Source organism: Candidatus Accumulibacter aalborgensis (assembly GCF_900089955.1).
GTDB lineage: Bacteria > Pseudomonadota > Gammaproteobacteria > Burkholderiales > Rhodocyclaceae > Accumulibacter > Accumulibacter aalborgensis.
This window is the reverse complement of record NZ_FLQX01000002.1, coordinates 1-57671: the sequence shown is the minus strand read 5'-3', so window position 1 is coordinate 57671 and position 57671 is coordinate 1. Positions and strand designations below refer to the sequence as shown.

Genomic DNA, 57671 nt, shown 5'->3' with positions numbered 1-57671 from the left:
GCCAACGACACGCGTGCCGAAGTGGCCGATCAGGTGGTGTCCCTGGGCGGTGAATTCGTCAAGGTCGATTACGAGGAAGAAGGTTCCGGCGGCGGCGGTTACGCGAAGGTGATGAGCGAGGGCTTCCAGAAAGCCCAGCGCGACATGTACGCCAAGCAGGCCCGGGAGGTGGACATCATCATCACCACCGCGCTGATTCCCGGCAAGCCGGCGCCCAGGCTGATTACCGCCGACATGGTGCGCTCAATGAAAGCGGGCAGCGTGATCGTCGACATGGCCGCTGAACAGGGCGGCAACTGCGAGCTGACCGAGCCTGGCCAGGCGGTGGTGAAGCACGGCGTCACCATCATCGGCTACACCGACCTGGTCAGCCGCTTGGCGCGGCAGTCGTCGACACTGTACAGCAGCAACCTGTTCCGCCTCGCCGAGGAACTGTGCAAGACCAAGGACGGCATCATCGACGTCAACATGGAAGACGAAGCCATCCGCGGCCTGACTGTGATCAAGGAAGGCAATGTCACTTGGCCACCCCCGGCGCCAAAGCTGTCGGCAGCGCCGGCCGCGGCACCTGCAGCGGCCCAGCCGGTGGTTGCCACGAAAAAATCGCACGGTCACGGCAAGGCGAGCGAACCCGCTTCGGTGAGCAGCATGGCGATCCTCTTTGGTGTCGCGGCAGTGGTCTTCTGGTTCATCGGCGCCAGTGCGCCGGAAAAATTTCTTAATCACTTCACGGTCTTCATTCTGGCCTGTTTCGTCGGCTACATGGTGGTCTGGAACGTCAAGCCGGCCTTGCATACCCCGCTGATGAGCGTCACCAATGCGATCAGCAGCATCATCGCCATTGGCGCACTGGTGCAGATCGCGCCACCGATAGACGCCGGCATCAGTCGACCGGAAGACTGGATTCGCTGGTTGGCGATTGGGGCCATCGTGCTGGCCACGATCAACATGTTTGGTGGTTTCGCCGTTACCCAGCGCATGCTGGCTATGTTCCGTAAATAGGAGTTGATGAACATGTCTGAAAGCTTGGCAACCGTCTCCTATCTCGGAGCAACCATCCTCTTTATCCTCTGCCTCGGCGGACTCAGCAATCAGGAGACATCACGCCGCGGCAATCTCTACGGGATCATTGGCATGACCATCGCCGTTCTGGCGACCGTCTTTGGCCCCCGTGTCGGCACCGCAGGCTACGCTTGGCTGATCGGCGCAATGGCGGTCGGCGGGACGATCGGCATTTATGCCGCGCGCACCGTACAGATGACCCAGATGCCCGAGCTTGTCGCGCTGATGCACAGCATGGTCGGCCTCGCAGCAATGCTGGTGGGTTTCGCGAACTACATCGACCCGGTGGCGTCTGCCGGCATGACCGGGGCAGAACATGCGATTCACGAGATCGAGATCTACGTCGGCATCCTGATTGGAGCGATCACCTTCTCCGGCTCGGTAATTGCCTTTGGTAAATTGTCCGGCAAGATCTCCGGCAATCCGATGTTGCTACCCGCGCGCCACTGGATCAATCTGACCGGACTGCTGATCGTCATTTACTTCGGACGGGAATTCCTGCACGCCGGCTCGATCAGCGACGGCATGATGCCGCTGGTGGTGATGACCGTGGTCGCGTTGCTCTTCGGTATCCACATGGTGATGGCCATCGGTGGCGCCGACATGCCGGTGGTAGTCTCGATGCTGAACAGCTATTCTGGCTGGGCGGCAGCGGCAACCGGCTTCATGCTCTCGAACGACCTGCTGATCGTTACCGGGGCGCTGGTCGGTTCGAGCGGTGCGATCCTTTCGTACATCATGTGCGCGGCGATGAATCGCCACTTCATCAGCGTCATCGCCGGCGGCTTTGGCACGACCGGAGGAACTCCTGCGGCGGCGGGGGGTGCGCAACCGGCCGGTGAGGTGGTGCCAATCAGCGCCACGGAAACGTCCGAGCTGCTGCGCGAGGCCAAGAACGTGATCATCGTCCCGGGTTATGGCATGGCCGTCGCACAGGCCCAGCATACGGTGTACGAAATCACGCGTTTCCTGCGTGACAAGGGCGTCAATGTTCGTTTCGGCATTCACCCGGTGGCCGGCCGCATGCCCGGTCACATGAATGTGCTGCTGGCCGAAGCCAAGGTGCCCTACGACATCGTGTATGAAATGGACGAACTCAACGACGATTTTCCACAGACCGACGTCGCGATGATCATTGGCGCCAACGACATCGTCAACCCCGGTGCACAGGACGACCCCACCAGCCCCATCGCCGGCATGCCGGTGCTCGAGGTGTGGAAGGCAAAGACCTCGATCGTCATGAAACGCAGCATGGCCTCCGGTTATGCGGGGGTGGACAATCCGCTGTTCTACAAGGATAACAACCGCATGCTCTTCGGCGACGCGAAGAAGATGCTCGACGAAGTGCTGGTTGCCCTGAAGGTCTGAGCGGACGCGGACGGTTATTCCTCGATCGCTTGGCACAGCGCCCGCCTCGGCGGGCGCTGTGCCTTGCTTCATCAAAAGATGGGCGAGCAGAGTCTCGGAAGTCGATCGACATCTGATAGAATCTCGCAGATCAGTGAATCGGCGCATCGGCCAGCTATCCTATTTCTAGGGGGTGACATGGAGGTCAAAGAAGTTCTGCAGGTCAAAGAGTCCGCGTTGTACGCAGTCCATCCTGACTCGCCTCTCTCCGAGGCAGTCATCATGATGGCCGAAAACGATATTGGCTCGGTAATCGTCATGGAGGGCGGCAAGCTGGCTGGAATGCTCACTTTCCGTGAGGTTCTGGCCATACTGGCCAAGAGGCAAACCGAGCGGCGCGTTGGTCCCACACCACCAATCGCCGAGATTCTGGTCATCGAAGCGATGGATCGTAATCCACCAACCACCAATCTGGGCATGGACGTCGACGAGCTACGGCGCATCATGGTCGATACCCACACTCGCTATGTGCCAGTGATGGAAGGCGATACCATCCTCGGCGTCGTGTCGTTTCACGACGTCGCCAAGGCAGTGCTCGAGGAACGCAATATGGAGAACAAACTGCTCAAGGCGTATATCAAGGACTGGCCATCGCCGTAGGGCAATTGGTGCCTCGTCGCATTGGCGTACTCGTGGCGAGGGGGCCGCGTACCGTTGGCGCGGCCTGGTCGACGTGCCGGTAAAGCGGGTCAGCTTCCGCCGACAGAAAACAGTCGCTGATGCTCCTTGATGGCATAGCGGTCGGTCATTCCGGCAATGTAATCGGCAACCCTGCGCATTTGGTCGCCACCGGCGGCGACTTGGTACTGTGGCGGTAACAGGCGCGGATCGCTGGTAAAGGTGGCGAACAGATCGCTGATGATGCGCCGGGCCTTGCTGGCCATGCGCAAGACCTGATAGTGCTGATAAAGCTCGGCGCGCAAGAAGCGCTTCATGTGGCGCTGCGCTTCAGATAGCTCGTCCGAGAAGCCAACCAGCACCGGCCCCAGTCGCACATCGGCAAGGTTTCCTGGCCGTCTCCGTTTGAGGTTGCCGCCAGTCGTTTCGATCAGGTCACAGACCAGCGCATTGATCATGCGTCGGATCGTCTCATGGATTAGACGGCGCGCACCAAGACCAGGATAGAGGCTACGGACGTCGCCAACGTGGCGCGCAAAGAGACTGACTTCCGCTAGTTGGGCAAGCGTGATCAAGCCGGCGCGCAATCCATCGTCGACATCGTGATTGTTGTAGGCAATCTCATCGGCCAGATTGCAGATTTGCGCCTCAAGCGATGGCTGCGTTCGATCAAGAAAGCGCTCGCCCACATCGCCAAGCCGACGTGCGTTTTCCAGAGAGCAATGCTTGACGATTCCTTCACGGGTCTCGAAACACAGGTTGAGTCCATCGAAAGCAGCGTAACGCTCTTCGAGCAGGTCGACCGTGCGCAGGCTTTGCAGATTGTGTTCGAAACCTCCATGGTCATGCATACACTCGTTGAGTGCGTCCTGCCCGGCGTGGCCAAAGGGCGTATGGCCAAGGTCGTGGGCAAGGGAAATTGCTTCGGCAAGGTCCTCGTTGAGCTGCAGAGCGCGCGCAATGGCGCGTGCGATCTGAGCCACCTCAAGGCTATGCGTCAAACGGGTGCGGAACAGATCGCCCTCGTGATTGACGAAAACCTGCGTCTTGTATTCAAGGCGCCGGAAGGCCGTAGAGTGTACGATCCGGTCCCTGTCGCGCTGAAATTCGCTACGCTGCGAGGGTTCCGCGTCCGGCTGCCGGCGACCGCGTGAGTTGGCTGCGGAGACGGCGTACGGCGCCAGTTCAAGCATGCGCGGAGCGTACGGTAATGGCTTTTCGCACGTCGGCCTGCGGCGCAGCGTCAGTGAGTACTGCCTGGCCCACCTGTTGCAAGAGAACGAGGCGGAGCTTGCCGTCCCGTACCTTCTTGTCGTTCTGCATGAGATCGAGGTAACGATCGACTGCCAGCAGCGGCCCGTATACAGGCAGACCCGCGCGTTGAAATAGTCGCTCCACCCGAGCGACATCGTCGGCACTGATCCAGCCAAGCTGCGCCGATAGTTGTGCCGCCATCAGGGTGCCCGCGGCGATCGCTTCGCCGTGCAGCCACTGACCATAACCGACGCCGGTTTCGATGGCGTGACCGAAGGTGTGGCCCAGGTTGAGCAGGGCTCGCTCGCCACTTTCGCGTTCGTCAGCGACGACCACCTCGGCCTTGTTCCGGCACGAGCGGCAAATGGCCTCCGCCAGCGCCATCGGCTCACGAGACAAGAGAAGGTCCAGGTTGGCCTCCAGCCATGCGAAGAAAGGCAAGTCTCTGATCAGACCGTACTTGATGACCTCTGCCAAGCCCGCCCGCAACTCACGATCAGGCAGGGTGATCAGCGTATCGGTATCGGTCAGCACCAGCCTGGGTTGATGGAAAGCTCCAATCATGTTCTTGCCCAGCGGGTGGTTGATTGCTGTCTTGCCACCGACCGACGAATCAACCTGCGCCAGCAAGGTCGTAGGGACCTGGATGAAGGGCATTCCGCGCTGAAAACAGGCAGCCGCGAAGCCCGTCATGTCGCCGACGACGCCGCCGCCGAGGGCCAGCAGCGTGGTCGAACGTTCGCAGCGGCGTTCGAGCAGGACGTCGAAAATCGAGTTCAGCGTGCGCCAGTCCTTGAACTGTTCACCGTCGGGCAAGACGATCTCGACGACTTCAATGCCTGCCCGGCGCAAAGGCTCCGCCAAGCGCTGCAAATACCATGGTGCGACGGTGGCATTGGTCACGATCGCCGCCTTTGGCTGGTGCATGAACGGCAGCAGAAACTCGGTGCGTTCGAGGAGCGCACGCCCGACATGGATCGGATAAGAACGATCCCCCAGCGCAACGGTTAGCGTTTCCAGGACACTCCCCCTTCCTTGATCAGTAGGTTCAAGACCGACTGCACGGTAATTCGACTACCAGCGAGCACGACGTTGGCAATGCTACGGTAGAGGTGGTCTCGCTGCTGGTGCAGTTCCCTGAGCTTTTGCAACGGATCATTCACTTGCAGGAGCGGGCGGTTCTTGTCGTGCCGCGTGCGCTCGCAGAGCGTCTGCAGTGGTACGTTGAGGTAGATGACAAAGCCGCTGCTGCTGAGAGTGTCGCGATTCTCGGGCCGCAGGACGGCTCCTCCACCCGTGGCCACCACCTGGCCACGGCGGCTGGCAAGATCAGCGATGACCATCGCTTCACGCTTGCGAAAACCCTCCTCGCCCTCGATTTCGAAGATCGTCGGCAGGCTGACTCCTGTGCGGGCGGCAATCTCGTGATCCGAGTCGACGAAAATATAGGCCAGGCGCTTGGCCAAAGCCCTGCCGATCGTCGTCTTTCCAGCTCCCATCAGGCCGACCAGGTAGATATTGCGATTTTTTTCATCGGTGTTCACGAGCGCATTCAATTTTCCAGCGTGGAGTGTCAAAGCACAAGCCGGGCACCAAAAAGCCGGCTCATCACCGGCTTCTCGCCTAAGCCAGACACCCGGTCAGCGTACCGACATGCTTTCGGCAACGATTCGAGGCGTGACGAAGACCAGCAACTCGGTCTTGTCGTCAATGACTTCCCGGTTCTTGAACAGCCAGCCGACATACGGCAGATCACCGAAGAAAGGAATTCGTTGCGTATTGTTGCGAATCGTCTGCGTGTAGATGCCGCCAATGACTACAGTGCCCCCGTTTTCGACCAATACTACGGTCTTGACCTGCTTGGTGTCGATGGCGACTCCCGCGCCGGTCGACAAGGTGGTGTTCGGCGTATCCTTGTGGACGTCCAGGGTCATCGAAACCTTGCCATCCGGCGTAATCTGAGGCGTCACTTTCAACGACAGGACTGCCTTCTTGAAGGAGACGCTGGTGGCGCCGGAACTGGTCGCCTGCTGATAAGGAATGTCGGTGCCCTGTTCTATGGTCGCTTCAACATTATTCGCCGTCATGACGCGCGGACTGGAGATCACCTTACCGCGGCCGTCAGCTTCCAGCGCCGAGATCTCGGCGGTGAGAAACTGCGTCAGCCCCTGGTTGAATAGCAGAAAAGACAAAATGCCGGGGTTGCCGGCTCGCGGCGTCGCAGGAAGGTTGACCTGCGTTCCGGACATGTCGAGCTGTCCACTGAAATTCTGACCTCCTCCGACGGTCACCGCTCCATTGGGAAATGTTTGCCTCCAGCCCAGGCGGATGCCCAGATTCTTGGCGAAGCTGTCACCCGCTTCGACGATTCGCGCCTCGATCATGACCTGCCGGTTCGGCGTGTCGACCTTGGCAATCATCGCTCGCACGTCATCGAGACGGCTTGGAGTGTCCTTGACGAAAATCATGTTCGAGCGGACGTCCTGAACCGCGCTGCCGCGCTTCGAGAGCAGTCGCTGCTTGTCGTTGTCAAGCAGCTTCACCGCATCCTCAGCCTTGATATAGTTCATCTGGAAACTCTCGGTGAGCAGAGGTTCGAGGTCGCTGATCTGAATTTTGGATTCGAATTCGAGCTTTTCCTTGGTCGCAATTTCTTCGCGCGGCGCGATAAGGATGACATTGCCATTTTTGCGCATGTCCAGCCCCTTCTGCTGCATGATGATGTCGAGCGCCTGATCCCACGGAACGTCCTTCAGAATCAGCGTGATCGCCCCGCCGACGGAGTCACTGATGACCATGTTCATGCCGGTAAACTCGCCGATTACCTGCAGCAGACGGCGGACATCGACGTTCTGGAAATTAAGCGACAGCTTTTCACCCTGATAGCCTCCTCGGGACCCCTGTACCAATTTGTTGGGATTCTCGATGACGGGCTTGACTTCAATGACAAACTGAGAGTCGCTCTGGTACGCATTGTGCTCCCACAGGCCCCGCGGGGTAATTGTCATGCGGGCGTTCTCGCCCTTCTGCACGGTAGTCACGGACTGTACAGGGGTCGCGAAATCGGTCACATCAAGCCGCTTGCGCAGCGCTTCCGGGACGCTCACCCTGGCGAAGTCGACGACCAGATTGGCGCCCTGCTGCCGAATGTCGATGCCCGCATTCGAATCGCTAAGGTCAACCGTGATCCGCGCCTCGCCATCCTTTCCCCGCCGGAACCCGATGTCACGGACGCTGTTCAGACTCTGCGAGGGAGACGCTTTCGCGAAGTGTTCCACAGGGACAATACCTTCAGGCACCCTGCTCGGCACCAGGGCAAGCAGGAGATTGTTGCCCTCGACGGTCGCCTCGTAGGTCATTGCCTTCTGCAGATTGAGGACCACGCGAGTCCGGTCTTCCGCCTGGACGATATTGGCGCTCTTCAGATCTCCCTCGTTATAGGTCTGGCTCGATTTTCCCATGCCATTGGTCGTATTCGGGAAGTCGAACGCGATGCGGGCCGGCTTGGCGACGCTGAAGGCCGGAGGTAAGCCTTGCAATGGTTCCTTGAACGTCAGTCTGACGTTCAGCACCGAGCCTTGTTGGAGAACGGTCAGTGCCTCGATCGAATTTGGCCTCGCTTCCTGGGCATCTGCGGTTACCAACGCCAGCAGCACACCCCCGACCAGCAGTGCGCCGAACAGGTATCGTTTGATCTGCTTCATTTACTTTGCTCCCTTCTCCTGCAACAGCAAGGTGCTCGTTCTCTCGACCCAGTCCCCTGCAGAATCCTGAATGAGCTCGCGCAAAGTCACTTCTGACTCGGAAACATTGACCACTACGCCAAAGTTTTGCCCCATGTAATTTCCGATCTTGACCTGGTACAAAGCAGCCTCAGCCTGGATGATGGCATACGACACCTTCCTTCTGGTCATCACGCCGACGTATTTCAGCGATTCAAGTGGGTAAGCCTCCAAGGGTTCCTTGGGTCTCTCCAGGTCCGGCCGAAAGCCACCGCCTCCCTTTTTCTCATCGGGTCCCATTTTTGCCGGCTTGAAAGGGTCGAGAAGGTTGCCCACATCATAGGGGACGGGCTCGTAGGGTTCGACCACCGGCAGAGGCGGAACCTTGCCCTTGGCGTCCTGGCCGACAGTCGTCGTCCACTGTCGCAATTCCTCGTCATCGCCTGCGGAACAAGCGACCAACACCATACTGCAAAGCAGAGTGGTGAGCTGGAGAAGTTTCGTCATTTCTTCGCCGCCTTTGCAGCCTGGGCGGCCTTCTTCTTCGCTGCCAGTTCGTCTTCATCGAGGTAGCGAAAGGTTTTCGTGACCGCATCCATCACCAGACTTCCATCCTTGCTCTGCGGGTTTGTGGCGATGGCGATGTTGTTCAGTGTGACAATCCTGGACAGCTTGCCGATATCCCCGGCGAAAGCCCCGAAATCATGGTAGGTCCCGGTCAATCGCACGTTGATCGGCAACTCAGCATAAAAATCCTTGACTTGCTCCGATCCCGGCTTGAACAGCTCGAACTGTAGCCCTCTTCCCATCCCCGACTGATTGATTTCGACCAGCAAGGCCTCGACTTCCGACTTGTTCGGCAGTTGCTTCAGGAGTGCTCCGAAGGAGCGGTCGATCTCGTTCAACTGCTGGATGTACAGGTCGAGGTTCACGGCCTCCCTTTTCTTGGCCAGGAATTCCTCGCGCAGCTTCAGTTCCGCCCGCTGCTTCGTGTCCAGATCCGCCAACTGGTCAACCCACACAAACCACCAGCCGGCCAACAGGATGGTCAAGGACAAGCCGAGCAGGACGGCCACGCGCGGTGCGGCAGGCCAGGTGCCGACATCCCGGGGATTCAGGTTCTGGAAATCGAGAAGGAGGGCCTTGAAATCGATCGTGGGCAGCGCGCGAGCCTTCATTTCTGCACCCCTTGCCCAGCGGCAGCCCTCTTGAGCGATGCATTCATGGAGAACTCATTGAGACGACGTTTGTCGACGATCACGGCCTTGATTTCTATCAACTGTGGCCTTTCAAGCCAGGGCGATGCTTCGATGTTGCGCATCAGCGTCGATACTCGAGCGCTGGACTGAGCAAAACCGACCAGGCTGATCTTTTGTCCTTCCTGCTTGAGCGAGCGGATGTAGACCCCCTCCGGCATCTGCTTCGCCAGTTCGCTCAACAAGCGCACTGCTTCCGCCCGATCCCGTTGCAAGGATTCGATGATCCGCTTACGCTCCATCAAGGCGTGACTTTGCTCCTTGAGCCGCTTGATCTGGTCAATCTGCTTGTCCAGCACGGCGATCTCCTTGCGCAGAAACTCGTTTCTGGCATCCTGTGCCGAGATGTGGCTGGCAATCACCGAGTACACGAGAAACACGAGCAAGCCCGACAGAACGGTCATCAAGCCGATCCGCGCATAGAACTGTTGCCGTCGCGCCCTGCGCTTCTCTTCCCGGTGGGGCAGGAGGTTGATGCGGATCATTGATCAAACCTCCGCAGGGCGAGGCCGCAGGCGACCATCAATGACGAGGCGTCGGTCAGTAGACTCTTGCCGCGCACCCGTTCGGAAAGCACCATGTCGGCAAACGGATTGGCAATGATCGTGTTGATCTGTGTGCGCGCAGCAACGACTTCGTCGGCGCCCGGCATGACTGCGCAGCCACCTGCGAGAACGATGTGGTTGATTTGGTTGAACTGGGTCGAAGTAAAGAAAAACTGCAGCGCACGCGATAGTTCGAGCGCCATCGCTTCAAGAAACGGCCGCAACAGTTCCGCTTCGTACTTTTCCGGCAAATTATGACGACGCTTCTCTGCTTCAGCCTCCTCAAAACTCATTCCGAAAACCCGCGCAATATCCTGCGTCAGTTGATTGCCACCAAAGGCCTGCTCGCGAATGTAAAGCTGCTGATCGTTACGAAGAACGGTCAGGTTCATCACGTTGGCACCCACATCGACCAGCGCTATGATCTGCCCCTTGCCGCCGTCCTCGAGCTGCTTCTGGACCAGCTCAAAAGCCGCCAGCATGGCGTAGGACTCAACATCCAGCACCACCGGCTTGAGTCCGGCCGATTCAGCCACGGCGACACGGTCTTCGACCTTCTCCTTGCGGGATGCAGCGATCAGGACTTCGATCTCGTCAGGCGAAGAGGGCGCCGGACCCACCACCTGAAAATCGAGGTTAACCTCGTCAAGCGCAAACGGGATGTACTGGTTAGCCTCCGATTCCACCAGCACTTCCAGGTCTTCGTCGCGCTGACCGGCCGCCACGATGATTTTCTTGGTGATGACATGCGACGCCGGCAGGGCAATGGCAACGTGTCTCGTTGACGTGGCCAGCTTCTTCCACGCACGCCTGACGGACTCCGCGGCACTCTCAAGATTGACGATGTTACCGTCCGAGACCACGTCCCGCGGCAAGACCTCGATCGCATACCGGTCGACGCGGTAGCCACCTTTGCCATCGCCGGCCAGTTCAACCATCTTGACCGACGACGAGCTGATGTCGAGGCCGATCAGCGAGCGCGCCTTGGGATTAAAGATCGAAAGATCGAGCTGCAAATCGCCACCCCTCGCCAAAAAACCCTTCAATAATTTGTAGTTAGCGTGCTTATAGATATTCTACTTTAGATGCTAGCAACAAGGCCACGGCATGTAAAGCACTTTGTTGCCACGCACCCGGCAGCGCTTGGCTGCTTGATGTTCGAGCCTTTTCACAGGCGCGCTCCTATAATATCGGCAATCTGCATTTTCTGTTGGATGCTCTGTTGCCTACCGCCCTCCGCTGGTTCCTGTACCCGATTGCTTTTGTTGTCGGTCTCGCCGCAATGGCCATTGCCCTGGCGGCTGTCGTCCTTAGCCTCACCTATCCGAACCTGCCGTCGCTGGAGATTCTTACCGACTATCGACCGAAGGTTCCCCTGCGGGTGTACACCGCCGATGGCTATCTGATTGGCGAGTTCGGCGAGGAGCGGCGGGCCGTTGTCAACATCCATGACGTTCCCGCGATCATGAAACAGGCGATCCTGGCCGCCGAGGATGAGCGCTTCTATCAGCACGGCGGAGTGGACACGCTTGGCGTGCTGCGCGCACTGTACGCCAACCTGCTGGGTGGCGGCAAACGCCAGGGCGCATCGACGATCACCCAACAGGTCGCCAAGAATTTCTTCCTTTCGTCCGAAAAAACCTACACACGCAAGCTCTATGAAGCGCTTCTCTCTTTCAAGATTGAAAGCAATCTCAGTAAGGACCAGATTCTCGAGCTGTACATCAACCAGATATTTCTCGGCCAGCGCGCCTATGGCTTCGCCGCGGCAGCACATGCCTACTTTGGCAAACCGCTGGCCGACCTGACGCTCGCCGAAGTGGCCATGCTCGCTGGGCTGCCGAAAGCTCCCTCGGCCTACAACCCGGTGGTCAATCCGAAGCGCGCGCGTCTCCGCCAGCAGTATGTGCTGCGCCGAATGAACGAACTCGGTTTCATCGATAACGGGCAATACGAAGCGGCGCTGCAGCAAGCACTGGTCATCAAACGTGACGTCAACGAGGCGCCTGTACACGCCGAGTTCGTGACCGAAATGGCGCGCCAGATTGCCGCCGAGCGCTTTCCCGATGACGTGTATACACGAGGGCTGCGGGTTTACACGACGATCGTCAGGGACGACCAGGAAGCTGCCTATGCCGCCCTTCGGCGGGGTGTGATGGACTACGACCGCAGGCACGGCTACCGCGGTGCCGAAGCCTATGTAGACCTCGCCGACATCAAGTCGGAACAGGATGAAGCTCTTGACGAATTGCTGCAGGATTTTCACGATGCCGAAGACCTGCGCCCGGCCATCGTCCTGCAAGCGGACAGTAAACGAATTCGCGCCTACCGCCGTGGCGGCGAAGTCGTGACCATCAGCGGCGACGGTCTGAAGGTTGCTGTCCGTATGATTGACCAAAAAGCACCACCAAACAAGCGGATCCGCCGGGGCGCGATCATTCGCATTCAGAGCGACGAAAAAAACAACTGGCGTATCGTGCAAATGCCCGAGGCGGAAGCCGCCTTCCTTGCTGCCGACCCGCGCGATGGCGCCATCCGTGCGCTGGTCGGGGGCTTTGATTTCAATCGCAACCAATTCAATCATGTCACGCAGGCGTGGCGGCAGCCCGGTTCGAGTTTCAAGCCGTTCATCTATTCCGGCGCGCTGGAAAAAGGTTTTACGCCAGCATCGATCATCAATGACGAGCCGATCAGCTTTCCCTCCGCGGTAACCGGTAGCCAGGCCTGGGAACCCAAGAACTATGACGGCAAGTACGAGGGCCCGATGAGCATGCGCACAGCGCTGGCCAAGTCTAAGAACATGGTCTCGATTCGCCTCCTGCAGGCGAGCGGCGTGCGCTTTGTGCAGGACTACGTTACCCGTTTTGGCTTTGATGCCAGCAAGCATCCGCCCTATCTGACGATGGCGCTGGGCGCCGGGTCGGTCACTCCTTGGCAGATGGTCACCGCCTACGCGGTCTTTGCCAACGGTGGCTACCGCATCCGACCTTACATCGTTCGCGAGATACAGGACGACAAGAAACAGGTACTCGCGCGCGCCGAACCGATCACCGCGGGTGATGAAACTCTGCGGGCGATCGATCCACGCAACGCTTTCCTGATGGACAGCATGCTGCGTGATGTGACGATCTATGGCACCGCGGCGCGTGCCTCTGCGACGCTCAAGCGCAAGGATCTCGCGGGCAAGACGGGCACCACCAATGAGCACGTGGACGCCTGGTTTTGCGGCTACCAGCAAACGGTTGTCGGCTGTTCGTGGATCGGCTTCGATCAGCCAAAGAGTCTGGGTAACGGCGAAACGGGCGGTACGGCCGCTCTGCCGACCTGGATTGCCTATATGGCCAAGGTGCTGAAGGATGTTCCCGAGTCCTTTCTCCCCACTCCTGAAGGCCTCGTATCGGTGGCTTCTCCTGGCGTCGCCAAGGGTCCGAGCCACGAGCTGTTCTATCAGGAAAATGCTCCCGCCGAACTGGAACCGGCCCCCCCAGTGGATGAAACCGTCAAGCCGGAGGACTGAGCTGCCCGCTAATCCGTCTTGCGCCTGGCGCGCGGGTGCGACTGATCGTAGACCGTTGCCAGATGCTGGAAATCGAGGTGGGTGTAGACCTGCGTCGAGGCAATGCTGGCGTGACCGAGCATCTCCTGCACGGCGCGCAGGTCGCCCGACGACTGCAGGACGTGCGAGGCGAATGAGTGGCGCAGCATATGTGGATGCACCCGCGCCGGCAAACTCTGCGTCAAGCCACGCCCCGCCAGACGGAGCTGGATCATGCGACAGCCCAGGCGTTTGCCGCGCTGGCCAACGAACAAGGCGACCTCGTCCATGGCGACCAGTCGGGCGCGCTGCTCAGCCCATCGAGCTACCGCCTCCCTGGCCTTGCTGCCGACCGGAACGATGCGCAGCTTCTTGCGCTTGCCGAGAACGCGAACCTCCCCGGCGAGCAGGTCTTCGAGGCAGGAAATATCGAGGGCGGCAAGTTCGGCGAGGCGCAGACCGGAAGAGTAGAATAACTCGAAAATCGCCTGATCGCGAATCTCCAGGATGTCTTCGCCAGCCGCTGCGAGCAGGCGATTTGCTTCGTCGGGTGACAGAGCTTTCGGCAGCGCCTTGGCGCTCTTCGGCGGCCGCACGCTGTCGACCGGGTTCTGGGTGGCCGTGCCGCGCTGGCCGAGCCAGCGGTAGAATCCCCGCCACGCTGACAGGGTACGGCCGAGGGAGCGGCCACCGAGCCCACGCGTGTGCAGTTGCCCGACGAAGCGCCGAATGTGATGCGTTTCGATGGCCTCGAAGCCGCAGTCGCCGGGCAGTTCGCCGATCAGGGTGCACAGCGACTGGAGATCGTGCCGGTAGTTGGTGACCGTATGCGCTGACAACCTTCGTTGCTGCGCGAGCTCATCGAGGTAGGCGCTGATGCCGGCGGCGCGTTCGCTGGCGGTCATTGGCCCGTGTTCAGCGCAGGACGCGAGCCAGCGCCGCCGAAGCCATGTCGCCCAGACGTTCGAGGTAGATCGTTCCCATCGCCGCGTAGAAGCGTTCGAGATCCTCGCTGCCGAGCGCGATCATGCCGATCGTGCAGTTACCGTTGCGCAGGGCGATCAGTGCCTGCGAGCGGACATGCAGGGATGCCTCACCGAACCAGGACGACGTTTCGAAACCGTTTGTCGAGCCACAGAACGGTTGCGCCAGGGTCTCGGCAAAGGCCTGCAGGGCTTCGCTCACGTCGGCGAATTCGGGCAGTTCATCGCTGCCTTCGGGGCGATGCCAGAGACGCAGGGCTACATGCGGCACTTCAAAATCGTCGCCCAAGTGGGAGTTCAAGGTGTGCAGTGCCGCCTGAAAACTCGTGGCGGTGATCATGCCGACGGCCAGTCGGTGCATTTTCGCGCTGATCTCGTCGTTCTCCTCACCGAACTGGAGCAACTCGCCCATCTTGCCTTCGAGCTGCCGGTTCTTGTCGCGCAGGGCCAGCATCTGCCGTTCAGTGATCGAGATCGTTCGCCCGCTATGCGGATGCGGGACGACCATGTTGGCGACCAGATCCGCGTGTTGCTCGAAAAACTGCGGATTGTTCTGCAGATAGTGCGCAACTTCTTCCGATCTCATAACTCTACTTCTCCCTTGAATACAGTGACAGCAGGGCCGCTCATCAAAACCGGCGTGCCAGTGCCGTTCCAGGCCACCATCAGCGCTCCACCACGCGTTTCGACGCGCACCGGTGAATCGAGCAGGCCACGGGCGATGCCGGCCACTACGGCGGCGCAAGCGCCGGTACCACAGGCCAGCGTTTCACCGGCACCACGCTCGAAAACCCGCAGGCGAATCGCCTGGCGGCCCAGCACCTGCATGAAACCCGCGTTGACGCGCTGCGGGAAACGCCGGTGTGACTCGATCAGCGGCCCCTGGCGCTCAACCGCTGCCGTATCGACATCGACGACCACCTGGACTGCGTGCGGGTTTCCCATCCCGACGGCGGTGACGGCAATTTCTTCGTCACCGACCAGCAAGGCCTGCACCAGATCGTCGGTAGCGGCGACGAATGGAATCTGCGCCGGCGCGAATACCGGCACGCCCATGTCGACGCTTACCTTGCCGTCATCCTCAAGCCGCGGGACGATCAAGCCAGCCATCGTTTCGACGCGAATCTCTCGCTTCGCAGTCAAGCCCTGGTCGTGCACGAAGCGCACGAAGCAGCGCGCCCCGTTGCCACACTGCTCGACCTCGCCGCCATCGGCGTTGAAGATGCGATAGCGAAAATCGACGCCGGCTTGCCTGGCTTGTTCAACGAGCAGAATCTGGTCGCAGCCGACGCCAAAATGGCGGTCGGCCAGGAAGCGGAGTTGCTCGGCGGTCAGCGCGACCGACTGGCGAACGCCATCGAGCACGACAAAATCGTTGCCCAGCCCGTGCATTTTGACAAATGCGAGTTTCATCGAGTGTGGCGCCTTGCGGCGTGCGCCGCCAGTGACCTGGCCATTATGAAGTCGTCCATCACGAAGCCGTCGCCAATCGCGACGCAGACCGATTCGCGAACCGCGAAGCCGTGTTTTCGATAAGCTGCGATGGCGCGATCATTCCGTTTGTTGACCGCCAGAATCAGCGTCTCGCAGGCCGCCGCCAAGGCGTGGCCAACGACGCGGTCGAGGAGTTGCGCTCCAATCCCCATGCGTTGGCGCTCCGGATCGACGTAAAGTTTGTCGAGCTTCATGTTCCCGGTCGGGGTGATCAGGCATGACGAAAAACCAGCCAGTCGCCCGTCGAAACTAGCCTGGTCCCACCATATCTGCGGCATCGTCAATTCCTCGAGCAGGCGCTGCGGATGGTAGCGCTGCTCGAGCATGAAGTCGATCTGCTCCTGGCTGATGATCCCAGAATAAGTTTGCTGCCAGCTACGGCGTGCAAGGGCGACGACCGCGTCAACATCAGCGGCGGTCACGGCGGAGATCAAGACGTCCATGGCGGCTTCTTCCTGGCGGAAGCGGTGAGATTCGAACTCACGAACGGTTGCCCGTTGCCGGTTTTCAAGACCGGTGCAATCGACCACTCTGCCACGCTTCCTGCAAAAAACGCTTCAGGCTGACGCCTTGAGCCGGCGAATGATAGCACGCCGGTTGCGGTTCACGCGCGGCGAGCGACTTTGGCGAATTCTTGAATCCGTGCGCCACCATTGCAACTTTTCCTTTAGTTGGCTAGTCTTAGCGCCGTAGTCGTAATTCAATTACAGGAGGAACACGCAATGCAACCCCAGTTTCAAATGACCGCAAGCCAGGAGATGGCGCTACAGCAGAACCGCGTTCTGCGCAATACGTTCATGCTGCTCGCCCTGACCATGGTGCCCACCGTCATCGGCGCGCTGGTCGGCGTACAGATGAAGTTTACCTTCCTGGCCGGCAGCCCGTTCATGTCGTTCCTGCTTTTCCTCGGTGTGGCCTTTGGCTTCATGTGGGGAATTGAGCGCACCAAGGACAGCGGCATGGGCGTCGTCCTGTTGCTTGGCTTTACCTTTTTCATGGGTCTGATGCTGTCGCGCATCCTGCAGGTGGCGCTTGGTTTCAGCAACGGAGGGTCGCTGATCGCGACGGCAGCAGGTGGTACCGGGTTGATCTTCTTTTCGCTCGCCGGCGTGGCGACGGTGACCAAAAAGGACTTCAGTTTCCTCGGCAAGTTCCTGTTCATCGGCATGATCGTGGTTCTACTGGCAGCCGTGGCCAACATATTCTTCCAGGTTCCGGCACTGTCGCTGACCATCTCGGCGATTGCGATCATGGTCTTCTCGGCCTACATCCTCTATGACATCAGCCGGATCGTCACCGGTGGCGAGGACAACTACATTTCAGCGACATTGGCGGTCTATCTCGATATCTACAACGTCTTCGTCAGTCTGCTCAACGTGCTGATGATGCTGAGCGGCGACCGCGACTGATCGAGCGCGCTTTGGGTTGGCCAGCGAGGGCGGCTTCGGCCGCCCTTTTCTTGTCCATCCGTTGATCGCTCAGTCCCTAGACGAGGAGCAGACCGACGGCAACCTTGCGTCCTTCTGCCATCAGTATGTTGTAGGTGCGGCAGGCGGCCGGCAGATCCATGACCTCAAGGCCCTTTTGCCTGCGAACCAGTGGTCGCAGCAGTTCTGGACTCGGGAAGCGCAGCCGGTCGCCGGTGCCCAGCAGGACGATTTCGGCGTCCAGAGAGGCCAGCAATTCGATATCCTCGACGGTCAGCGTTTCGAATGTCGCCTTTGTCCAGTCCGGAATCAGCCGCTCGGGCAACACGGCCAGGTTGCTCGTGTGACGGATGCCGTTCACGCTGACATAGCCTGCTCCGTAGGCCGTAAAGGTGTTCAGGCCGTCGCTTCTCCCCATCTGCAGTTTCATGAAAATTGCGGCGCACAAGACGTTAAAGTACGATTATAACTTTTTTGTCGATCGCGTTCACCGGGCGAAGGCTCGTCGTCGCTGCCCAACTCGGCGCGCCGATCGACCAATCGACCGCAGCGCTGACCTGCACTGACCATTTCCCGGGCCAAACCATGAGAGAGTTTTCGCGCATCAAACGCTTGCCGCCTTACGTCTTCAGCATTACCAGTGAGCTGAAGATGGCCGCCCGTCGGCGCGGCGAGGACATCATCGACATGAGCATGGGCAACCCGGACGGTCCGACGCCACAGCACATCACCGACAAGCTGGTCGAAGCGGCGCTGCGTGAAAACACGCATGGCTATTCGATCTCCAAAGGCATTCCCCGACTGCGCAAGGCCATCTGCGACTGGTATCAGCGGCGCTATGAGGTGACCTTCGATCCGGAGAGCGAAGCGGTGGTGACGATCGGCTCCAAGGAAGGACTGGCGCACCTGATGCTGGCTACGCTGGACCGCGGCGATACGGTGCTGGTGCCGAACCCATCGTACCCGATCCACATCTATGGGGCGATCATCGCTGGCGCCGACATCCGCTCGGTGCGCATGACGGCGGATGTCGATTTCTTCGAAGAGGTCGAGCGCGCAATCAGGGAATCCATTCCAAAGCCGAAAATGATGATTCTCGGCTTTCCGAGCAATCCGACGGCGCGTTGCGTGGACCTCGCGTTTTTCGAGCGCATCATCGCACTGGCCCGCCAGCATGACATCCTGGTGGTGCACGACCTGGCTTACGCCGATATCTGCTTCGATGGCTATCAGGCGCCTTCGATCATGCAGGTTGCCGGGGCGCGCGAGGTGGCGGTCGAGTTCTTCACCATGTCGAAGAGCTACAATATGGCCGGCTGGCGGGTCGGCTACATGGTTGGCAACCAGGAACTGTGTCACGCGCTGGTACGCATCAAGAGCTATCATGACTACGGCACATTTACGCCGATCCAGGTCGCTTCGGTGATCGCGCTTGATGGTCCACAGCAGTGTGTCGAGGAAGTTCGCCTGCTCTATCAGGGTCGGCGCAACGTCCTTGCCAAGGGGCTGCACGAAGCCGGCTGGATGGTCGAGGTGCCGAAAGCCTCCATGTACATCTGGGCAAAGATCCCCGAGAGCTATCAACAGATGGGGTCGCTCGATTTTGCCAAGAAACTGCTGACCGAGGCCAAGGTGGCGGTCTCGCCTGGCGTCGGCTTCGGCGAGTATGGCGACGACCACGTCCGTTTCGCCCTGATCGAGAACGAGGAGCGAACGCGGCAGGCGATTCGTGGCATCAAGGACATGTTCAGGAAGGATGGGCTACTCTAGGCCAATGCCATGAAACCGATACTCAAGTCGAACAAGCTGGCCAACGTCTGCTATGACATTCGCGGTGCCGTGCTGCAGAAGGCCAAGCAGATGGAGGACGAAGGCCACCACATCATCAAGCTCAATATCGGCAACCTCGCCGCTTTCGGCTTTGACGCGCCGGAAGAAATCCAGCTTGACATGATCCGCAACCTGCCGAATGCGGCAGGCTATTCGGATTCGAAGGGAATTTTCTCTGCTCGCAAGGCAGTGATGCATTACACGCAACAGAAGCACATCAAGGGCGTCACTCTGGAAGACATCTACATCGGCAATGGCGTCTCCGAGCTGATCGTGATGGCGATGAACGCGCTGCTCAACGCCGGTGACGAGGTCCTTGTGCCGGCCCCCGATTACCCTTTGTGGACCGCCGCAGTGAGCCTGTCGAGCGGCACGCCGCGCCATTACCTCTGTGATGAAGCCAACGAGTGGCTGCCCGACTTCGACGACCTGCGTGCCAAGATCACACCGAGGACACGCGCTCTGGTGGTGATCAACCCCAACAACCCGACCGGCGCGCTGTATCCGGAAAGCGTGCTGCGCGAAATGGTCGCCATCGCGCGCCAGCACGGCCTGATCGTCTACGCCGACGAGGTGTACGACAAGGTGCTCTACGACGGGGCGACGCACACGGCGATCGCCTCGCTGTCGCAGGACGTGCTGACCGTAACCTTCAATGGCCTGTCGAAGAACTACCGTTCGTGTGGCTACCGCGCCGGCTGGATGGTGGTTTCCGGCGACCTTCGCGAAGCGGGTGACTACATCGAAGGCCTGGACATGCTCGCCTCGATGCGCTTGTGCGCCAATGTGCCGGCACAGCACGCCATCCAGACGGCACTCGGCGGCTATCAGAGCATCGACGACCTGGTCGCCCCAAGTGGCCGGATGTGTCGTCAGCGCGATCTGGCGCACGCCTTGATCACGGCAATCCCCGGCGTCAGTTGTGTCAAACCGAAGGCGGCGCTGTACATGTTTCCGCGCCTTGACCCCAAACTCTATCCGATCGAGAATGACCAGGATTTCATCGCCGAACTGCTGCAGGAAGAGCGCGTGCTGCTGGTCCAGGGGAGCGGCTTCAACTGGCCGGCTCCCGACCACTTCCGCCTCGTTTTCCTGCCCCATGAAGACGATCTGCGCGACGCCATTACGCGTATCGCACGCTTTCTTGAAGGCTATCGTCAGCGGGCAGGGACTTAGACCACAGGCCGCGCGGAGACTGGGTCAAGGTCTCGTGCGCTGCCTGCCTTCTCCTTGATCTGCACTCACAAACCTCACTCCTCAATGGCCCATGAAACCTATCAATGTTGGACTGCTCGGCATCGGCACCGTCGGTGGCGGCACTTACTCGGTACTCAAGCGCAACGCTGAGGAAATCACTCGCCGCGCGGGTCGCCCCATCCAGGTGAGCATCGTTGCCGACAGAAACCTTGAGCGCGTTCGGCAGCTCACGGGCGGCACCTGCCGAGCGACCGACGATGCCTATGCGGTCGTCGCCGACCCTGATGTCGACATCATCGTCGAACTGATCGGTGGCTGTGAGCTTGCCAGGGCGCTCGTCTTGCGGGCGATCGACCACGGCAAGCACGTCGTCACCGCCAACAAAGCCTTGTTGGCCAAGCATGGCAACGAAATTTTTGCGGCTGCCCAGAAGAAGGGCGTCATGGTCGCCTTTGAAGGCGCCGTCGCCGGCGGCATCCCGATCATCAAGGCACTGCGTGAGGGCCTGACGGCCAACCGCATCGAGTGGATCGCGGGAATCATCAACGGTACGACCAACTTCATCCTCTCCGAAATGCGCGACAAGGGGCTGCCCTTCGCAACGGTGCTCAAGGAAGCACAGCGTCTCGGTTACGCCGAAGCAGATCCGGCTTTCGACGTCGATGGAGTAGATGCCGCGCACAAGCTCAGCATCATGTCGGCGATTGCCTTCGGCAACTCGATGAGCTTCGACCAGGCTTACATAGAAGGCATCAGCCAGCTCGATGCAGCCGACATCAGGTACGCTGAACAGCTCGGCTACCGTATCAAGTTGCTTGGCATTACCAAGCGTACCGCCGATGGCGTCGAGCTGCGCGTCCATCCGACGCTGATCCCCGCCAAGCGGCTGATCGCCAATGTCGAGGGCGCCATGAACGCCGTTTTGGTCAAGGGCGATGCCGTCGGCGCGACGCTCTACTATGGCAAAGGCGCTGGCGCCGAGCCCACCGCGTCGGCGGTCATTGCCGACCTGGTCGATGTCACACGCATGCATACGGCTGACCCCGAGCACCGCGTCCCGCATCTCGCCTTCCAGCCCGATGCAATGGTCGATCTCGCCATTCTGCCGATGGCCGACGTAGTCACCAGCTACTACCTGCGCTTGCGCGTCGACGACCGGCCCGGGGTACTGGCCGACGTGACGCGCATCCTGGCCGACGACGGGATCTCGATTGTCGCCATGATGCAGCGCGAGCCAGGCGAGGGTGAAGAGCAGACCGACATCATCATGCTTACCCACAAGACGCGCGAGAGAAACATTGACGCCGCGATTGGCGGCATCGAAGCGCTGTCGGCGGTCAAGGGCAAAATCATCCGGCTACGGCTGGAAGAGCTGCTATAAGCCTAGCCAAGAACGCCGATCGCCGGTGTCGGATCGAAAGGCGGGCCGGCTTGCCGTGGGCCAGCGACTACGCCGTACCACCGACCGTCAGTCCGTCGATGCGCAGCGTCGGCTGGCCGACGCCGACCGGCACGCTCTGCCCGTCCTTGCCGCAGGTGCCGACGCCGGGGTCGAGGCGCATGTCGTTGCCGATCATCGACACGTGGTTCATCGCTTCCGGGCCGCTGCCGATCAGCGTTGCGCCCTTGACCGGCGCGCCGAGCCTGCCGTTCTCGATCAGGTAAGCCTCGGACATCGAGAAGACGAATTTGCCGTTGGTGATATCGACCTGCCCACCCCCGAAATTGACTGCGTAGATCCCTTTCTTGACCGACTTGATGATCTCATCGACGCTCTTGTCGCCATTCAACATCGTCGTGTTGGTCATCCGTGGCAGGGGCAAGTGCGCAAAAGACTCGCGCCGACCGTTCCCGGTCGGTGCGACGCCCATCAGACGCGCGTTGAGGCTGTCCTGCATATAGCCCTTGAGGATGCCATCCTCGATCAAAACCGTACGTTGCGTCGGATTGCCTTCGTCGTCGATGTTCAGCGAGCCCCGGCGTTCGGCGATCGTTCCGTCATCGATGACGGTGACGCCCTTGGCGGCCACCCGGCTACCGACACGACCGGCAAAGGTCGAACTGCCCTTGCGATTGAAATCGCCTTCCAGGCCGTGGCCCACCGCTTCGTGTAGCAGGATGCCGGGCCAGCCGCAGCCGAGGACGACGGTCATCGTCCCGGCCGGCGCCGGGCGGGCGACGAGATTGGTCACCGCTTGATGCACGGCCTCGCGTGCGTAGCCGGCGAGCAAGGCATCGGTGAAATAGCCGTAATCGGTCCGTCCGCCGCCACCGGCCGAACCCTGTTCGCGGTGGCCATCTGCCTCGACGATGACGGTCAGCGAGACGCGCACCAGCGGCCGAACATCGGCGGCGAGTCGACCATCGCTGCCGGCGATCAGCACCACTTCGTATTCGCCGGCAACGTGCGCCATGACTTGCGTCACGCGAGGATCTTCGGCGCGCGCCATGGCCTCGAGGCGCTCCAGCAGGCGGACTTTGCTGGCTGCGTCGAGCGAGGCGAGCGGGTCGTGGGGTACGTAGAGAACATGCCCGCTTCTTTTCTTCAGCGCCGGCACGCGTCGCTGCTGCCCGGCGGCGGCAATCGCGCGCACGGCGCCGGCCGCGTCGCCGAGCGCCTGCGCGCTGATATCGTCGGAATAGGCAAAGGCGGTCTTTTCTCCCGACAGGGCGCGTACGCCGACGCCCTCGTCGATGCTGAAACTGCCGGCCTTGACGATCCCCTCCTCCAGGCTCCAGGCCTCGGAACGGCTGTACTGGAAGTAGATGTCGGCGTAGTCGACCTGGTGCGCCATGATCTTGCCAAAAACCTTGGTCAGGTCGGCAACGTCCAGGCCATAGGGCGTCAGCAGGGTTTTCTGGGCCTGCGCGAGAAGGGTTGCGGCTTTTGTGGTCATCTTATTTCCGTGGTTATTGCGCTTGGCTGGTTGTTCAGGCGCTTGCTTGCTCAGTCTTGCCCAGCTTTTCTACATGACGCGGTGTTTGAGCGCCGGCAGACTGCTGCGGACCTCGGCGAGACGGGCGTGTTCGAGATCGCCGATGACGATTCCAGGTCCTTTCAACTTGCGATCGAGGATCGTTCCCCAGGGATCGATCAGCATGCTGTTGCCGTGCGTTTCGCGTCCGTTCTCGTGCCGGCCACCTTGGGCCACGGCCAGCACATAGCACTGATTCTCGATCGCTCGGGCGCGCAGCAGGATCTCCCAGTGTGCCCGCCCGGTGGTCTCGGTGAAGGCCGCCGGAAGGACCAGCAAGTCTGTGACACCAAGCGCGCGATAAAGCTCCGGAAATCTGAGGTCGTAGCAGATCGACAAACCCACCCGGCCAAACGGAGTCGTAAAGGCAATCGGCTGACGACCAGCTTCGATGGTCGCGCTTTCGTCGTAGCATTCGCCACCCTGCCGAAAGCCGAACAGGTGAATCTTGTCGTAGCGCGCCACGCGCTCGCCGTGCGGATCGTAGACCAGGCTCGAATTGAGCATCTTGTCGGGGTGGTCGGTCCACAGCGGCAGCGAGCCGCCGATCAGCCAGATTTGATACTCGCGCGCGCGGGCGGCAAGGAAGTCCTGAATCGGTCCGCGCCCATCGACCTCACGCACCTTGACCTTGTCGCCATCGCTCATGCCCATGATTGCGAAGTACTCGGGCAGCGCGACCAGTTCGGCCCCCTGAGCGACGGCATCGCCAATCAGGCGCGCAGCGGCGGCGAGATTCTCGTCAACGCGCGGCGTGGACACCATCTGCAACGCTGCAATGCGCAGGGTGGGTACGTTTTGCGGCGCGCCTGGTACGCCAGTGCCGAGTGGATTCATGGCTTGCTCCAGTGGTGGATGGGGTCGGTCAGGGCGCGGGTGCCGCCGAGGCGGCCGACCCGGAGACCTTCTCAACCTTGGGGTCGTCCCATTTGCCGGTCACCAGATATTCGAAACTGAACACCTTGTTCAGGGGATTCTGCAACATCTTTAGCGCCAGCAGGGTCGCCACTCCGGCCAGCGGATTGACGACGCCGATGCCAAGTGCCGCGCTGCCACCCACTTCGGGTTGCACCACCACATTCAGATGCTGTGTTTCATTCTTCAGGTCGGCTTCGCCGCGCATCACCACCCGCGCCGACGGGCCGTCGATCTGCAGACGATCTGTACTCATCAGTCCATCCCTGACGGTCATCTGGCCGCCGATGCTGTCAAAAGCGAAACCTTCGCTGAAAACATCACCGAAATCAAGCGTGAACCGACGTGGCAGGCCCTGCAGGCTGATCAGGCCGAGTAGCTTGCCGGCGGCACCGGGATCAAGCTTGACGAACTGCCCCTTGCCCACCTCAAGCTTCATCTCGCCGTTCAGTGTCGCATAGTCCAGCGCCGCCGGCGAACCATTCCAGCCGATTTTTCCCTTCAGCGTGGTGCTGGCGCCGCGCACGGCACCCAGGTAGCCGAGCCGGTCGAGCAATTTTCCGGCGTCGCTGCTCTCAAGCGTGAAGTCGAGCTGGGTCCGGTTGCCGTCGGCGAACTGCCATTGCCCGTTACCGGACAGGGTGCCGAAGGGGTTGCCGATGTCGATCCTGTCGAGCCGCCAGATACCGCCCTCATTATGAGCCTTGACCTCGAGACGCCCGAAGCGGCGCACGCCGACAACAAAATCGTCGACCACGATGTCGAGCGCCGGCAGCTCCTTGAGCACCTCGGCCGGCTGGTCGCTCTTGCTCTCCTTCTCTGGCCGACGCCAGGTCGTGAACTGCGCCCGCAGCTTGCCGGCACCCGCGCCATCCCACTGGAAAGCACCGATCGCCTCACGCGAGTGCAGCCTGCCCCGCCACAGCGGCGCCGTCCCGGAAACGCCCGCCGCGACATCGGTATAGTACCTGCCGAGCACGACGAGTTCGTCGGCCTTGAGATCGACGGAAAGGGGAAAAGCAGGCGTGGTCGAGGAAGCTGTGCCGCTGCTTTTGCCGGTGCCGCGCAACACGTTCTGCCAGTAATCGAGATCGAGGCTTGGAGCGGTAATCCCGACCTCGATGCCACGTTCCGGCAACTGCGTGAGAGGCCTGCCAATCATGATCGCACCCCGTTCCAGCGCGTGCTCAGCGCCCTGTCTGCTGCGGATCACTTGTATGCTGAGTGCGTTGCCGAGCGTCGCTCGAAATTGCTCACGGGCCACTGGCTGGCCGCCGCGAGGAGCCGTTGCCGGCAAAGCGCTGCTTTCGAAATGCAGGGGCATTGCTTCGCCGGAGCTCTTGCCCAAGGGCGCAGCCAGAGACGACGCCACGCCAATCAGATCCGAGTCGAGGGCCAGCTCGACGTCGCGCTTCTTGACGCGCACCTCGGCGCGATACGCGGCTGTTCCGGACAGGCCGTCGAGGATCGGCAGCGGCGCGCGTCGGCGTAGTTCGTCCATGGCCAGCGAACCGTCGGCCGTGATCAGCACCTTGCCGTCCTGCACCCCTCCCTTGACCTTGAGCTGGCCGCCGAAAAGAAGGGCGTTGATTTCCGGTATGTGCAGCTCCTTCTCGGAAAATTGCAGGCTACCATTGACCTGCTGCAATGGGGGTAGCGCCGAATCGACGTTCACTTCGTTGGCCAGAAAGACGTACGTGCCTTCGATCTTCGACTCGCCGAGTCGTGCCTCTTGCAATGGGATGACCAGTCCGATGTCGAGGCGACCCTTGCCGCTGGCGCTCATCGAATCGGTAAAGTGGTCGATCTGGGTCGCCACCGGGCTCTCGATGATGTACTTCAGAAACTCTGCCGTCTCGCCTTCGACGTGTCCCTTCACTTTCAGCGTCGCCACCGGGGCATCGAAATCGGGAATCTCGGCGCGGGTTCTTGACAGGCGGGCAGCAAGAATCGAACCGCGCTGCGCTTCGACCAGCATTCCCGCACCCTGGAAGCGAAGATCAGCATCAATACCCGTGATCACCGGCCAGCCTGTCCCGTAGTCGAGTGTCACGTCCTGCGCCTTGACGGTGACCAGGAACTGGCCCTGTTTTCGGTCAAGAAAAGGGAAGTGTGCCAAGTCGCCCTTCAAAATCAGCCGGGCCTCGCTGGCCCCCCCTTTCTTCAGTGCATCGCGGACCCAATGACGCGCGTCGGCGTTGATCGTGGCCGGCAGGTAGCGCCAGACGGCGCGCGCGTCGGCACGGGTCAGCATTGCACCAAGGTCGATGCTGCCCGGACCCTCGCCCGTGTAATGGTAACTACCGTGTACTGATCCGGCGGCATCAGGCCCGGCAAACTCGGCGCGCGCGAGTTCGGCATCGATCGTCCCCCGGCTGATTTTCCAACTGGCCTGCGCACTCAGCGTGTCAAGCGCAATCGAGCCCTCAGGAAAGACGTTAGGCAAGTCGATGCTGACCGTTTGCGATAGCAGACTTGCAGAACCGCCACGCTCACTGGCTTCGAGCGAGCCTGATAGCCCGGAGACGCCGGGGAAATGAGCGTTGGCCCTGAGCGCCAGGTCATCAATGCGGCCCTGGAAGGAGTAGGTTTGCAGCGCTTCGACGTCGCCGTTCCAGCTGGCGCGGAGTTCACTGACTCGGCCACGCGGTGCGAAGTCGCCCAGTAACCGGCGCGACCTGGCGTCCAGTGGCAAGTAGGCCGCCAGGCTAGCCAGAGCGCCGAGGTCCAGCATATCGGCTGTCGCATGACCAAGCACTGAACTGCTGCCGTCCTGGCGCTGCCAGTCGACATGGAAATCGCTCGCTTCGATGCGGATGCGCGGTGCCGCTCGCTCGTCCTTGGGCAGACGCGTGAGCAGTTCGACCCGCCGGCCGTCAATGCTCATCCCGGTCGACAGGAAGCGGGCGCCAATGCGGCCGGAGATGTGCTCCAGCTCGATCGCCGGAAGATCCTTGGCCAGGCGAAGATTGACGTCGTCGAGAGAAAAGTCGGCGGTCAGTTCACCCAGGCCGCCATCGGCAAAACCCGCCCAGACGCGCAACGCACCTCGGCCACGTGGCAAGTCGATTGGGTAATCGATCCAGGCGCGCCACACAGCCAGGTCGACAGCGTCGATCTGTGCAAATGCCTGTCCTTGCCATGATTCCGGGTGCTCGACATGCTTGCCCCGGAAATCACCGCGCAGGTCGATCTTCGCCGCCAGTTCGCTCGGCGGCGAAGCAGTCAGGCCGAAACGATGCTGTCGCCCGTTGTTGTCGAGAGCGAAGTCAAGGTCCTTGAGAATCAGTGGCGGGGCAGCGCGTTGCGCATCCTCCCAGAGCACCGTCGCCCCCTTGATGCGAATTCGTTTTTGCACCAGCACCCAGTCGGCAAGCTTCCCGTCGTTGTCCTCGGCGCTGACCGCCAGGCCTGCGATGTAGACGCGACCGTCCGCATCACGACGCAGATGCAAGGTCGGCTCGTCGATCTGCAACAAGCGCAGGCGCAACTGCATTCTCGGCACTGACGACCACGACAGAACGCTTCGCACGCGGTTGAAGGCCAGCGCTGGTTGCCCCTGAGGATCGGCAAGGCGCACGTCGGACAGAATCAGGTCAGGATTGAGGCCATCCCAGCTGGCCTCGACTTTCCCGATGGCGACCGATAGCCCGAGTGCCTGGCTGAGCTGATGCTCGATTTCTGGTCGATAGCTCTCGATATTCGGCAAGACGAGATAGCGGAGCGCGAGAATCAACAGGACGAAGCTGAAATAGAGCAGCCAGAAGGCGCGCACCGCGACACGCCAGAGGGTATGCACCGCCGGATGCGAAACGACAGGCACCAGAAAATGGAAGCGATGGTAGAACGCCGCGCGCAACTCCTCCTGACGCATCAGGTTCGGCCAACGTGCAGAGACTTTTGCCAACAGTGGGTAAGCGTCACTAGAATGTCAGGATACGGGTACAGACGATTGAGGCAGCCATTGTAGCGGCTTTACTGTGGGTCATCAGGGCCAGCGGCACAGGCTCGGGCCAACAGCCACAGAATGAGAGAAAAATGGAAGCTACCATCGCTCCCTGCGAGTCCCCTGCGGGGCCGCTTGATCCCCCCTGGTCGCGGGCCCAGGCACATAGCCGTTACCTGCGAAACCTGCTTGCCAGCCGGCCGGAGATCGCTGCCTGGCTCAGCGAGCGCGCTGCTCGTCCGGTCACCGGCGAAGAGATGCATGACTTCCTCCGTGCTGAAGCACCGGCCAGCGAGGAAAGCCTGAAGCGCGCCCTGCGCCGCCTTCGCCAGCGTGTGATGGCCTCACTGATCGTCCGCGACCTGGGCGGGGTGGCCACGCTGGGCGAAGTCGTCGAAACCATGACCCAACTGGCCGATGTGACTACCAACCATGCGCTCGACTTTCTCCATCGGCAACTGAGCGAGCAGTTCGGTGAACCGCTCGACAGCCATGGGCTGCCACAACGGCTGCTGATTGTCGGCATGGGCAAGCTCGGCGGACGCGAGCTCAATGTGTCCTCTGATGTCGATTACATCTTCGTCTATCCCGAGGAAGGGCAGACGGCGGGTGGTAACCGCCGGATCGATAATTACGATTTCTTCCTCCGCCTCGGCAAACGCCTGATCGGCGCTCTCGGCGATCCCACCGGCGATGGCCAGGTCTTTCGGGTTGATATGCGCCTGCGACCGAACGGCGATTCGGGAGCGCTGGTCGGCTCGCTCGGCTCGCTCGAAAACTACTTCATCGCGCAGGGCCGCGAATGGGAGCGCTACGCCTGGATCAAGGCCAGGGTGATGAACGAAGGCGTCAACCTGCAGGCTGAATGGGTGAGCGCGCTGCAGAACACCGGCCGCCCCTTCGTCTTCCGCAAGTATCTCGACTTCGGCGCGATCAATGCCATGCGCGCTCTGCACGCGCAAATCCGCCGCGAAGTGGCGCGCAAAGAGATGGCCGAGCATATCAAATTGGGCCCGGGTGGTATCCGCGAGATCGAATTCATCGCTCAGGTCTTCCAGTTGATTCGCGGCGGCCGCGATCCGGCGCTGCAGGCCCGGCCGACGCTGCAGGTCCTCGCGCTGCTCGTCGAACGCCGCCTGCTGCCGGTCGAGCACGAGCGCGAGCTGGCTGCCGCCTACGAGTTCCTGCGCCGCCTCGAGCACCGTTTGCAGTACGTCAATGACGCCCAGACTCACCGCTTACCGACTGACGAAGGGGATCGCCTGCAGATTGCCAGGTCGATGGGTTTTGCCGACTGGCCTGCCTTCCTGCCGGTTCTCAACGCTCACCGGGCAGACGTCGCCCGACATTTCGAGCAGGTTTTCTCGGAGCCGGAAGAAGGCATCCATCCGCTTGCCGGGATCTGGGATGGTCCGGCAGCCGGCGACGACGCGCTCGAACCCGTGGCCACGCTCGGCTTTCGCCAACCGAAAGCGATGCTCGAACGTCTGCAAAGCTTCCGCCAGAGCAGCCGCTACCTGCAACTGCCGGCCAGCAACCGCGAGCGCCTCGACGCCCTCGGCCCACGCCTGATCGACGCCGCTGCAGCAACGGCCACGCCCGATGCCACCTGGCAACGCGGCCTCGATTTCCTGGAAACGATCAGCCGGCGCGGTGCCTATCTGGCCCTGCTGCAGCAGTACCCGCAGGCGCTGATGAAGCTCGCCGAACTGATCGGCAGCTCATCCTGGGCGGCCGATTACCTGACCCGCCACCCCATTTTGCTCGACGAACTGCTCGACTCGCGAATGTTCGACGTCAGCACCAACTGGCAGGAATTCCGTCTGAGCCTGCGCTCGCGACTGGCCGAGCACGTTGACGACACCGAACGCGAAATGGATATCCTGCGCGAAGCGCACCACGCGCAGGTTTTCCACTTCCTGGCGCAGGACATCGCCGGTCTGCACACCGTCGAGCACCTTGCCGACCGGCTCAGCGAACTGGCTGACATCATGGTGCAGACGACGATGGATCTCTGTTGGCAGAAATTGAAGCACCGTCATCCGCATCCCGAGCGCCCGCCGCGCTTCGCCGTCATCGGCTACGGCAAGCTCGGCGGCAAGGAACTCGGCTTCGCTTCGGATCTCGACCTGGTCTATGTGCACGATGACCCGGAAGCGAATGCCGGCGAACTGTACGCGCGCCTGGGTCAGCGGATGAGCACCTGGATGTCGACCCGGACGTCGGCCGGAATACTCTTCGAGGTTGATCTGCGCCTGCGCCCGAACGGCGATTCCGGCATGCTCGTCTGCCCGATCGAAGCCTTTCGCGACTATCAATTGCACCACGCCTGGGTCTGGGAACACCAGGCGCTGACGCGCGCTCGCTTCTGCGCCGGTGACGCCTCCGTCGGCGAGCAGTTCGAGGCGATCCGCATCGAGATCCTGCGCCAGCCACGCGACCTGGCGACACTCAGGGAAGAGGTTTTGTCGATGCGCAAGCGTATGCTCGACCAGCACGCGTCGAGGAGCGACGAAACCTTCGACATCAAGCACGATCGTGGCGGCATCATTGACGTCGAGTTCATCGTCCAGTATCTGGTCCTCGGCCACGCCCACCGGCATGCCCGACTTTGCGGCAACCTCGGCAATATTGCTCTGCTCGGCATTGCCGCCGAGCTCGGTCTGATTCCGTCAAGACTGGCCGACCCGGTACGCATCGCCTACCGGGAGTTTCGCCGCATGCAGCACACCCAGCGACTCAATGCCGGTCGCCGGGCGCGTATCGAACGTGCCTCCGTCAGCCGCCGGATCGACGCGGTTCGCACCCTCTGGCTGGCGGTATTTGGCTCGCCATGAGCGCTGCGGCAAAAAAAAAGAGGGCTGTAGGATGTGCTGAGCGAAGGGAAGCGCATCGGAAGCGGCTGCTGCGCTTCGAACCTCAGAGCATCGACGAGCCGGGCGCATCGCCAGGTTGGGCCACCAGGGCGTGCGACCTCGCCTCGAAGGCAGTGACCATGCTGGTGGCCATCGGCAGGATCAGCAGTTGGATCACCGGCATCAGGAAAATGGAGCGCGTTTCGCAGTTCAGCGTGAAGTCGACGTGACAGTGCTGGTCGCCCAACGGAGAGAACGCCCATCGGATGTCGAAGCGGCAGAACGATCGGTCGCTGGAGACGACGGTGATGGCGCGCGGTCGATCGAGTTCGGTCCGCGTGCGGAAGCGATGCTGCATGAGACCCAGCGCCAGGCTCTGCTCGGTTTCGTACGCATCTTTGTGGCGCTGGACGATCCGCGCCTGGTGAATCAGTGGCAGGAACTCGGGATAGCGCTCAACATCGGCGACGATATCGAACAGCCATTCCGCCGGTTGCGCAATGGCGCGGCTCTCGCGATGGGTTGCCATGGGACTCCTGCCTCCGGTTTGATGTACCGCTGGCCAGTGACGAAAAGAGTGATCACCGCTGCGCGAGCGGTGATCACCCCTTGGGACGGCTGAAGCGCGTCAGATTGTTCATGATCTCGAGCATCGCCGGCCGGATCTCGCTTTTTGCCTGGCCAGGGTCGCTCAGCGGCCGGTCGTCGTTATCCAGTGCTTCCTGGCGGATGACGCCGGCGGCGTTGACCGGGAAAGCGATCTTGAACTTTTCGCCGATGTAGGCCACGCGCTGCCAGTCGGCGGCGACGGCGTACGCGCGGTGAAAGTCAGCCGCCAGCATATTGTATCCTTGCGAGTAATCCTCCGGCGGGTTGTATACGCCGAGCAGCGGCATCAAGGTGGCCGGGATGTCCAGATGGCTGGTGATGCCGCGGATGACGTGCGCCTTCTGGCCCGGTAGCCACAACACCGCCGTGGTACTCGTCTGGTAGCGGTTGAACTCGGCTGCATGTCCCCAGCGGCTGCTGCGATCCATGAATTCCTCGCCGTGATCGCCAAGAACGATGATGATCGTTTTGTCCAGCAGTTTTCTTTCGCGCAGGTGGGTGACGATGCGGCCGATCTGCTGGTCGACGTAATGGGCCGAATTGATGTAGCGGTTCTTGATCTGGCCCATTTGCGAGGCGAAATCGGCTGACAGATAATTGAAGTCTTCGAGATACGGTCGGGCGATCACGCTTTCGGGCGGAAACGTGTATTGGGCGTGCGTCGCCTCGAAAAACATGTAGGTCATGAACGGCCTGGCCGGGTCGCGACGATCGATGAACGCGAGCAGGTTGTCGATGTTCTGCCGGTCTCTTTCCCACGCCGGCGGGCCTTCGCTCAGCACATGCATGTCAGCCGGGTTCATCTGCGCAAAGACCGTCTTGTCGAAAGCCGGGTAGGTAAATCCCTGGCTGGTGTGCAGGCTGAACTGGTAGTTCTGCTGCTGAAGCACGTCCATCAGCAGTGGCGATCGGCGGGCAGCGATCATCGGAAACCAGTAGTTGCCGTACAGACCGTAGAACATCGAGAAGATGCCCATCTGCGTCGTATTGCCGCCGCTGTAGTGATTCTCCAGGCGCAGCGAGCGCTCGGAAAGATCCCACAGCTTCGGCATGATCGCGGGTTCCAGCATGTCGAAGCGCAGCGATTCGACGGCCAGCCAGACGATATTGAGGGGGCGCGCAGGCGGCTCGACGCGCAGTGGGACCAGGGGGTAGCTCAGTCCTCCATGCTTGATGCGGACGCCGCCATCGTCCGCGCCTTCCTCCTTGATTCCCAGGCGGGTAGCCAGGTGGCTGAAAGTGGTCGGCAGATAGAGCGGGTAGCGCTCGCTGGCGGACAGAATGGGCTGGTAGTGGGCGGCGGCACTGTAGCCATACGCGAGGCGCTCGCCGACTGCGAAGCCCAGGATGGCAAGGAGCACCCAGCGCGTGCGCGGAGCCCAGCGCAAGGGCCGCGTCGCCCAGTAGTAGCTTGCCGCCTGCACCGCCAGCAGGCTGATGACCACCAGGGTGGCGGTCAGCTCGGTGCTGCTGCTTGCGCCGAGGGACGCGATGCCGCCCGGCGAGAAGACCAGGTCGACGACAAAACCGTTGATGTGGAAACCATACATGCCATAGATCACGCGGTCGGCAAACAACAGCACCTGAACCATTCCCGTCAGGGCGATCAGCACGAAAGCCAGAAACCTTGCTCCGGCGTGCGTCGCGCCGCGCCGCTGCAGCAGCCAGTGCAGCAGGTAGCCCGGGATCACCGCGGGGAGCAGGTACAGAAAGGCGTAACTCACCGTGGTCGCCAGCGTCCAGAGCCCGACGCCAAGTGTGCTGAAGGTCCCTTCCCCGGTGAGAACGGCGACGTGCAGCGCGACCCACAGTCCGGAGAGAAGGAAGAAGCGGTCGATTCTGTCGCGAGAGGGCATCGGGGGCATGGGCAGAGAGAGCGTGCGGGCGAGAGCCAGTAGTGTAGCGGATTAGGCCAGCATTACGCCACGGAGAGGCACGGCGACCGGCGAAACACGCAGGAGATCTCGATCACCCTCGATTTGCGCCATCGAGAGTTGCTCGGCAGCCCCCCTTTCGGATTTAGAATAGGTTCTTTACTCAACGATGATCCGCGCTCATGATCCGTACCCGTTTTGCGCCCTCCCCGACTGGCTTTCTGCATATCGGAGGCGCGCGCACCGCGCTCTTTTCCTGGGCTTACGCCCGCGGTCACGCTGGCAGCTTCGTGCTGCGCATCGAGGACACCGACCTGGCCCGCTCGACGCCAGAGGCCGTGCAGGCCATTCTCGACGGGATGGCCTGGTTGGGTCTGGATTACGATGAAGGGCCGTTCTACCAGACGCGGCGGATGGATCGTTATCGGGCCGTGATCGGGGAAATGCTCGCCGCCGGTACCGCCTACCACTGCTACATGGCGCCCGAAGAACTCGACCGCCTACGCGGGGAGCAACGTCAGCAGGGTCTCAAGCCGCGCTACAACGGCCTCTGGCGACCAGAGCCAGGCAAGGATCTGCCGCTGCCGCCGGCGGGAGTGCAACCGGTCGTTCGTTTCAGGAATCCCAGCGACGGAATGGTTGCCTGGGACGATCTCGTCAAGGGCCGGATCGAAATCGCCAATGGTGAACTCGACGATTTGGTCATCGCGCGCGCCGATGGCACGCCGACCTACAACTTCTGCGTCGTTGTCGATGACCGGGATATGGGTATCACGCACGTCATCCGCGGCGACGACCATGTGAACAATACCCCGCGCCAGATCAACATCCTGCGCGCTCTCGGCGCCGAGGTCCCCCTCTACGCACATCTGTCGATGATTCTCGGCGACGATGGGCAGAAGCTTTCCAAGCGGCACGGCGCGGTCAGCGTCATGCAGTACGACGACGAAGGCTATCTGCCGGAAGCGGTGGTCAACTATCTCGGGCGTCTGGGTTGGTCGCACGGCGATGAAGAGATCTTTTCGCGGCAACAGTTCTGCGAGTGGTTCGACCTCGACCATATCACCCCGTCGGCAGCGCAGTTCAACACGGAAAAGCTGAACTGGCTCAATGCCCATTATCTCAAGCGCGCCCATCCGTCCCGGTTGACGGCCCTGGTTCGCCCTCGTCTGGCAGGGCGCGGCGTAACGATCACCGCCGCGCCATCGCTCGAAGCGATCATCGCACTTCACCAGGAGCGTGTCGCCAACCTTAACGAACTGGCCGACGTGGCGGAAGTCTTTTATCGGGATCTGCAGCCAACTGCGGAACTGTTGACCAAGCATCTGACGCCGGGAACGCTGCCACTCCTGCAGAGCTTCGTGGCCGATCTGCCCGCTATCCCCTGGGAGGCCGCCGCGATTGGCGCCCTGATCAAGGCGTGTGTCGCCCGACACGGCGTGAAGATGCCCAAGCTCGCCATGCCCCTGCGCATCCTGTTGACTGGCCAGGAGCAAACACCGTCGGTTGATGCCCTGCTTGCCCTATTCCCGCGTGAGATAGTACTCAAGCGGCTGGCAGTGGGTATGCAGGCAGACGTTTTGCGCGGCAGCGCGCACTGATTTGGCGTCCAGGATCGAGATCGCGCGCAACTGACGTGAAACCGGGCTCTCACTGGCCCTTTACAGCAAGCAGCCGGGTCCCTATAATCGCCGCTTCTTTCGCGCGGGGGTATAGCTCAGCTGGGAGAGCGCTTGCATGGCATGCAAGAGGTCCGCGGTTCGATCCCGCGTACCTCCACCAACAAGCCGAAAGAACGCAGGTTCCAGGTCCCCATCGTCTAGAGGCCTAGGACACTACCCTTTCACGGTAGGTACCGGGGTTCGAATCCCCGTGGGGACGCCACCAGACCCCCGCTTTTTCTAGCGAGCGGGCTGATGCGGTGAGTGGGTCTAGGCGATTTGATGTCTACCTACTGCGATGGTTTGCGAGACGGATCGACAGCCGAATCCAGGATCACGTTTTCCGGGTTCGCCGCCGAGCCGCAGCCTCGTCCCGGCGGGAACCGCTTGCACGTCATCGCCGCTCCCCTGCAAGGACCACGGGTTGGTCCGCGGGGCGGACTCGCTAAACGTACTCCAGCCCCGTACTGGACAAACCGACCAGATCGATATTGAGCCGATTCAGCTCGGTGTCCGCCGCTAGCACGCCGAGTGCAGCGAAGCTCATGCCACCGTTGAGCAGGTCAATGAAGGGCTGCGCCTGATCCGGCGAGGGTGGGCTGTTGACCACGTTGGTCCACAACAGATCGACCACCTCGGCGGCCGTGTTCTTGCCGGTGACGCTGATGGCCAGTCCGTTGAGCGCTTCGTAACTCATGCCTTGATCGAGAAGCTGGAGCCCGATGCCGGCATATTCCTTGTTGCTCACCGCTGAAGACCCGAAAACTGCGCCGAGGATCCTGGCCACCTTACCTGCGTTGCCATCGAGATCCAGCGCAATCTTCGTGTCGGCGAACTCGACGCGCTCGACATTGATCAGTGTATCGATACCGTCCTGACCCGACAGGGCGATAAGCTGGAAGCCGCCGGAGACTGGCTTCAGGGCGTAGTTGCTTCGTACGCCCTGATAGCTGATGGTATCGATCCCGCCCAAACCATCGATGCTTTCGTTGCCGGGTTGGCCAGTCAGGCGATCGTTGCCCGCTGTCGCCGGAAGTCTTTCTTCTGGGGTCAGCGATGGACCGTGCGACGAGTTGTAGCCGTAGCTGCCGCCCAGGCCATCCTTGCCAAAGATCCAGGTCAGCGCCAGCAGGTCGTAGGCTTGGAAAGTTGACTTGAAATCGCCTGCACGGGTGTAGGACATTACCGTATTGTTGGTGTTGTCCTCGGCAGCCGGCAAGGCGCGGGGCCCCTCGAAAGGATGCGACAACCCGAGTGCGTGGCCGATCTCGTGCAACAGCGTTTCGTAGCCCGCCGAGCCGGGGGTTGGACTGGCATTGGTGCTGGCAAACTCGACATTGTCCAGATAAACGAACGCCTCTGCAGAGTAGCCCGTCAGCACCTGGCCGTTGGTATAGGAATAGTTCGATGTGCTGTGGGTCAGCCCCGATGTGCTGGCTCCCGCCACGTCGATCGCGCCAAAATGAAGATCGGCAGACGTTCCGGAGGCCGTTTCCGCGAAGGATATCCCGGTCAGCGACCCGACGTAGCCGAGAATGGATGCGGCGGCGGATCTCTGCTCGGCGGTGAACATGGTCAGTATTTCGCTGGTGTTCTGGTCGATGACACTGCCCAGGCTGCAGTCGAAAGTGTAGTACAGCGTCGTGCGGCTGGGCAGCAGGTAATTCCAGTTGGCAACGAGTGGCTGCAACAGGGCATCGACCTGATAATTGCCGGAGTAGGACGCCTTGTTGAGGTCGCTGACAGTCGCCATGATCGGTTCCTTGGTTGAAGACGGGTCTATCTAGGGCAGGAAATTCACCTGCGCCGCCGAAAGTATAGGGGCCCCGATCAACTGCGGTCAATCCGGGAGTGGGCCCGGGAAGTCCCTGAAAAACGACCGGAATCGTGGTTCGGTCGCGGGCACGAAGAATGGCGCTGCGTGTCCGGGACTGCGCAGTCAGCTGGACAGGCAGGCAGGAGAGTAGAACGCCCTGCCCGTCCTGTTACCATATACCTCTGGTTTGCAGCGGGTGCCGCCAAGGCGGTGACCCTCGACCGGCTGGCCGCAGACTGAGCGAAGACAGCGCTGGTCAGACCTCTTGAAGCATTTACAGATTGGAGGACAGACATGACGGATAGCACGCCACACCAATTGCTCGGACTCTACGACTCACCTTTTGTGCGCCGAGTGGCAGTGACCATGAAGGTCTATGGCATCGCCTTCGAGCACGTTTCGCTGTCGGTGTTCAGGCACATGGACGCGATGCGGCCCCTCAACCCCTTGTTCAAGGTGCCGATGCTGACGCTGCCGAGCGGTGAGAAGCTCTACGAGAGCGCCTATCTGCTCGATTACCTCGATGAGCTCGCCGCCGAGCGAGGCCTTTCGCCGCTCACCCCGCGCTCGGGCGCCGAACGTCGGCAGGTGCAACAACTGATGGCTCTGGCCATCGTCGCGACGGAAAAAGCCGTGGCCATCGCGTACGAGCACAAGCGCCCTGCCGAGCTGCACTGGGCCGATTGGACGAGTCGCCTGCGCAACCAGATGCGCCAGGCTTTCACAATGCTCGAAGAGCGGCTCGACGGCAACTTCCTGGTCGGCGGTCGGCTGACGCAGGCCGACATCACGACCGTTGCCGGTATCGGCTTCGTCCGCTACATCCTGCCGCACGAGTGGCCGGCAGGCGCCTATCCGGCGCTCGAACGTCTGGCCGACCGGCTCGAAGCGAGCGCAGCCTTCACGGCGGTGCCGCTCGACGAGTGAGGGGTCGAGGGCGGGCGCACGTCGGGCATTTGCGCGAAGCATGCGGAATGCACTTGCTGGACATCGGCGTCGGCGCTGATTGGCTGGGGCCCGTCGAATTTGCGTCTGGCCATTGTCGGGTTGACCTGGATCAACAACTGTGGAATTCACCGGCATAAGCTTGCTACCCTGTTCGTGTCGGTAGCCGGCGCCAGCCTGGTCTGCAGAGAGGGAGCTGAAAAGATCATGCTGAATTCGACTGCATTGTGCCGTGCATTTCTGGCAACGCTGCTGTGTGCATTGTCCGCCGTCGCGCTGGCGCAGATCACCGACATCAACTCGGCGATCAACAAGGCAGGTCGTCAGCGCATGCTCTCGCAGCGGATGGCCAAAGCCTATTTCCAGATCGGCTTGGGCGTCGACACGGACCGTTCGCGGCGGGTGCTGGAAAGCTCGATCGATCTGTTCGACGGGCAGCTCGTCGAATTGAAGAATTACGCGCCGTCGCCGGAAATCCGGGAAACCTATCAGAAACTCGAAAAGGCGTGGCAAGCTTACCGCGAGGCGCTGAACACCGCTACTCCGAATCAGGGTGAAGGAGCCAGGATTCTGGCGCTTTCGGAAGACGTTCTGGCCCTCGCCCAGCAGGGCGCCCAGCAGCTTGAACGCCGGTCGGCAACAACGACAGGGCGCCTGGTGAACATCGCCGGTCGCCAGCGCATGCTTTCACAGCGCATGGCCAAGTATTATCAGGCTGCGGCGTGGAAGATCAGTATCGAGCAGTCTGGCCCGGAAATCGACAAGGGACGTCGTGAGTTTTCGACTGCCCTGCTGGAACTCGCGGCGGCACCGAACAATACGACAGCGCTGCGCGAAGAGCTCGAACTCGTCAAACAACAGTGGATGTTCTTCGAGAATGCATTGAACCAGCGGGGTAGCGTCGACAAACGCCAGGCGACAGCGGTTGCCACGACCAGCGAGCGCATCCTCGAAACGATGGAGAACGTCGTCGGACAGTACGAGAGACTGCCGAAGTAGCTTATCTTGCGCGGCGGCGGAGTGACCGACTGAAGAACGCGTCGTGCGAGGGCTGGACGGCTATAATTTGCGGTCATCGTCGCTGCCCACCGGATTCCCCATGAGCTCAGCTTTCCCGAAGTTGTTCGCGCCACTGTCCTTGCTGCTTGCTTGCTGCGTGTTTCTGGCTGCTGCCGGCGTTCGTGCCCAGGCCGCCGACGAAACACCCGTGCGGGAGGCCACCCTCGTCTATCACTTCCGGCCGATTGTCACGTGGCGGACGACCCTCGTCGGCATGACCCCCGAGGTTCGCGTACGCCGGGCGCTGGCCCGGATCAACAACCTGACCCCGGGCCAGATGACACAGCCGGTCGAGAGGACACCGTTCACGGTTGACTCCGGGCGCGGCATCAGCGTGCATATCGGGGAGACCTCGCTGTTCACCATCCTTCAAGGCGACCTCGCCGTCGACGAGAAAATTTCGCTCGACGAGGCGGCTGAGCGGGCGGCTCTGGAAATGGCCGCAGCGCTACAGGCATCTGTCGAGCAACGTCGTCCGAGAGTTCTGCTGACCGGCGGCGGACTCTCCTTGCTGGCCAGCGCACTGGCCCTGGGTCTGTTCCGGCTGATAGGGCGTGCCCGGATGCTGCTGATCGCTCGCCTGGAACACGTCATCGACAACGATGACGCCTCCAGCAAGCTGCGCTGGGCGCGCCACGGCTGGCTCCTGGTGCACCGGGTGACGCAACTGTTGATGGGCTTTCTGTGGTTGACCGTCGCCTATCTCTGGCTGACCTTCGTGCTGGCGCGCTTCCCGCTCACCGAGCCGCTGGGCGACCGCCTCACCGACTTCCTCTTCGGCTTGCTGGATACCTTTGGCAGTGGCGTCATCCATGCTCTGCCGGCGCTGGCCACGGCTGTCGTGATCCTGTTCCTGACCAAAACCGTCACCGATGTGATCGGCAACTTCTTCAAGGCCGCCAAGGAGGGCCGGGTGCAGGTGCCTGGTTTGCACCCCGAAACGGTGACCGCGACGCACCGCATCGTGTCGATTCTGGTCTGGGGCCTGGGTATCGCCGTTGCCTACCCGTTCATTCCGATGTCCGACAGCGATGCTTTCAAGGGCCTGTCGGTGATGTTCGGCTTCATGCTGACGCTCGGCTCGGCCGGCATCGTCAACCAAATGATGAGCGGGCTGGTGCTCGTCTACTCGCGGGCGCTCTCGGTCGGCGACTTTGTCGACATCGGTGAGACCGTCGGCGTGGTCAGTGAAGTCGGAGCGCTGTCGACCAAGATCATCAACATGCGCAATGAGGAAGTGACGATCCCCAACGCGGTTCTGGTCGGCAACCCGATCAAGAACTACTCGCGGCTTGCCGGCGCGCGCGGCACGCTGGTGTCGACCAAGGTGACCATCGGCTACGATACGCCGTGGCGGCAGGTACATGCGCTGTTGATCGCCGCCTCCGAGCAGACGCCCGGCTTGCGGGCCATGCCCAAAGCCTTCGTCTATCAGCGCAGTCTGGCCGACTGGTACGTCGAGTACGAACTGTTCGCGCACATGGACAAACCGCTCGAACGAGTACCTGTCCTGTCGGCGCTACACGCCAATATCCAGGACCAGTTCAATACCTATGGCGTGCAAATCATGTCGCCACACTTCGTCGCGCAGCCCAGCAACAACGTGGTCGTGCCTAGCGAGAACTGGCACGCAGCGCCGGCAACACCGGACACGCCTCACCAGGAGACCTGATCTGCGGCGGGGTCGCGGTCGCGGTGAACGAGCGCGCTGCCCAGCGAGTCGCCTGGCATTATCTCAGCAGCCTTGGCTTCCTGTCTGTGCACTTGAGCAACACCATGCAAGCCTCTCGAAAAGAATGTGTTTCTTGCGCGCTATCCACATTCTGTTATACTTTTTTTTGCGAGCTATATCGCTTGTCAGTCGAAGTTTTCGTCAACCTTTACTTATAGGAGCTAAACATGGCTACCAAGAAAAAGAAATCCAAAGGCAAGGCAAAGCCTGCTGCCTAAAGACCCATGACAGGCTTTGCCTGTCGTGAAGAGCACGGGAAGCAGACGCAGGTCTGCTTCCCGTGCTTTTTTTCAGGGTCGGCATTGGCTGGTGAAGCAATCTCCGTCCGCCCGTTCGTGTCTCTTGCGGGTGAGTCACATACCCTTCTAGCCTGTTAGCCGCCCATGTCCGTCCCGTCTGCAGCGACGTTTCAGCCCCTGGACTTTCTCCGCTTCTTCCTCGGCCCGGCGGCCGTCAGCATGCTGGTGCTGATCATCGCGCAGGAAGCGAGCGGCGCGGTAACCACCTGGCTGGTGATCGAGATTGCCCGCGACATCACTGAGGAACACGTTTCGGCCGGCGCCTTCATCGCCATCATTGTTGCGCAGACGGTTTCCTACATCGCCGGAGCGGTGAGCTGGATCTTCGCCGAACGCGCCGGCTTTGGCGCCTATGGACGTTACATGCTCTATTTCGCGCGGCGTAACCGCTTCCAGACTGCGTTGCTGGCCGAACAAAGCGTCCGCGAGCAGGTTGAGCCGTTCCTGACCAGCGAAGCCTTTGATATCTGCTTCGATCTGATCTACAACCTGCAATTCTATCTCCGCCTCTTCTTTCTCATGCTGTTCAATTCACTGGTCCTGGGCTTCGAAATCGACGTCGGCCTGCCGATCTCCTTCGCGGTAGCATTCACCATCCTGATCACCCTGCAGTGGCTGCTGCGCAGGCCGCTGGCGGTGGCCTTTCTGCACAACCAGCGGATGACCAACCGCATGCGGGCGCGGACCTACAATGCCTGGGACAACATCTTCAGCGGCAACCGTTACAATTTCGCCCTCTGGCATCGCGACTTTCGCCAGCGCCTGAGTGACGCCGTCGTGGCGCAGATCAGGGCGATTCTGGCGCGCGAAGGGTGGGCCGCGATCAGCGGCGTGATCGCCCTGGTGGTGGTGCTGTCGACCACCGCCTGGGTGGCCATCCAGGACCAGGGCAACACGGCCTTGTTGATCGCCCTGGCAGCCACCTTGCCACGCCAGATCGAAATGACGCTGGACATGCATCAGCTGACCACCGGCATGACCGATCTGATCTCCGTATGGACGCGCATCAAGGGCGTTTGCGAACACATACAGCCTCCGCCGGACGCCGATTTCCTTGACCGTATCGGTTTCGGACGCCTGGTCTTCAAGGAGGGTGAGCAAGAACACGACTGCTCGTCGTTGGCCGACGCGGTCCAATACGTTCTGTCCATGCCGACCGGTCTGGTAGCCTTGCGCGGCGGCAATGGCAGCGGCAAGTCCACGCTGCTTGCCGCGCTCAAGGGCCAACTGCGCGGACAGGCTTTCTACTGGCCGACACACGATCGCCTGGCCTTCGAGTTCAATGCCAGTGCCGGCGCGGGCGACGGCCCGTCCTGGCTGGCCGTTGCCGACGATGCCGATCTCGAGGGCGAAGCGGAAGACGCTGCCGATCTCAACGCCGAAGAGGAATCAGCACTGAAAAAGGGTTATTCCTCGGGCGAACGACAGTTGCGGGTTCTCAGGGAGGTCGTCGCGAAAACGAACCACCCGCTCTATCTGCTTGACGAGTGGGATGCCAACCTGGACGCGGCCAATCGCAGCGCAGCCGCTGCGCTGGTCGAACAACTGGCGCAGAGAGCGCGCGTGCTGGAGATTTCTCACCGCGACCGGCGCGACGGGCAGACGCACGGCGCGGGGCGACGAGAGTCGGATCAGGTCTGAAGTCAGGCCGCGATCAGCGCACCGAGGCGCCGCACGGCGTCTTCGATGTCGGCGCTGTGCGGGTGGCCGCAGTTGAGCCGCAGGCAGTTGCGATACATGCCGCTGGCCGAGAAGAGTTCGCCCGGCACGTAGGCGACGCGAGCAGCAATTGCGCGCTCATGCAGCGCGCTGGTGTCGACCTCGTCGGCCAGTTCGACCCACAGGACGAATCCTCCCTGCGGCTGCGTGATGCGCGTCGCGGCCGGGAAGTATCGCGCCACGGCGGCTCGCATGGCATCGACCTGGCGCTCGTAGCTGCGCCGCAAGCCGCGCATGTGACGCTCGTAAGCACCTGATTCGAGATACTCGGCGAGGACATGCTGGGTGATCGGATTGGTGCCGCCGCTGGTGATCGTTTTCTGCAAGGTGACCTGCGGCCGGTAGCGGCCGGCGGCGACGAAACCGATGCGCAGCGCCGGCGACAGGGACTTGGAAAAAGACGAACAGAGCATCACGTTGCCGGCCTTGTCGAAAGCCTTGATCGGCCGGGGACGTTCGACGCCGAAATGGAGATCGCCGTAGATGTCGTCCTCGATCACCGCCACGCCGCGTTCGGCGGTCAGCTTGGCCAGCCGGCGCTTGTGCTCGTCGGGCATGATGCTGCCCAGCGGGTTGCTGGCATTGGGCACCAGCAGGCAGGCGGCGACCTTGCCGTCGCGGGTGGCGAGGTCAAGCGCCTCGATCGACAGCCCACTGCGCGGGTCGGTCGGGATCTCGAGCGCTTTCAGCCCGAGGAGTTCGAGCAACTGGAGCATCAGGTAATAGGCTGGCGATTCGACGGCCACCGTATCGCCTGGCTGAGTCACCGCCCGCAGGCAGAGCCCCAGGGCCTCGGTGCAGGAGTTGGTGATCACCAGCTCGCTGGCCAACTGCGGTCCGGCCCAGGCGACGGAGTGCAGGACGAGCTGGCGGACCAGCGCCGGTTCGTCGGTGTTGATGTGGCTGCCGCCTTCGAGCAGCCGAGGATGGCGGCGTGCGACGCTGCCGTAGAGCCGCTGCAGGGCGGCCAGCGGCAGCAGCGCAGACGCGGGCAGGGCCGCGGCCAGCGGCGCCACGCCGGCCTGCATGCCGCTCCGCAGGACGCGCATCAGCCGCTGACTGACGTCCACCGGCACCGGCTCGTCGGGCGTCGAACGGGCGGTGGGCTGCGCCCGTCGCGCTGCCGCGTGGCGCACGAAGTACCCGGACTGCGGCCGCGCTTCGACCAGCCCACGGTCCTCCAGTTGGCGCAGGGCCTGGACCACCGTGGACACCGACAGCCGGCGCTCGCGCGACAATCGCCGCACCGACGGCAGGCGCTCACCAGGGAGCAGATTGCCGGTGACGATGATGCCGCTCAAGTCCTCTGCCAGCTGTTCGTAACGCAAGAGTGCGCTTTCCATGCTTCCTCCACCAGTACAGTTGCCGCTCATTTAAACCAGTACAATTCAGGACAAAGACAATTGTGCCGGTCACAATTCTATCTGTATGTAACTGTACCATAAGCGTCTGGCGCCCTACACTTCTCATCGTCACCACAACGAACGGAGAGACCGCCATGGACCTCGACCTGTACCACAGCGAACTATGCCTCGCCCACAACGCGCCGATCCGCTTGCTCTCGGCCAGGGGCGTTCTCGTGACCTGCACCGCCGGTCTGCTCTGGCTGACCGTCGAAGGCGAGGCCGGCGACATCTTTCTGGCGCCCGGCGACAGCCACCTCGTTCGTGGTCATGGCCTGGCCTTGCTGGAAGCCATTGGCAGTGGCCGGGTGCGCTTCGAGAAGACTGCCCATCCGCTGGCGAGACTCGTTCTCTGGCCCCTCCAGGGACTGTGGCGCGGCACTCGCGGCAGGCGCGGACTCGCGCCGGACGAATCGGAATCGTCGACCCGATGGGTGGGCGCGACTCTTCCCGGCAGCCTGAAGGCAGGCGCTCGCAGCACCGATTGTGGACGTGCTTGACAGGGCCGCCCCGAGCAGAGTAAAAAGCAGCGATGTTTCAGGTATCCCGACGGTAGCCACCCGAAGGATGAAATGGGAAGCCGGTACGCTTGGCCTGTTCTGCAGACCACAGCCATCCCGGCGCTGCCCCCGCAACGGTAGACGAGAGCAAGGATCTGCAGTACGCCACGGTGCCCACGCACGGGAAGGCGCAGGTTCAGGGGTCAAACCCGCTCGTGAGCCCGGAGACCGGCCTGAGACATGCGAATCGGCATTGCGGCGGGCGATGTCTCGGTGTTCTGGGTTCTTGCCCACTTCTCCGGTTTCCCTCCTGTACGTGTGCCTTGCTGGCATTATTGAACGCGCGTCGGTGCGCGCACAGGAGAACGCGTGCATTTGCTGCCCATTGACCCCGAAGAGAGCCACCGCGCGCGCATGGAGCGCAAGAAAGCCGTGGTCGACGCAGCGATTGCCCGCGCCGACCAGGACAAGGGTCTGCTGCTGGTGCTCACCGGCAATGGCAAGGGTAAGTCGAGCTCGGCTTTCGGCATGGTGGCGCGCGCCCTCGGCCACGGCCTGCATGTGGGAGTCGCGCAGTTCATCAAGGGGCGCTCGGATACCGGCGAAGAGGCGTTCCTCAGCCGTCAGGCCGGTGTGGTGTGGCGGGTGCTTGGCGAAGGCTTCACCTGGGAAACACAGGACCTGACGCGCGACACCGAAACCGCGCAAAACGGTTGGGCGGTGGCGCGCGCGATGCTGCGCGACGCGTCGTTGGGACTCGTCGTTCTCGATGAACTGACCTATCTGCTCAAGCGCGGCTGGCTCGATCTGGCGACCGTCCTTGCCGACCTCGAGGCCCGCCCGCCGATGCAGCATGTGGTGATCACCGGCCGCGGCGCGCCGGACGCGCTGTGCGACGCTGCCGATACGGTCAGCGAGTTGCGCGACGTCAAACACGCTTTCCGCGCCGGCGTGCGGGCGCAGAAGGGGGTCGATCTTTGAGCGCTGTGAGACCTGTGAGACCGGTGATCGCGGTGCCAGCGATGTTCGTTTCGGCGCCCGCCTCCGGCCAGGGCAAGACCACGGTCACCGCCGCGCTGGCGCATTACCATCACCGGCGTGGGCTGCGCGTACGGGTATTCAAAACCGGCCCCGATTTCCTCGATCCCATGATTCTCGAACGGGCATCGGGTGCGCCGGTCTATCAGCTCGACTTGTGGATGGGCGGCGAGGATCACTGCCGCCAGCTTCTTTATGAGGCAGCGGGCGATGCCGACCTGATCCTCGTCGAAGGGGTGATGGGACTGTTCGACGGCGACCGTTCGAGCGCTGACCTCGCCGCGCTGTTCGGGATCCCGATCGTCGCCGTGATCGACGGTGGTGCCATGGCGCAAACCTTCGGCGCGCTCGCGCACGGGCTGGCGACCTACCGGCCGGAACTGCCCTTCGCCGGCGTCTTTGCCAACCGCGTGGCTGGCGAGCGCCACTACGAGATGCTTGCCGAGAGCCTGCCGCCGGGCGTGCGATCTTTCGGCTGGCTGGCGCGCGACGCGGACATCGCGCTGCCGGAACGCCACCTTGGCCTGGTCCAGGCCGCCGAGGTCGACGATCTCGACGCGCGCATCGCCCGTGCCGCAGCCGCGTTGAACGGGGTGGATGAAGTGATGCCGCCGCGCGTGGCGTTCAGCGCGCCGGCGCCGCGCCTGCAGGCGCAGGGGCTTGCGGGTGTGCGCATCGCCGTGGGCCGCGATGCGGCCTTTGCCTTTCTCTATCGCGCCAATCTCGATCTACTGCGCGAACTGGGTGCCGTGCTCACCTTCTTCTCGCCGCTCACCGACGGCACGCTACCCGACGCCGATGCGCTTTATCTGCCGGGTGGCTATCCCGAACTGCATCTCGATCAACTCGCCGCTAACAGCGCGTTGAAGGCCGCGCTGCGCGCGCACCACACCGCCGGCAAGCCGATCGTCGCCGAGTGCGGTGGCATGCTCTATCTCCTCGAATCGCTGACCGATGCCCAAGGCAAGAGTGGTGAGATGGTCGGCCTGCTGCCGGGGCAGGCGACGATGCTCACCCGGCTGGCCAACCTCGGCTTGCACGGCGTCGAGCTGCCTGAGGGGTCCTTGCGCGGCCACACCTTCCATTATTCGCGGTTGGAGTGCGCGCTTGAGCCGATCGCCGCCAGCGTCGGCGCGCGCGCCGGACGGCGTGGCGAAGCGGTCTATCGTCTCGGACGCCTGCACGCCTCGTATCTGCACCTTTATTTTCCATCGAACCCGGCGGCTGTGGCGCGGCTTTTTGCCCCGCTGCCTGGTGAGTCGCTCGCGCGACTTTCATAGCATTTGAGGCCGTCGTCATGCGTAGCCAATCTCCACCGCCATCCGCTTTCCCCTCCCCTTCCCGCTCGCTGGACGGTCGTCAATCCCTCCGCCATCGCTTTGCCCGCTGCATCTTGCCGGCGCGCCGGGGGGGGCGTTGAGTATGGGCAAGGTATGGTTCGTCGGTGCCGGTCCGGGCGATCCGGACCTGGTCACGGTCAAGGGCCGCGACCTGATCGCCCGCGCCGGAGCGATCCTTTTTGCCGGTTCGCTGGTCTCGGCTGCGGCGATGCGCTGGGCGTCGGCGGGCTGCGAGATCGCCGATTCGAAAGACATGGCGCTGGAAGAAATCATCGCCTGGCTGGTTGCTCGGGCACAGGCCAATGAAACCGTCTTGCGTCTGCAGACCGGCGACCCGTCGCTCTACGGTGCGCTGATCGAGATGGCTCAGCCGCTCGACGCCGCTGGCGTGGACATTGGCGTGGTGCCGGGAGTCACGTCGGCGATGGCGGCGGCGGCGGCGGCGGTCGAGAGCCTGACGCTGCCCGAGGTGACGCAGACGGTAATCCTGACCCGCGTCGAGGGGCGCACGCCAATGCCTGAAGGCGAATCGCTCGAAGAACTGGCGCGGCATCACTGCACGCTGTGCGTGTACCTCTCGATCACCCTGCTGCAGCAAGTGGTCAGCGCACTGCGCGCCGCCGGTTGGCGCGACGATGCGCCGATGCTGGTGGTGCAGAAGGCGAGCTGGCCAGGCGAGGAAAAGATCATCCGCGGCACCGTTGCCGATATTCGCGACAAGTGCCGCAGCGAAAAGATCAGCAGCCAGGCGATGATCATCGCCAGTCCGACCCTCGGCGCACGCCATTGGCCGGATCTGAAGAAATCGAAACTCTACGACGCAAGCTTCACGCACCGCTTCCGGCGGGCCTCGGAATAACAGATAAGGAGAATTCGCATGGATAACCCGCATGGATGACCCGCATGGATAATTCGACGACCTTCCTGCTCGCCGCCCACGGCTCGCGCCACCCCGAAGGCAACGCGGAAATCGAGCGTTTTGCCGAGGAGTGGCGCGAACGCCATCCGGACTGGCGGATCGAGTTGTGCTTCATCGAGCACGCCGAGGTCTTGCTCGCCGAGGGTCTCGAACGCGCCGCGCGGGGTGCCCGTCAGGTGCTGGTCATTCCCTTCATTCTCAACGCCGCTGGCCACGTCAAGATGGAACTGCCGGCGGCGATGGAGGCTGCCCGCGCCAATCATCCCGACGTCGCCTTTCTCTGCACGCGCCACCTCGGCATGGGGCGCGAGATCTTCGCTGTCCTGCAAGGCCAGCTCGATCGCCTGATGAAATCGCTGGCCATGCCCGACCCGCAAACCACCGGCGTCGTCGTGCTCGGCCGCGGCTCGTCGGACGCCGGTGCCAACGGCGAACTGGCCAAAGTGGCGCGCTGGCTTTTCGAGGCCAACGACCACGAACTCGTCGACCTGGCCTTTACCGGCGTCACCTGGCCGCGTCTGGAGACCGTCGTGCAGCGTCAGGCACGCCTGGGAATGACGCAGATCTGCGTCGTGCCGGTCTACCTGTTCAACGGCGTGCTGATCGAGCGCATCAAGGCGCAGGTCGAGCGGTTGCGGCAGCAGTATCCCCAGATCGCCTTTGCCCTGGGCAGCTATTTCGGTTTTGACAAGGGCGTCTTCGACCTGCTCGATGCCAAGGTCGCCGGCCGCGAGCTGCCCGGCGGCGGCCTGCTCGAATGCGACGGCTGCAAGTACCGCGAAGCGGCCGAGGCCGAGCATCTGCACGACCATAGCCATACGATTACCTTCAGCGGCGGCCATGCCCATGAACCCGAGGGACACGCTCAACCGCATGCGTACGATCACCATGAGCATCACGACCACCACGATCAACCCCTCGCCCACATCTGAACCGCCATGACTGCCCTGACCACCAATCGCGTCACTGAACAACTGACCGCCGCCGGCCGCGCCATCGAGCACGACTCTTTCGCCATCATCGATGCCGAAGTCGGGCCGCACGACTACACGCCAGAGCAATGGCCGCTGGTCCGGCGCATGATCCACGCCAATGCCGACTTTGATTTCAACGGTCTGACGGTTTTCCACCCGCAGGCCATGGCCGCCGGTCTGGCCGCCGTGGTCAAGGGCGGCACGCCGATCGTCGCTGACGTCGAAATGATCTGCAGCGGCCTGTCGAAGTCGCGCCTGCAGCATTTCGGCTTGTCTACGCAGCATTATATTTCCGACGCCGATGTCATCGCGCGGGCGCGGGCCGAGGGGACGACGCGCGCCGTGCAGGCGATGCGCAAGGCGCAGCGCGCAGGCAAGCTCGACGGCGCGATCATCGCTATCGGCAATGCGCCGACGGCGCTGATCGAGGTGGTACGCCTGATCCGTGAGGACGGTGTCCGCCCGGCGCTGGTGATCGGCATGCCGGTTGGTTTCGTCTCGGCCGCCGAAGCGAAGGACTTGCTGATGACCGTCGCAGACATTCCCTGGGTGGCGATTCGCGGCCGCAAGGGTGGATCGACGCTGGTCGTCGCCGCGATTCACGCCTTGTTGTCACTCGCCGAAAGCCAACCCGCCGCATGAGCGAGGGCGGGCATGCGCAGCCCAAGATTCGCAAGTCCGATACGCGACGCAGCCGCGGCAACCGCACCGGCTTTACCACTGGCGCCTGCTCGGCGGCGGCAGCCCGCGCCGCAACGCTGGGAATGGTGAACGGCGAGGTACCGGAGAGTGTCACCTGCCACCTGCCAAACGGCCGCGAGGTCAGCTTTGCCGTCAGCGACGGCCGCGTCGACGGCGATGGCCCCGAGCGCCGCGCGCATGCGGTGATCGTCAAGGACGCCGGCGACGATCCTGACGCCACGCACGGCGCGCACATGACCGCCGACGTGCGGCTGTTGCCGCAGCGCGCCGGCGAGATCGAACTGCACGGCGGCCCTGGCGTCGGTACCGTCACCATGGACGGCCTCGGCCTCGAAGTCGGCGGCCCGGCGATCAACCCGGTGCCGCAGCGCAATATCCGTGACAACGTGCGCGCTGCCGCTGGCGAACTGCTGGTCCACGACGGCCTGGCGGTCACCCTTTCGGTGCCCGGCGGCGAGGAAATGGCCAGAAAGACGCTCAATGCGCGTCTCGGCATCCTGGGCGGCATTTCGATCCTCGGCACCACCGGCATCGTGCGGCCCTACTCGACCGCAGCCTTCCGCGCCAGCGTCGTGCAGGCAGTTGAGGTGGCGGCGAGACAAGGCCAGACGTGCGTCGTTTTCACCACGGGCGGACGCACCGAGAAGTTCGCCATGCGCCAACTGCCGGAGTTCGCTGAAGCGTGCTTCGTGCAAATGGGCGATTTCGTCAAGGCCGCTTTCCAGAGCGCCGCCAAACGGGAAATGGCCCATGTCTACGTCGGCGCGATGGTCGGCAAACTGACCAAGATGGGCCAGGGACTGGCCGTGACGCACGCCTGGAAGGCCGAGATCGACCGTGACCTGCTTGCCGAAGCGGCGCAAGGCGTCGGTGCGCCGGCGGACCTCGTCGAGGCGATTCGCTCTGCCGAGACGGCCCGCTTCGCCGCCGAGCGCCTGGCCGTGCTGGGACTGACCGAAGCCTTTCACCGCGCGCTTGCCGGCCGCGCGATCCAGAGCCTCAAAGCCTGTTACCCGGGTCCGTATCGGCTGACGATCCTGGTTTGCGATTTCGAGGGGCGCTTCATCGTCCGCGTCGAAGAGGATGAAGTCCGTGCTTTCGCCTGACTTGCCCATGGCTTGCACGCTGATCGGCATCCTCGACGACGGCTGGGCGGGCCTGTCCGACCACGCCTGCCGGTGCCTTGGCGCCGCCGACCTGGTCATCGGTGCCGGCCGCACGCTTGCTCTGGTGCGCCCACACCTGCCGGCCGACCGGACACTGAAAGACATGGATGGCCAACTCGGCAGGGTTCCGGAATGGATACAATCTGCCCACGCTGTCGGGCAGTCGGTCGTCGTGCTGGCCACCGGCGACCCCCTGTGCCACGGCATTGCCTCTTTCCTGATCGGCAGACTCGGCGTGGCGGCCGTCGATATTCTGCCGGCGCCGTCGACCGTGCAAGTGGCCTGCGCCCGCTTCCACAAGCCCTGGCAGAAACTGCGCATTGCCTCCTGCCACAGTACCGACGCCGGCGAGTGGTTCGTCGGTGCGGGGCCTGGGCACGGCCTGTACCCGGTGATGCGGACCATCGCGCTGCATCCACTGGTAGCGGTGTTCACCGGGCCGGAAAACAGCCCGGCGCGGCTGGCGCGGGCGCTCATCGCCGCTGGCCATGGCGACGAGCCGAAGCTGTCGGTTGCCTGCCGCCTGCTCCTGGCCGACGAGCAGGTCTTTCCGGATCTGACTGCCGCTGAGGCCGCCAGCCGCGAATTTCCCGAGCCGAATGTCGTTCTCGTCGAACGTCCAGCCGACGCCCGCCAAGCCACTTTCGGTTTCGACGACCTCGAATACCAGCAGCGCGCTCCGGACAAGGGCTTGATCACCAAGCAGGAAGTGCGCGCCGTTTCGCTGGCCCGGCTGCGTCTGACGGCCGACGCGATGGTTTGGGATATCGGCGCCGGTTCCGGGTCGGTCGGCCTCGAAGCGGCGCGACTGGCCCCGCTGGGTCACGTCTGGGCGATCGAGAAGAACCCAGGCGACGCTGCCAACGCGCGAGCCAATGCCGCCCGCTTTCGCATCGGCAACTACACGCTGGTCGAGGGCAAGGCGCCGGCTCAGCTCGACACCTGGCCGGACCCGGATGCCGTCTTCATCGGCGGTTCGGGCGGCGAACTCGGCGACTTGATTCGCTTGATCATGGCCCGCCTGCAACCCCAAGGACGTCTGGTGATCAACCTCGTCACCCTTGAAAACCTCGCCACCGCCACCACCGCGCTGGTCGCCGTTGGTGCCACCTGGGACGTCGTCCAGCTCCAGGCCAGCCGCAGCCAGCCGATTCTCGACATGCACCGGCTGGTCGCCCAGAACCCGGTGTGGATCATCACCGCTAACAAGGAGAAAGAATGCCCGCTTACGGAAAACTGATCGGCGCCTCTCTGGGCCCCGGCGACCCTGAACTGATCACCCGCCGCGCGTGGACAGTCCTCGAATCCGGTACCCGCTGGCTGTATCCGGTCAAGAAAGCCGAAGAGACGTCGTACGCGTTGTCGATCGTTGCGCGCGGCGGACTGGCCATTCCGGACGATGCCGAGCAGTTGATCTTCCCGATGACTCGCGATGCGGAGATCCTGACCAAGGCCTGGGCGCGCGCCGCGGCACGCACCGTCGAACTGCTGGCCGACGGCCGCGACCTCGTCTTCCTCGTCGAAGGCGACGCATCGACCTTCTCGACCTTCGGCCATCTTGCGCGTGTCGTCCGCGAACTCGTTCCCGAAGTCGCCGTGGAGACGATTCCCGGTGTCAGCTCCTTCGCTGCGGCGGCCGCCAGCACCGGCATCACGCTGGCCGAGGAGGACGAAACGCTGGCCGTGATCCCCGCCGCCTACGGCGTTGGCGTCATCGACCACCTGCTCGACGAGTTCGATACCGTTGTCCTGCTCAAGGTCAAGCCGCTGGTCGATGAGATCATCGAGTTGCTCGAGCGCCGCGGTCTGCTCAATACCAGTTGTTTCGTCGAAAAGGTCGGCGCTCCCGACGAACGCGTCGTGCACGACCTGGCCACCTTGAAAGGTGAAAAGGCCAATTACCTGTCGCTGATGCTGGTTCAGAACCCCAAGCGCGAGCGCGGCGAACTGCGTCGTGGCTGCCGCTCACGCAAGGATGCGCTGGCCACGCTGAAAACACTGGCCACCGAGAGCGCATGAAGGTCGCCGTCGTCTCGATCACACGCCACGGTATCGCGCTGGCCGGCCGGGTTGTCGCCGCGTTGCCCGGCGCGCAGTTGTTCGCCCCGGACAAGTTTGCTCGCCAAGCCGAAGCTGCCGCACCCGGCGCGGCGCACTGCTACGCCGGCAAGGTCGGCGACCAGGTGCCGGCGCTGTTTGCCGCTTTCAACGGAATCGTGGCCATCGTTTCGCTCGGTGCCGTTGTCCGCCTGATCGCGCCGCACCTGCGTGGCAAGGAGCTTGACCCGGCGGTGGTAGTCGTCGACGAGGCCGGCAGGTTCGCCATTCCTGTCCTCTCCGGCCACCTCGGCGGCGCCAACGCGCTGGCCGGCCACCTTGCCACCGCGCTCGGCGCGACGCCGGTGCTGACCACCGCTTCCGACGCCCGCCAGACGCTGGCCGTCGACCTGCTCGGCCGAGAACTCGGCTGGACCTTCGAGGCGACACACGCCGAACTGGTCCGCGCCAGCGCCGCGGTGGTCAACGACGAGCCTGTGGCCTTGGTGCAGGAAGCCGGCAGCAGCGACTGGTGGACGCAGCACGCCAACGGTCGCAGCGTTCCCCTGCCGGCCAACGTGCACTGCTTCAAGCGCCTCGAAGACGTCGATCCCGAGCGCTTTGCCGCCGTTCTCTGGATCAGCGCGCGCGAGCTGCCGGCCGAGTATGCGTCCCGCTTGGCCGGCAAGCGGATCATCTACCGGCCGGGTCGCAGCGCATGAGCCGCGCGTCGGCGGTAGCGCGGCGTGAGCCGATCGCCCTCGGTCTCGGCTGTGACCGGGGGACACCGGCGGCGACGATTGTCCGCGTCATCGAAGAAGCACTGGCTGCCTGCGGCGGGCGTCTGGCCGACGTACGGGCGGTGGCGAGCATCGACCTCAAGGCCGACGAAATCGGTCTGCTGCAGGTGGCAACGGCCAACGGCTGGCAGGTCCGCTTCTACCCGGCCGCCGAACTCGCCGCGGTCGAAGTGCCCAACCCCTCGGAAACAGTGCGCAAGTACACCGGCACGCCTTCGGTTTCCGAAGCCGCCGCGCTGCTCGCTGCCGGCGCCGGCAACAAGAACGAGCTGCTCATCGAAAAACACAAGGCGCAAGGCCCCGATGGCCGTAACGCGACAGTCTCCATTGCACGGATCTCCCCATGAACGCACCCGACACCGCCCCCATAACCGGCAAAATCATTCTCGTGGGCTTCGGCCCTGGTGCTCAGGAGCACATGAGCTACCGTGCCCGCTCCGCCATCGCCGAGGCCGACGTGGTCATCGGTTATTCGACTTACGTCAAGCTGGTGCACGACCTCCTCGAAGGCAAGGAAGTCATCCGCAAGGGAATGACCGAGGAACTCGATCGCTGCAATGAAGCCTGGGAGCACGCGCGCCAGGGCAAGACCGTAGCGGTGATCTCGTCGGGCGACATCGGCGTCTACGGTATGGCCGGCCCGACCTACGAAGTGTTGCTGCAATCCGGCTGGCGGCCCGGATCGGGAATCACCGTCGAGGTCGTCCCCGGCGCCACGGCGCTCTCCGCTTGTGCAGCGCTGGTCGGCGCACCGCTGACGCACGACTTCTGCTCGATCTCGCTTTCCGACCTGCTCACGCCCTGGCCGGTCATCGCCCGCCGGCTCGACGCCGCAGCGCGCGCCGACTTCGTCGTCGCGCTCTACAACCCGAGGAGCGGCCGCCGCACCGGCCAGATCGTCGAGGCCCGGCGCATCCTGCTCAAGCATCGCTCGCCGGAAACGCCGGTGGCGGTGGTCAAGTCCGCCTACCGGAAGAAGCAGTCGATCCAGCTTACGACTCTCGCGCAGATGGCCGACTGCGATATCGGCATGCTTACCACCGTGTTGATCGGCAACAGCAGCACCTTCATCGATGAAGGCCTGATGATCACCCCGCGCGGCTACGCCAACAAGTACGCCGAGTTGGGCGGCGAAACGGTGGCGGGCGAGAAGGCCGGGCGCTCCTTGAGTCTAGGGCTCGACGGCTGGAAGGCGGAGGTGCGCGAGCGGCTGGCGCAGGGAGATGTGGCAGCGGAGATCGCGCGGTTTTTTGATCTGCCGGTGAGCGAGATCGAGGCGGTGATGGAGGATGCGTGTCCGCCCGAGTGAGCGCCGGTGCCCTTGTAAACGTTCTGGAGCGGGAAATTCGTAGAGGTTTTTCTGCACTGTTGTGTCTATGCTTGAATGCTGCCACGACAGGAGGCGCCAGATGATTACGCCAAAGTGTTCAAGCAAGGCAACAGCCAGGAGGTGCGCTTGCCCAAGGCGTTTCGTTTCGCTGTGGACGAGGTGTACATCCGGGCAGATCGGGAGCGCCACGGGGTGCCCATCGGCCCGATGGACACCCTCATCGCCGCCCATGCCACTAGCCTCGGCGCGGCCTTGGTGACCCATAGCCGGAACGCGTTTTCCCGAGTGCAGTGGTTGAAGCTGGAGGAGATCGGGCCGCGGGGTAGCGGTGGCCTGTCCCCGATTGCTCGCAGCTACTCTACCTTGGGACTCTCGCCTGCGGTCGACTCCGGTATTCGGTAGGCGGTGCTATGCGCTTCGCTTATTGCACCCTACGCGCTGCTAAATATACTCCAACCCAGTCTGCTGCAGGCCAACCAAGTTGACGTTTATTTGGTTTAAAGCGGTGTCACTAGCTAGGACTACCAAGGCGGCTGTAGTCATTCCATTGTTCAACATATCGACAAATGGTTGGGCTTGACCGGGGCTTGGGTGACTTCCGACTACATTAGTCCACAGTAGGTCGACAACGTCGACTGGCGCCTTTTTTCCGGTAACGCCGATGGCCAATCCCGCCAATGCTTCGTAGGTCATTCCACCGTCGATCAGGTTTAATCCTATACCGACATACTCTTTGTTGGATACGGATTCTCTGCCGAAGACGGCACCAAGTATCTTGGCCACTTTGCCGGCGTTCCCATCGACGTCGAGTGCAAGACTGACATTGGCGAATTTCAGGCGTTCAACATTCGATATAGTGTCTATGCCGTCGGTACCGGTCAGATCCCGGACAGTATAACTGCTGCCAGTCTTGGTAAGCGCGTAGTTGGTGAGGTTGCCGCTGAAGACCGCGACGTCAATACCTCCAGCTCCAGCAGGCTGTGGACCGCTGTAAAGCGGATTGCCGAGTACAAAAATATCCTCAGATCCGTTTGCATCTCCCGAAACAATATTTGACGCTTTGCTCCGAAACGTGATGAGTCGACCATCGCCGGAAATCGCTGGTTCCACGCCCGTGGCAAGCGATCCATCAATAGCCTTCGATACTAACGCAATCTGTCCGGTGTCACGATCCCAAACTCGAATACCGTCGTCGACGAAAGAACTTGCAGAAGCCGCCCGCAGCCCCTGAAAAACTATGAACCGCCCGTCGTCGGAGATTGCGGGCCCAGAGCTCTGCTGCAGTCCGCCAAACGGGCTGTTTGTTGCCGAAAGGCTCACTAGCCGGACTTCTGCCGTCTCCATGTTGCGCCAATAGAGGCTGAGGGGCTTCTGAACATCAGTACCGCTAAGGAAGGTTACAAATTGCCCGTCGGAGCTCATATCCACATTGAAGGCGCCATTCAGGTTCGATCCGTCCGGCGCTACCGAAGCAAGGGTGAGAGTATTTGTCTCCATGTCCTTGACATAAACGTCGAACGAGGCGTCAGTATCACTCGCCACAAGAGTGCCATTACTGGAGAACGCGACGAAACGTGCATTGGCGGACATTTGATAGTCGCCAAAGGCCGTGCCGCCGTGGAGTCCAGTACCGACCGTGACCGCACTGACGGCACCCGTGTCCAGGTTCTTCACGACAAGTTGGTTGTCCAAGCCGGGGCCAAACGAATCCCCGACGCCTGGGATGGGGGAGCCGGTAAGGAATCCAATATGGCGTCCGTCATCGGCAATCTCTGAACCAAATACAGTGAAGCGGCCCGCCACTCCAGCTGCAGTGGTCGAGGCCCTCACTATCCCGCCAGTCTGAAGATCTTTGACGTAGACATCGGTTGAGGTTCCCGACCCACCCGGAACAAGCTGAGCGAACGACTGCATGGCGACAAATCGACCGTCCGCCGAGACAGAAACAGTCTGGAGGTTAGCGGTGGCCTGTATCAAGTCAACTTGTCCCGTAACGAGATCCTTGCGAAACTCCACTATTTGACTAGAGCCCAATCCCATCCAAACTAGGTAGTGCCCGTCCTGCGACAGCTCAGGCGACGAAATGCCAGTTAGAAAATATGGCTGCCCCCCGTTGGCGTCGGTAGTGCCGATGACAGACCATGGTCCCCCATCCAGAGTGTCATTTCCACCGCCACCAATGAGCACGTCGTTGCCCATACCGCCCATTATCGAGTCGTTGCCCCCTAACCCCAGAATCAGATCGCCGAACTTTGTACCAGAAAGCGTGTTGCCGAGTTCGTCAGATAAAGTGGAAACACTGCCATCACCGACTAATATCCTGCTGCCGTCTGCAAATGTCACGTTTGTGACTGAGACTTGAGCGAGAGAAAGGCCATCCACCCGCACGACTTTACCCGCTGCGCTGAACAGCGCGCTGGACGTGTTTGGCGAGCTTACAGCGACACTTGCGGCCGCAATCGTCGATGAGTCGAAACTTAGGATATCGTTGACCGGGTTAAAAGCGATGGTCCCTCCATTGCTAAGACCACTAAACAAGAATGTTGCCATGAGTGTCATCCTAATGCGTGTTTTAAGAAAGGATAGGAAATCAGACGGTACCAACGAGAGTATATGACCCTCCATGAAAGGGCGTCAAGCACAGCCCTGACGCGTCACGCGATTGGGTCAGGTCTAACATTCAAACAAACATATAGTGAAGGAGCCGTCGGGTAGAGTAGAGGACAG

General features: G+C 62.1%; 48 protein-coding genes, 3 tRNA genes and 1 riboswitch (1 of these 52 running past the window's edge). Of the genes, 29 read left to right on the top strand and 22 right to left on the bottom strand.

What is annotated here, in order from left to right:
- The 3 genes from ACCAA_RS01025 to ACCAA_RS01015 form a co-directional block, all read left to right on the top strand.
- Window positions 1–1002, top strand: partial view of a Re/Si-specific NAD(P)(+) transhydrogenase subunit alpha gene (locus tag ACCAA_RS01025; RefSeq protein WP_186405391.1) — the 3' portion only. The gene continues 591 nt to the left of window position 1, outside the view; 1002 of the gene's 1593 nt are visible here — the last part of the coding sequence; its start codon lies beyond the left edge, outside the window; it ends in the stop codon at window positions 1000–1002.
- A 12-nt stretch (window positions 1003–1014) separates the two neighbouring features.
- The gene (gene pntB / locus ACCAA_RS01020; protein WP_186405390.1) at window positions 1015–2430 is read left to right on the top strand and encodes a Re/Si-specific NAD(P)(+) transhydrogenase subunit beta; all 1416 of its coding nucleotides are present in this window, start codon (window positions 1015–1017) and stop codon (window positions 2428–2430) included.
- 177 nt (window positions 2431–2607) lie between these two features.
- Window positions 2608–3069 carry a CBS domain-containing protein gene (locus tag ACCAA_RS01015; protein ID WP_186405389.1) on the top strand — a complete coding sequence of 154 codons (462 nt, stop codon included), beginning with the start codon at window positions 2608–2610 and terminating at the stop codon, window positions 3067–3069.
- An 89-nt stretch (window positions 3070–3158) separates the two neighbouring features.
- Here ACCAA_RS01015 and ACCAA_RS01010 read toward each other — a convergent pair whose 3' ends face one another.
- From ACCAA_RS01010 to ACCAA_RS00975, 8 genes are all read right to left on the bottom strand, one after another.
- Window positions 3159–4280 carry a deoxyguanosinetriphosphate triphosphohydrolase gene (locus ACCAA_RS01010; protein WP_186405388.1) on the bottom strand — a complete coding sequence of 374 codons (1122 nt, stop codon included), beginning with the start codon at window positions 4278–4280 and terminating at the stop codon, window positions 3159–3161.
- Complete coding sequence (aroB, locus tag ACCAA_RS01005; protein WP_186405415.1) at window positions 4273–5361, bottom strand: 3-dehydroquinate synthase; 1089 nt, start codon at window positions 5359–5361, stop codon at window positions 4273–4275. The genes ACCAA_RS01010 and aroB overlap by 8 nt, the downstream gene beginning before the upstream one ends.
- Window positions 5349–5840 (bottom strand): shikimate kinase, encoded by a 492-nt coding sequence (locus tag ACCAA_RS01000; RefSeq protein WP_186405416.1) that lies wholly within the window; start codon window positions 5838–5840, stop codon window positions 5349–5351. The genes aroB and ACCAA_RS01000 overlap by 13 nt, the downstream gene beginning before the upstream one ends.
- A gap of 141 nt (window positions 5841–5981) precedes the next feature.
- A complete protein-coding gene (locus tag ACCAA_RS00995) occupies window positions 5982–8045 on the bottom strand; it encodes a type IV pilus secretin PilQ (protein ID WP_186405387.1) in 2064 nt (687 codons plus the stop codon).
- The gene (locus tag ACCAA_RS00990; RefSeq protein ID WP_186405386.1) at window positions 8046–8570 is read right to left on the bottom strand and encodes a pilus assembly protein PilP; all 525 of its coding nucleotides are present in this window, start codon (window positions 8568–8570) and stop codon (window positions 8046–8048) included.
- Window positions 8567–9241 (bottom strand): type IV pilus inner membrane component PilO, encoded by a 675-nt coding sequence (locus tag ACCAA_RS00985; protein ID WP_186405385.1) that lies wholly within the window; start codon window positions 9239–9241, stop codon window positions 8567–8569. Before ACCAA_RS00985 ends, ACCAA_RS00990 begins: the two co-directional genes overlap by 4 nt.
- Complete coding sequence (locus ACCAA_RS00980; RefSeq protein WP_186405384.1) at window positions 9238–9804, bottom strand: PilN domain-containing protein; 567 nt, start codon at window positions 9802–9804, stop codon at window positions 9238–9240. Before ACCAA_RS00980 ends, ACCAA_RS00985 begins: the two co-directional genes overlap by 4 nt.
- A complete protein-coding gene (locus tag ACCAA_RS00975) occupies window positions 9801–10880 on the bottom strand; it encodes a pilus assembly protein PilM (RefSeq protein WP_222104789.1) in 1080 nt (359 codons plus the stop codon). Before ACCAA_RS00975 ends, ACCAA_RS00980 begins: the two co-directional genes overlap by 4 nt.
- 206 nt (window positions 10881–11086) lie before the next feature.
- On the opposite strand from ACCAA_RS00975, the gene ACCAA_RS00970 reads away from it, so the two are divergent.
- Window positions 11087–13381, top strand: a complete 2295-nt coding sequence (locus ACCAA_RS00970) for a penicillin-binding protein 1A (RefSeq protein WP_245754369.1) — start codon at window positions 11087–11089, stop codon at window positions 13379–13381.
- 8 nt (window positions 13382–13389) lie between these two features.
- Here ACCAA_RS00970 and xerC read toward each other — a convergent pair whose 3' ends face one another.
- From xerC to ACCAA_RS00945, 5 genes are all read right to left on the bottom strand, one after another.
- Entirely contained in the window at window positions 13390–14304 is a 915-nt protein-coding gene (xerC, locus tag ACCAA_RS00965; RefSeq protein ID WP_186405382.1) for a tyrosine recombinase XerC, read from the bottom strand.
- A 10-nt stretch (window positions 14305–14314) separates the two neighbouring features.
- Window positions 14315–14968 carry a DUF484 family protein gene (locus ACCAA_RS00960; protein WP_186405381.1) on the bottom strand — a complete coding sequence of 218 codons (654 nt, stop codon included), beginning with the start codon at window positions 14966–14968 and terminating at the stop codon, window positions 14315–14317.
- Window positions 14965–15795 carry a diaminopimelate epimerase gene (gene dapF / locus ACCAA_RS00955; RefSeq protein ID WP_186405380.1) on the bottom strand — a complete coding sequence of 277 codons (831 nt, stop codon included), beginning with the start codon at window positions 15793–15795 and terminating at the stop codon, window positions 14965–14967. The genes ACCAA_RS00960 and dapF overlap by 4 nt, the downstream gene beginning before the upstream one ends.
- Complete coding sequence (locus ACCAA_RS00950) at window positions 15792–16319, bottom strand: GNAT family N-acetyltransferase (RefSeq protein WP_186405379.1); 528 nt, start codon at window positions 16317–16319, stop codon at window positions 15792–15794. Before ACCAA_RS00950 ends, dapF begins: the two co-directional genes overlap by 4 nt.
- Before the next feature lie 13 nt (window positions 16320–16332).
- Window positions 16333–16420 (bottom strand) — tRNA-Ser (locus ACCAA_RS00945).
- Window positions 16421–16598: 178 nt separating this feature from the next.
- Here ACCAA_RS00945 and ACCAA_RS00940 point away from each other — a divergent pair.
- Complete coding sequence (locus ACCAA_RS00940) at window positions 16599–17285, top strand: Bax inhibitor-1/YccA family protein (RefSeq protein WP_186405378.1); 687 nt, start codon at window positions 16599–16601, stop codon at window positions 17283–17285.
- Between the two features lie 76 nt (window positions 17286–17361).
- Here ACCAA_RS00940 and ACCAA_RS00935 read toward each other — a convergent pair whose 3' ends face one another.
- Window positions 17362–17733, bottom strand: coding sequence for an Mth938-like domain-containing protein (locus tag ACCAA_RS00935; RefSeq protein ID WP_186405377.1), 372 nt, complete (start codon window positions 17731–17733; stop codon window positions 17362–17364).
- Window positions 17734–17888: 155 nt separating this feature from the next.
- Here ACCAA_RS00935 and alaC point away from each other — a divergent pair, with 155 nt between their 5' ends.
- From alaC to ACCAA_RS00920, 3 genes are all read left to right on the top strand, one after another.
- A complete protein-coding gene (gene alaC / locus ACCAA_RS00930; protein ID WP_186405376.1) occupies window positions 17889–19073 on the top strand; it encodes an alanine transaminase in 1185 nt (394 codons plus the stop codon).
- Window positions 19074–19082: 9 nt separating this feature from the next.
- Window positions 19083–20309, top strand: coding sequence for a pyridoxal phosphate-dependent aminotransferase (locus tag ACCAA_RS00925; RefSeq protein ID WP_186405375.1), 1227 nt, complete (start codon window positions 19083–19085; stop codon window positions 20307–20309).
- A gap of 91 nt (window positions 20310–20400) precedes the next feature.
- Entirely contained in the window at window positions 20401–21711 is a 1311-nt protein-coding gene (locus ACCAA_RS00920) for a homoserine dehydrogenase (RefSeq protein ID WP_186405374.1), read from the top strand.
- Between the two features lie 67 nt (window positions 21712–21778).
- On the opposite strand, the gene tldD is transcribed toward ACCAA_RS00920, so the two are convergent.
- The 3 genes from tldD to ACCAA_RS00905 all read right to left on the bottom strand — a co-directional run bounded on the left by tldD (window position 21779) and on the right by ACCAA_RS00905 (window position 28127).
- A complete protein-coding gene (gene tldD, locus ACCAA_RS00915) occupies window positions 21779–23227 on the bottom strand; it encodes a metalloprotease TldD (protein WP_186405373.1) in 1449 nt (482 codons plus the stop codon).
- A 69-nt stretch (window positions 23228–23296) separates the two neighbouring features.
- Window positions 23297–24142 (bottom strand): carbon-nitrogen hydrolase family protein, encoded by an 846-nt coding sequence (locus ACCAA_RS00910; RefSeq protein WP_186405372.1) that lies wholly within the window; start codon window positions 24140–24142, stop codon window positions 23297–23299.
- 28 nt (window positions 24143–24170) lie between these two features.
- The gene (locus tag ACCAA_RS00905) at window positions 24171–28127 is read right to left on the bottom strand and encodes a YhdP family protein (RefSeq protein ID WP_186405371.1); all 3957 of its coding nucleotides are present in this window, start codon (window positions 28125–28127) and stop codon (window positions 24171–24173) included.
- 131 nt (window positions 28128–28258) lie between these two features.
- Here ACCAA_RS00905 and glnE point away from each other — a divergent pair, with 131 nt between their 5' ends.
- On the top strand, window positions 28259–31003 hold the full coding sequence (gene glnE / locus ACCAA_RS00900; RefSeq protein WP_186405370.1) for a bifunctional [glutamate--ammonia ligase]-adenylyl-L-tyrosine phosphorylase/[glutamate--ammonia-ligase] adenylyltransferase: 2745 nt from the start codon (window positions 28259–28261) through the stop codon (window positions 31001–31003).
- Window positions 31004–31085: 82 nt separating this feature from the next.
- Here the strand turns inward: glnE and ACCAA_RS00895 are convergent, their stop codons facing one another.
- On the bottom strand, window positions 31086–31550 hold the full coding sequence (locus tag ACCAA_RS00895; protein ID WP_186405369.1) for a type II toxin-antitoxin system RatA family toxin: 465 nt from the start codon (window positions 31548–31550) through the stop codon (window positions 31086–31088).
- Between the two features lie 73 nt (window positions 31551–31623).
- On the bottom strand, window positions 31624–33495 hold the full coding sequence (locus tag ACCAA_RS00890; RefSeq protein WP_186405368.1) for a sulfatase-like hydrolase/transferase: 1872 nt from the start codon (window positions 33493–33495) through the stop codon (window positions 31624–31626).
- Between the two features lie 191 nt (window positions 33496–33686).
- Between ACCAA_RS00890 and gltX the strand changes: the two genes are divergently transcribed.
- The 3 genes from gltX to ACCAA_RS00875 all read left to right on the top strand — a co-directional run bounded on the left by gltX (window position 33687) and on the right by ACCAA_RS00875 (window position 35388).
- Complete coding sequence (gene gltX / locus ACCAA_RS00885; RefSeq protein WP_186405367.1) at window positions 33687–35105, top strand: glutamate--tRNA ligase; 1419 nt, start codon at window positions 33687–33689, stop codon at window positions 35103–35105.
- A gap of 105 nt (window positions 35106–35210) precedes the next feature.
- Window positions 35211–35286: transfer RNA gene (locus tag ACCAA_RS00880), tRNA-Ala, on the top strand.
- Window positions 35287–35312: 26 nt separating this feature from the next.
- Window positions 35313–35388: transfer RNA gene (locus ACCAA_RS00875), tRNA-Glu, on the top strand.
- Window positions 35389–35610: 222 nt separating this feature from the next.
- Here the strand turns inward: ACCAA_RS00875 and ACCAA_RS00870 are convergent.
- The gene (locus ACCAA_RS00870) at window positions 35611–36918 is read right to left on the bottom strand and encodes a zinc metalloprotease (protein WP_186405366.1); all 1308 of its coding nucleotides are present in this window, start codon (window positions 36916–36918) and stop codon (window positions 35611–35613) included.
- A gap of 357 nt (window positions 36919–37275) precedes the next feature.
- On the opposite strand from ACCAA_RS00870, the gene ACCAA_RS00865 reads away from it, so the two are divergent.
- The 4 genes from ACCAA_RS00865 to ACCAA_RS00850 all read left to right on the top strand — a co-directional run bounded on the left by ACCAA_RS00865 (window position 37276) and on the right by ACCAA_RS00850 (window position 42657).
- Window positions 37276–37908: a glutathione S-transferase family protein gene (locus ACCAA_RS00865; RefSeq protein WP_186405365.1), complete on the top strand. Its 633-nt coding sequence runs from the start codon at window positions 37276–37278 to the stop codon at window positions 37906–37908.
- A 225-nt stretch (window positions 37909–38133) separates the two neighbouring features.
- Window positions 38134–38925, top strand: coding sequence for a type IV pili methyl-accepting chemotaxis transducer N-terminal domain-containing protein (locus ACCAA_RS00860; RefSeq protein WP_186405364.1), 792 nt, complete (start codon window positions 38134–38136; stop codon window positions 38923–38925).
- A 100-nt stretch (window positions 38926–39025) separates the two neighbouring features.
- Window positions 39026–40657: a mechanosensitive ion channel family protein gene (locus tag ACCAA_RS00855; RefSeq protein WP_186405363.1), complete on the top strand. Its 1632-nt coding sequence runs from the start codon at window positions 39026–39028 to the stop codon at window positions 40655–40657.
- A 443-nt stretch (window positions 40658–41100) separates the two neighbouring features.
- Window positions 41101–42657, top strand: coding sequence for an ABC transporter ATP-binding protein (locus ACCAA_RS00850; protein ID WP_186405362.1), 1557 nt, complete (start codon window positions 41101–41103; stop codon window positions 42655–42657).
- A 2-nt stretch (window positions 42658–42659) separates the two neighbouring features.
- On the opposite strand, the gene ACCAA_RS00845 is transcribed toward ACCAA_RS00850, so the two are convergent.
- Complete coding sequence (locus ACCAA_RS00845) at window positions 42660–44078, bottom strand: aminotransferase-like domain-containing protein (protein ID WP_186405361.1); 1419 nt, start codon at window positions 44076–44078, stop codon at window positions 42660–42662.
- A 155-nt stretch (window positions 44079–44233) separates the two neighbouring features.
- Here ACCAA_RS00845 and ACCAA_RS00840 point away from each other — a divergent pair, with 155 nt between their 5' ends.
- From ACCAA_RS00840 to ACCAA_RS00780, 13 genes are all read left to right on the top strand, one after another.
- Complete coding sequence (locus ACCAA_RS00840; protein ID WP_186405360.1) at window positions 44234–44638, top strand: DUF2917 domain-containing protein; 405 nt, start codon at window positions 44234–44236, stop codon at window positions 44636–44638.
- 22 nt (window positions 44639–44660) lie between these two features.
- A riboswitch (cobalamin riboswitch) is annotated at window positions 44661–44889 on the top strand.
- 124 nt (window positions 44890–45013) lie between these two features.
- Window positions 45014–45619, top strand: a complete 606-nt coding sequence (gene cobO / locus ACCAA_RS00835) for a cob(I)yrinic acid a,c-diamide adenosyltransferase (RefSeq protein WP_281193150.1) — start codon at window positions 45014–45016, stop codon at window positions 45617–45619.
- Window positions 45620–45660: 41 nt separating this feature from the next.
- On the top strand, window positions 45661–46956 hold the full coding sequence (locus ACCAA_RS00830) for a cobyrinic acid a,c-diamide synthase CobB (protein ID WP_186405412.1): 1296 nt from the start codon (window positions 45661–45663) through the stop codon (window positions 46954–46956).
- 142 nt (window positions 46957–47098) lie between these two features.
- The gene (gene cobM, locus ACCAA_RS00825) at window positions 47099–47875 is read left to right on the top strand and encodes a precorrin-4 C(11)-methyltransferase (RefSeq protein ID WP_186405359.1); all 777 of its coding nucleotides are present in this window, start codon (window positions 47099–47101) and stop codon (window positions 47873–47875) included.
- Between the two features lie 44 nt (window positions 47876–47919).
- The gene (locus ACCAA_RS00820; RefSeq protein ID WP_186405358.1) at window positions 47920–48867 is read left to right on the top strand and encodes a sirohydrochlorin chelatase; all 948 of its coding nucleotides are present in this window, start codon (window positions 47920–47922) and stop codon (window positions 48865–48867) included.
- Window positions 48868–48873: 6 nt separating this feature from the next.
- Window positions 48874–49551: a precorrin-8X methylmutase gene (locus tag ACCAA_RS00815; protein WP_186405357.1), complete on the top strand. Its 678-nt coding sequence runs from the start codon at window positions 48874–48876 to the stop codon at window positions 49549–49551.
- A complete protein-coding gene (locus ACCAA_RS00810; RefSeq protein ID WP_186405356.1) occupies window positions 49548–50717 on the top strand; it encodes a cobalt-precorrin-5B (C(1))-methyltransferase in 1170 nt (389 codons plus the stop codon). Before ACCAA_RS00815 ends, ACCAA_RS00810 begins: the two co-directional genes overlap by 4 nt.
- A complete protein-coding gene (gene cbiE, locus ACCAA_RS00805; RefSeq protein ID WP_186405355.1) occupies window positions 50695–52017 on the top strand; it encodes a precorrin-6y C5,15-methyltransferase (decarboxylating) subunit CbiE in 1323 nt (440 codons plus the stop codon). The genes ACCAA_RS00810 and cbiE overlap by 23 nt, the downstream gene beginning before the upstream one ends.
- On the top strand, window positions 51996–52796 hold the full coding sequence (cobI, locus tag ACCAA_RS00800; RefSeq protein WP_186405354.1) for a precorrin-2 C(20)-methyltransferase: 801 nt from the start codon (window positions 51996–51998) through the stop codon (window positions 52794–52796). Before cbiE ends, cobI begins: the two co-directional genes overlap by 22 nt.
- Window positions 52793–53536 (top strand): cobalamin biosynthesis central domain-containing protein, encoded by a 744-nt coding sequence (locus ACCAA_RS00795; protein WP_186405353.1) that lies wholly within the window; start codon window positions 52793–52795, stop codon window positions 53534–53536. Before cobI ends, ACCAA_RS00795 begins: the two co-directional genes overlap by 4 nt.
- Window positions 53533–53961, top strand: a complete 429-nt coding sequence (locus tag ACCAA_RS00790) for a cobalamin biosynthesis protein (RefSeq protein ID WP_186405352.1) — start codon at window positions 53533–53535, stop codon at window positions 53959–53961. Before ACCAA_RS00795 ends, ACCAA_RS00790 begins: the two co-directional genes overlap by 4 nt.
- A complete protein-coding gene (cobJ, locus tag ACCAA_RS00785; RefSeq protein ID WP_186405351.1) occupies window positions 53958–54923 on the top strand; it encodes a precorrin-3B C(17)-methyltransferase in 966 nt (321 codons plus the stop codon). Before ACCAA_RS00790 ends, cobJ begins: the two co-directional genes overlap by 4 nt.
- Before the next feature lie 75 nt (window positions 54924–54998).
- Window positions 54999–55346, top strand: coding sequence for a hypothetical protein (locus ACCAA_RS00780; RefSeq protein WP_186405350.1), 348 nt, complete (start codon window positions 54999–55001; stop codon window positions 55344–55346).
- A 39-nt stretch (window positions 55347–55385) separates the two neighbouring features.
- Here the strand turns inward: ACCAA_RS00780 and ACCAA_RS00775 are convergent, their stop codons facing one another.
- Window positions 55386–57494, bottom strand: coding sequence for a hypothetical protein (locus ACCAA_RS00775; protein WP_245754368.1), 2109 nt, complete (start codon window positions 57492–57494; stop codon window positions 55386–55388).
- Between the last annotated feature and the right edge of the window lie 177 nt (window positions 57495–57671).

Excerpts from the sequence above, each read along its gene's own strand:
- xerC (WP_186405382.1), bottom strand. The coding sequence starts at position 14,304 with ATGACCGCCAGCGAACGCGCCGCCGGCATCAGCGCCTACCTCGATGAG.
- ACCAA_RS00795 (WP_186405353.1), top strand. The coding sequence starts at position 52,793 with ATGAAGGTCGCCGTCGTCTCGATCACACGCCACGGTATCGCGCTGGCC.
- ACCAA_RS00890 (WP_186405368.1), bottom strand. The coding sequence starts at position 33,495 with ATGCCCCCGATGCCCTCTCGCGACAGAATCGACCGCTTCTTCCTTCTC.
- glnE (WP_186405370.1), top strand. The coding sequence starts at position 28,259 with ATGGAAGCTACCATCGCTCCCTGCGAGTCCCCTGCGGGGCCGCTTGAT.
- ACCAA_RS01015 (WP_186405389.1), top strand. The coding sequence starts at position 2,608 with ATGGAGGTCAAAGAAGTTCTGCAGGTCAAAGAGTCCGCGTTGTACGCA.
- ACCAA_RS00985 (WP_186405385.1), bottom strand. The coding sequence starts at position 9,241 with ATGAAGGCTCGCGCGCTGCCCACGATCGATTTCAAGGCCCTCCTTCTC.
- cobI (WP_186405354.1), top strand. The coding sequence starts at position 51,996 with ATGCCCGCTTACGGAAAACTGATCGGCGCCTCTCTGGGCCCCGGCGAC.
- ACCAA_RS01010 (WP_186405388.1), bottom strand. The coding sequence starts at position 4,280 with ATGCTTGAACTGGCGCCGTACGCCGTCTCCGCAGCCAACTCACGCGGT.
- ACCAA_RS00850 (WP_186405362.1), top strand. The coding sequence starts at position 41,101 with ATGTCCGTCCCGTCTGCAGCGACGTTTCAGCCCCTGGACTTTCTCCGC.
- ACCAA_RS00855 (WP_186405363.1), top strand. The coding sequence starts at position 39,026 with ATGAGCTCAGCTTTCCCGAAGTTGTTCGCGCCACTGTCCTTGCTGCTT.
- ACCAA_RS00960 (WP_186405381.1), bottom strand. The coding sequence starts at position 14,968 with ATGAGATCGGAAGAAGTTGCGCACTATCTGCAGAACAATCCGCAGTTT.
- ACCAA_RS00895 (WP_186405369.1), bottom strand. The coding sequence starts at position 31,550 with ATGGCAACCCATCGCGAGAGCCGCGCCATTGCGCAACCGGCGGAATGG.
- ACCAA_RS00790 (WP_186405352.1), top strand. The coding sequence starts at position 53,533 with ATGAGCCGCGCGTCGGCGGTAGCGCGGCGTGAGCCGATCGCCCTCGGT.
- ACCAA_RS00865 (WP_186405365.1), top strand. The coding sequence starts at position 37,276 with ATGACGGATAGCACGCCACACCAATTGCTCGGACTCTACGACTCACCT.
- cobJ (WP_186405351.1), top strand. The coding sequence starts at position 53,958 with ATGAACGCACCCGACACCGCCCCCATAACCGGCAAAATCATTCTCGTG.
- ACCAA_RS00995 (WP_186405387.1), bottom strand. The coding sequence starts at position 8,045 with ATGAAGCAGATCAAACGATACCTGTTCGGCGCACTGCTGGTCGGGGGT.
- ACCAA_RS00920 (WP_186405374.1), top strand. The coding sequence starts at position 20,401 with ATGAAACCTATCAATGTTGGACTGCTCGGCATCGGCACCGTCGGTGGC.
- dapF (WP_186405380.1), bottom strand. The coding sequence starts at position 15,795 with ATGAAACTCGCATTTGTCAAAATGCACGGGCTGGGCAACGATTTTGTC.
- ACCAA_RS00780 (WP_186405350.1), top strand. The coding sequence starts at position 54,999 with ATGCTGCCACGACAGGAGGCGCCAGATGATTACGCCAAAGTGTTCAAG.
- ACCAA_RS00810 (WP_186405356.1), top strand. The coding sequence starts at position 49,548 with ATGAGCGAGGGCGGGCATGCGCAGCCCAAGATTCGCAAGTCCGATACG.
- ACCAA_RS00990 (WP_186405386.1), bottom strand. The coding sequence starts at position 8,570 with ATGACGAAACTTCTCCAGCTCACCACTCTGCTTTGCAGTATGGTGTTG.
- ACCAA_RS00870 (WP_186405366.1), bottom strand. The coding sequence starts at position 36,918 with ATGGCGACTGTCAGCGACCTCAACAAGGCGTCCTACTCCGGCAATTAT.
- ACCAA_RS00925 (WP_186405375.1), top strand. The coding sequence starts at position 19,083 with ATGAAACCGATACTCAAGTCGAACAAGCTGGCCAACGTCTGCTATGAC.
- pntB (WP_186405390.1), top strand. The coding sequence starts at position 1,015 with ATGTCTGAAAGCTTGGCAACCGTCTCCTATCTCGGAGCAACCATCCTC.
- ACCAA_RS00935 (WP_186405377.1), bottom strand. The coding sequence starts at position 17,733 with ATGAAACTGCAGATGGGGAGAAGCGACGGCCTGAACACCTTTACGGCC.
- ACCAA_RS00980 (WP_186405384.1), bottom strand. The coding sequence starts at position 9,804 with ATGATCCGCATCAACCTCCTGCCCCACCGGGAAGAGAAGCGCAGGGCG.
- tldD (WP_186405373.1), bottom strand. The coding sequence starts at position 23,227 with ATGACCACAAAAGCCGCAACCCTTCTCGCGCAGGCCCAGAAAACCCTG.
- ACCAA_RS00940 (WP_186405378.1), top strand. The coding sequence starts at position 16,599 with ATGCAACCCCAGTTTCAAATGACCGCAAGCCAGGAGATGGCGCTACAG.
- gltX (WP_186405367.1), top strand. The coding sequence starts at position 33,687 with ATGATCCGTACCCGTTTTGCGCCCTCCCCGACTGGCTTTCTGCATATC.
- ACCAA_RS00950 (WP_186405379.1), bottom strand. The coding sequence starts at position 16,319 with ATGGACGTCTTGATCTCCGCCGTGACCGCCGCTGATGTTGACGCGGTC.
- ACCAA_RS00815 (WP_186405357.1), top strand. The coding sequence starts at position 48,874 with ATGACTGCCCTGACCACCAATCGCGTCACTGAACAACTGACCGCCGCC.
- ACCAA_RS00845 (WP_186405361.1), bottom strand. The coding sequence starts at position 44,078 with ATGGAAAGCGCACTCTTGCGTTACGAACAGCTGGCAGAGGACTTGAGC.
- ACCAA_RS01000 (WP_186405416.1), bottom strand. The coding sequence starts at position 5,840 with ATGGGAGCTGGAAAGACGACGATCGGCAGGGCTTTGGCCAAGCGCCTG.
- cobM (WP_186405359.1), top strand. The coding sequence starts at position 47,099 with ATGGGCAAGGTATGGTTCGTCGGTGCCGGTCCGGGCGATCCGGACCTG.
- ACCAA_RS00860 (WP_186405364.1), top strand. The coding sequence starts at position 38,134 with ATGCTGAATTCGACTGCATTGTGCCGTGCATTTCTGGCAACGCTGCTG.
- ACCAA_RS00840 (WP_186405360.1), top strand. The coding sequence starts at position 44,234 with ATGGACCTCGACCTGTACCACAGCGAACTATGCCTCGCCCACAACGCG.
- ACCAA_RS00775 (WP_245754368.1), bottom strand. The coding sequence starts at position 57,494 with ATGGCAACATTCTTGTTTAGTGGTCTTAGCAATGGAGGGACCATCGCT.
- ACCAA_RS00830 (WP_186405412.1), top strand. The coding sequence starts at position 45,661 with ATGTTCGTTTCGGCGCCCGCCTCCGGCCAGGGCAAGACCACGGTCACC.
- ACCAA_RS00820 (WP_186405358.1), top strand. The coding sequence starts at position 47,920 with ATGGATAATTCGACGACCTTCCTGCTCGCCGCCCACGGCTCGCGCCAC.
- cbiE (WP_186405355.1), top strand. The coding sequence starts at position 50,695 with ATGAAGTCCGTGCTTTCGCCTGACTTGCCCATGGCTTGCACGCTGATC.
- alaC (WP_186405376.1), top strand. The coding sequence starts at position 17,889 with ATGAGAGAGTTTTCGCGCATCAAACGCTTGCCGCCTTACGTCTTCAGC.
- ACCAA_RS00910 (WP_186405372.1), bottom strand. The coding sequence starts at position 24,142 with ATGAATCCACTCGGCACTGGCGTACCAGGCGCGCCGCAAAACGTACCC.